At 65.3% G+C, this 53,803-nt stretch carries 61 protein-coding genes, 1 tRNA gene and 2 pseudogenes (1 of these 64 cut by a window edge); 25 read left to right on the forward strand and 39 right to left on the reverse strand.

All coding sequences use genetic code 11. The annotated features are described in order from the left end of the window. Positions 1–284, forward strand: a 284-nt coding sequence (locus EN852_RS29225) for a transposase (protein ID WP_135879555.1), incomplete at its 5' end; no start/stop codon positions are given. A gap of 171 nt (positions 285–455) precedes the next feature. On the opposite strand, the gene EN852_RS29230 is transcribed toward EN852_RS29225, so the two are convergent. The 3 genes from EN852_RS29230 to EN852_RS29240 form a co-directional block, all read right to left on the reverse strand. Then, positions 456–1,073, reverse strand: a complete 618-nt coding sequence (locus tag EN852_RS29230; RefSeq protein ID WP_127879380.1) for a transglutaminase-like cysteine peptidase — start codon at positions 1,071–1,073, stop codon at positions 456–458. 196 nt (positions 1,074–1,269) lie between these two features. Beyond that, positions 1,270–2,547, reverse strand: a complete 1,278-nt coding sequence (locus EN852_RS29235; protein WP_127879378.1) for a polyhydroxyalkanoate depolymerase — start codon at positions 2,545–2,547, stop codon at positions 1,270–1,272. A gap of 287 nt (positions 2,548–2,834) precedes the next feature. Next, positions 2,835–3,197 (reverse strand): septal ring lytic transglycosylase RlpA family protein, encoded by a 363-nt coding sequence (locus EN852_RS29240; RefSeq protein ID WP_127879376.1) that lies wholly within the window; start codon positions 3,195–3,197, stop codon positions 2,835–2,837. A 308-nt stretch (positions 3,198–3,505) separates the two neighbouring features. Here EN852_RS29240 and EN852_RS29245 point away from each other — a divergent pair, with 308 nt between their 5' ends. Then, positions 3,506–3,691 (forward strand): hypothetical protein, encoded by a 186-nt coding sequence (locus tag EN852_RS29245; protein WP_127866151.1) that lies wholly within the window; start codon positions 3,506–3,508, stop codon positions 3,689–3,691. Positions 3,692–3,737: 46 nt separating this feature from the next. Here the strand turns inward: EN852_RS29245 and EN852_RS29250 are convergent, their stop codons facing one another. The 8 genes from EN852_RS29250 to tauA form a co-directional block, all read right to left on the reverse strand. Beyond that, complete coding sequence (locus EN852_RS29250) at positions 3,738–4,541, reverse strand: ATP-binding cassette domain-containing protein (RefSeq protein ID WP_127879374.1); 804 nt, start codon at positions 4,539–4,541, stop codon at positions 3,738–3,740. Between the two features lie 8 nt (positions 4,542–4,549). Continuing rightward, positions 4,550–5,329: an ABC transporter permease subunit gene (locus EN852_RS29255; RefSeq protein ID WP_127879372.1), complete on the reverse strand. Its 780-nt coding sequence runs from the start codon at positions 5,327–5,329 to the stop codon at positions 4,550–4,552. Continuing rightward, positions 5,326–6,483, reverse strand: coding sequence for an FMNH2-dependent alkanesulfonate monooxygenase (ssuD, locus tag EN852_RS29260; RefSeq protein ID WP_127879370.1), 1,158 nt, complete (start codon positions 6,481–6,483; stop codon positions 5,326–5,328). The genes EN852_RS29255 and ssuD overlap by 4 nt, the downstream gene beginning before the upstream one ends. Positions 6,484–6,558: 75 nt before the next feature. Then, positions 6,559–7,527 carry a sulfonate ABC transporter substrate-binding protein gene (locus tag EN852_RS29265; RefSeq protein ID WP_127879368.1) on the reverse strand — a complete coding sequence of 323 codons (969 nt, stop codon included), beginning with the start codon at positions 7,525–7,527 and terminating at the stop codon, positions 6,559–6,561. 185 nt (positions 7,528–7,712) lie between these two features. Next, on the reverse strand, positions 7,713–7,898 hold the full coding sequence (locus EN852_RS29270) for a hypothetical protein (protein WP_127879366.1): 186 nt from the start codon (positions 7,896–7,898) through the stop codon (positions 7,713–7,715). Positions 7,899–7,921: 23 nt separating this feature from the next. Further along, a complete protein-coding gene (locus EN852_RS29275) occupies positions 7,922–8,782 on the reverse strand; it encodes an ABC transporter permease subunit (protein WP_127879364.1) in 861 nt (286 codons plus the stop codon). After that, positions 8,779–9,567 carry a taurine ABC transporter ATP-binding protein gene (locus EN852_RS29280; protein WP_127879362.1) on the reverse strand — a complete coding sequence of 263 codons (789 nt, stop codon included), beginning with the start codon at positions 9,565–9,567 and terminating at the stop codon, positions 8,779–8,781. Before EN852_RS29280 ends, EN852_RS29275 begins: the two co-directional genes overlap by 4 nt. A 162-nt stretch (positions 9,568–9,729) precedes the next feature. Next, positions 9,730–10,743, reverse strand: coding sequence for a taurine ABC transporter substrate-binding protein (tauA, locus tag EN852_RS29285; protein WP_127879360.1), 1,014 nt, complete (start codon positions 10,741–10,743; stop codon positions 9,730–9,732). A gap of 671 nt (positions 10,744–11,414) precedes the next feature. On the opposite strand from tauA, the gene EN852_RS29290 reads away from it, so the two are divergent. The 3 genes from EN852_RS29290 (at position 11,415) to EN852_RS29305 (ending at position 15,775) form a co-directional block, all read left to right on the forward strand. After that, positions 11,415–12,755 carry an FAD/NAD(P)-binding protein gene (locus tag EN852_RS29290; RefSeq protein ID WP_127879358.1) on the forward strand — a complete coding sequence of 447 codons (1,341 nt, stop codon included), beginning with the start codon at positions 11,415–11,417 and terminating at the stop codon, positions 12,753–12,755. A gap of 417 nt (positions 12,756–13,172) precedes the next feature. After that, positions 13,173–14,609 carry a pyridoxal-phosphate dependent enzyme gene (locus tag EN852_RS29300; RefSeq protein ID WP_127879356.1) on the forward strand — a complete coding sequence of 479 codons (1,437 nt, stop codon included), beginning with the start codon at positions 13,173–13,175 and terminating at the stop codon, positions 14,607–14,609. Continuing rightward, the gene (locus EN852_RS29305; RefSeq protein WP_127879354.1) at positions 14,606–15,775 is read left to right on the forward strand and encodes a cystathionine gamma-synthase; all 1,170 of its coding nucleotides are present in this window, start codon (positions 14,606–14,608) and stop codon (positions 15,773–15,775) included. The genes EN852_RS29300 and EN852_RS29305 overlap by 4 nt, the downstream gene beginning before the upstream one ends. A 152-nt stretch (positions 15,776–15,927) precedes the next feature. Here EN852_RS29305 and EN852_RS29310 read toward each other — a convergent pair whose 3' ends face one another. Further along, positions 15,928–16,215, reverse strand: coding sequence for a GIY-YIG nuclease family protein (locus tag EN852_RS29310; protein WP_127879352.1), 288 nt, complete (start codon positions 16,213–16,215; stop codon positions 15,928–15,930). A gap of 265 nt (positions 16,216–16,480) precedes the next feature. On the opposite strand from EN852_RS29310, the gene EN852_RS29315 reads away from it, so the two are divergent. The 3 genes from EN852_RS29315 to EN852_RS29325 all read left to right on the forward strand — a co-directional run bounded on the left by EN852_RS29315 (position 16,481) and on the right by EN852_RS29325 (position 19,078). Continuing rightward, positions 16,481–17,722: a D-amino acid dehydrogenase gene (locus tag EN852_RS29315; protein WP_127879350.1), complete on the forward strand. Its 1,242-nt coding sequence runs from the start codon at positions 16,481–16,483 to the stop codon at positions 17,720–17,722. Between the two features lie 56 nt (positions 17,723–17,778). After that, positions 17,779–18,585, forward strand: coding sequence for an aspartate/glutamate racemase family protein (locus EN852_RS29320; RefSeq protein WP_127879348.1), 807 nt, complete (start codon positions 17,779–17,781; stop codon positions 18,583–18,585). Positions 18,586–18,904: 319 nt separating this feature from the next. After that, positions 18,905–19,078, forward strand: a complete 174-nt coding sequence (locus EN852_RS29325) for a hypothetical protein (RefSeq protein WP_210238265.1) — start codon at positions 18,905–18,907, stop codon at positions 19,076–19,078. A gap of 25 nt (positions 19,079–19,103) precedes the next feature. Here EN852_RS29325 and EN852_RS29330 read toward each other — a convergent pair whose 3' ends face one another. The 4 genes from EN852_RS29330 to EN852_RS29345 form a co-directional block, all read right to left on the reverse strand. Further along, complete coding sequence (locus EN852_RS29330; RefSeq protein WP_127879344.1) at positions 19,104–19,409, reverse strand: UBP-type zinc finger domain-containing protein; 306 nt, start codon at positions 19,407–19,409, stop codon at positions 19,104–19,106. Between the two features lie 27 nt (positions 19,410–19,436). Next, positions 19,437–21,104 (reverse strand): cyclic nucleotide-binding domain-containing thioredoxin-disulfide reductase, encoded by a 1,668-nt coding sequence (locus EN852_RS29335; RefSeq protein ID WP_127879342.1) that lies wholly within the window; start codon positions 21,102–21,104, stop codon positions 19,437–19,439. Positions 21,105–21,203: 99 nt separating this feature from the next. Next, positions 21,204–21,698: a GNAT family N-acetyltransferase gene (locus tag EN852_RS29340; RefSeq protein WP_127879340.1), complete on the reverse strand. Its 495-nt coding sequence runs from the start codon at positions 21,696–21,698 to the stop codon at positions 21,204–21,206. Then, complete coding sequence (locus tag EN852_RS29345) at positions 21,695–21,985, reverse strand: DUF1778 domain-containing protein (protein ID WP_127879338.1); 291 nt, start codon at positions 21,983–21,985, stop codon at positions 21,695–21,697. Before EN852_RS29345 ends, EN852_RS29340 begins: the two co-directional genes overlap by 4 nt. A 367-nt stretch (positions 21,986–22,352) precedes the next feature. Between EN852_RS29345 and EN852_RS29350 the strand changes: the two genes are divergently transcribed. Then, positions 22,353–22,544 carry a Flp family type IVb pilin gene (locus EN852_RS29350; protein ID WP_127866170.1) on the forward strand — a complete coding sequence of 64 codons (192 nt, stop codon included), beginning with the start codon at positions 22,353–22,355 and terminating at the stop codon, positions 22,542–22,544. A 202-nt stretch (positions 22,545–22,746) separates the two neighbouring features. On the opposite strand, the gene EN852_RS29355 is transcribed toward EN852_RS29350, so the two are convergent. From EN852_RS29355 to EN852_RS29395, 9 genes are all read right to left on the reverse strand, one after another. Beyond that, positions 22,747–22,831: transfer RNA gene (locus EN852_RS29355), tRNA-Leu, on the reverse strand. A gap of 231 nt (positions 22,832–23,062) precedes the next feature. Further along, on the reverse strand, positions 23,063–23,683 hold the full coding sequence (locus EN852_RS29360; protein ID WP_112128835.1) for a 2,3-bisphosphoglycerate-dependent phosphoglycerate mutase: 621 nt from the start codon (positions 23,681–23,683) through the stop codon (positions 23,063–23,065). Between the two features lie 74 nt (positions 23,684–23,757). After that, positions 23,758–24,579, reverse strand: a complete 822-nt coding sequence (dapB, locus tag EN852_RS29365; protein WP_127879336.1) for a 4-hydroxy-tetrahydrodipicolinate reductase — start codon at positions 24,577–24,579, stop codon at positions 23,758–23,760. Beyond that, complete coding sequence (locus EN852_RS29370; protein WP_127879334.1) at positions 24,576–26,447, reverse strand: ABC transporter ATP-binding protein; 1,872 nt, start codon at positions 26,445–26,447, stop codon at positions 24,576–24,578. Before EN852_RS29370 ends, dapB begins: the two co-directional genes overlap by 4 nt. A 120-nt stretch (positions 26,448–26,567) precedes the next feature. Next, entirely contained in the window at positions 26,568–27,587 is a 1,020-nt protein-coding gene (locus EN852_RS29375; RefSeq protein WP_127879332.1) for a glucokinase, read from the reverse strand. 88 nt (positions 27,588–27,675) lie between these two features. Then, complete coding sequence (gene mepA, locus EN852_RS29380; protein WP_127879330.1) at positions 27,676–28,752, reverse strand: penicillin-insensitive murein endopeptidase; 1,077 nt, start codon at positions 28,750–28,752, stop codon at positions 27,676–27,678. A gap of 90 nt (positions 28,753–28,842) precedes the next feature. Beyond that, positions 28,843–29,745 (reverse strand): SDR family oxidoreductase, encoded by a 903-nt coding sequence (locus tag EN852_RS29385; RefSeq protein WP_127879328.1) that lies wholly within the window; start codon positions 29,743–29,745, stop codon positions 28,843–28,845. Between the two features lie 13 nt (positions 29,746–29,758). Beyond that, positions 29,759–30,910, reverse strand: coding sequence for a tRNA epoxyqueuosine(34) reductase QueG (gene queG / locus EN852_RS29390; protein ID WP_127879326.1), 1,152 nt, complete (start codon positions 30,908–30,910; stop codon positions 29,759–29,761). Beyond that, positions 30,891–31,583: a glutathione S-transferase family protein gene (locus tag EN852_RS29395; RefSeq protein ID WP_042645260.1), complete on the reverse strand. Its 693-nt coding sequence runs from the start codon at positions 31,581–31,583 to the stop codon at positions 30,891–30,893. The genes queG and EN852_RS29395 overlap by 20 nt, the downstream gene beginning before the upstream one ends. A 160-nt stretch (positions 31,584–31,743) precedes the next feature. On the opposite strand from EN852_RS29395, the gene EN852_RS29400 reads away from it, so the two are divergent. Beyond that, entirely contained in the window at positions 31,744–32,550 is an 807-nt protein-coding gene (locus tag EN852_RS29400; protein ID WP_127879324.1) for an undecaprenyl-diphosphate phosphatase, read from the forward strand. Positions 32,551–32,779: 229 nt separating this feature from the next. Here EN852_RS29400 and EN852_RS29410 read toward each other — a convergent pair whose 3' ends face one another. Both EN852_RS29410 and rsmI read right to left on the reverse strand, forming a co-directional pair. Further along, complete coding sequence (locus EN852_RS29410; protein WP_127879322.1) at positions 32,780–33,157, reverse strand: YraN family protein; 378 nt, start codon at positions 33,155–33,157, stop codon at positions 32,780–32,782. A 60-nt stretch (positions 33,158–33,217) separates the two neighbouring features. After that, complete coding sequence (gene rsmI, locus EN852_RS29415) at positions 33,218–34,108, reverse strand: 16S rRNA (cytidine(1402)-2'-O)-methyltransferase (protein ID WP_189546254.1); 891 nt, start codon at positions 34,106–34,108, stop codon at positions 33,218–33,220. Positions 34,109–34,321: 213 nt separating this feature from the next. Between rsmI and EN852_RS29420 the strand changes: the two genes are divergently transcribed. Continuing rightward, positions 34,322–34,510 (forward strand): hypothetical protein, encoded by a 189-nt coding sequence (locus EN852_RS29420; protein ID WP_127879318.1) that lies wholly within the window; start codon positions 34,322–34,324, stop codon positions 34,508–34,510. A gap of 211 nt (positions 34,511–34,721) precedes the next feature. Here EN852_RS29420 and EN852_RS29425 read toward each other — a convergent pair. From EN852_RS29425 to rph, 5 genes and pseudogenes are all read right to left on the reverse strand, one after another. After that, positions 34,722–35,041, reverse strand: a pseudogene (locus tag EN852_RS29425) (low molecular weight protein tyrosine phosphatase family protein). Positions 35,042–35,046: 5 nt separating this feature from the next. Continuing rightward, complete coding sequence (gene hemW / locus EN852_RS29430) at positions 35,047–36,225, reverse strand: radical SAM family heme chaperone HemW (RefSeq protein WP_127879316.1); 1,179 nt, start codon at positions 36,223–36,225, stop codon at positions 35,047–35,049. Next, positions 36,222–36,884, reverse strand: a complete 663-nt coding sequence (gene rdgB, locus EN852_RS29435) for an RdgB/HAM1 family non-canonical purine NTP pyrophosphatase (protein ID WP_127879314.1) — start codon at positions 36,882–36,884, stop codon at positions 36,222–36,224. The genes hemW and rdgB overlap by 4 nt, the downstream gene beginning before the upstream one ends. After that, positions 36,884–37,294, reverse strand: coding sequence for a VOC family protein (locus tag EN852_RS29440; protein ID WP_127879312.1), 411 nt, complete (start codon positions 37,292–37,294; stop codon positions 36,884–36,886). The genes rdgB and EN852_RS29440 overlap by 1 nt, the downstream gene beginning before the upstream one ends. Positions 37,295–37,490: 196 nt before the next feature. After that, on the reverse strand, positions 37,491–38,207 hold the full coding sequence (gene rph, locus EN852_RS29450) for a ribonuclease PH (protein WP_112098165.1): 717 nt from the start codon (positions 38,205–38,207) through the stop codon (positions 37,491–37,493). A 171-nt stretch (positions 38,208–38,378) separates the two neighbouring features. On the opposite strand from rph, the gene hrcA reads away from it, so the two are divergent. The 7 genes from hrcA to cysK all read left to right on the forward strand — a co-directional run bounded on the left by hrcA (position 38,379) and on the right by cysK (position 43,834). Next, entirely contained in the window at positions 38,379–39,476 is a 1,098-nt protein-coding gene (hrcA, locus tag EN852_RS29455; protein WP_112128850.1) for a heat-inducible transcriptional repressor HrcA, read from the forward strand. A 73-nt stretch (positions 39,477–39,549) separates the two neighbouring features. Further along, positions 39,550–39,750 (forward strand): hypothetical protein, encoded by a 201-nt coding sequence (locus EN852_RS29460; RefSeq protein ID WP_127878146.1) that lies wholly within the window; start codon positions 39,550–39,552, stop codon positions 39,748–39,750. Between the two features lie 119 nt (positions 39,751–39,869). Next, the gene (locus EN852_RS29465) at positions 39,870–41,237 is read left to right on the forward strand and encodes a sorbosone dehydrogenase family protein (protein ID WP_127879308.1); all 1,368 of its coding nucleotides are present in this window, start codon (positions 39,870–39,872) and stop codon (positions 41,235–41,237) included. 86 nt (positions 41,238–41,323) lie between these two features. Continuing rightward, positions 41,324–41,614 carry a type II toxin-antitoxin system ParD family antitoxin gene (locus EN852_RS29470; RefSeq protein ID WP_127866187.1) on the forward strand — a complete coding sequence of 97 codons (291 nt, stop codon included), beginning with the start codon at positions 41,324–41,326 and terminating at the stop codon, positions 41,612–41,614. A 32-nt stretch (positions 41,615–41,646) separates the two neighbouring features. Next, positions 41,647–41,928: a type II toxin-antitoxin system RelE/ParE family toxin gene (locus EN852_RS29475; RefSeq protein WP_246694443.1), complete on the forward strand. Its 282-nt coding sequence runs from the start codon at positions 41,647–41,649 to the stop codon at positions 41,926–41,928. Between the two features lie 117 nt (positions 41,929–42,045). After that, complete coding sequence (locus tag EN852_RS29480; protein ID WP_127879304.1) at positions 42,046–42,663, forward strand: LysE family translocator; 618 nt, start codon at positions 42,046–42,048, stop codon at positions 42,661–42,663. Positions 42,664–42,853: 190 nt separating this feature from the next. Then, positions 42,854–43,834 (forward strand): cysteine synthase A, encoded by a 981-nt coding sequence (cysK, locus tag EN852_RS29485; RefSeq protein WP_127879302.1) that lies wholly within the window; start codon positions 42,854–42,856, stop codon positions 43,832–43,834. Between the two features lie 315 nt (positions 43,835–44,149). Here cysK and EN852_RS29490 read toward each other — a convergent pair whose 3' ends face one another. The 5 genes from EN852_RS29490 to EN852_RS29505 form a co-directional block, all read right to left on the reverse strand. Continuing rightward, the gene (locus tag EN852_RS29490; RefSeq protein ID WP_127879300.1) at positions 44,150–45,397 is read right to left on the reverse strand and encodes an RNA polymerase sigma factor; all 1,248 of its coding nucleotides are present in this window, start codon (positions 45,395–45,397) and stop codon (positions 44,150–44,152) included. Between the two features lie 6 nt (positions 45,398–45,403). Then, positions 45,404–45,775: a YciI family protein gene (locus EN852_RS29495; RefSeq protein WP_127304645.1), complete on the reverse strand. Its 372-nt coding sequence runs from the start codon at positions 45,773–45,775 to the stop codon at positions 45,404–45,406. Between the two features lie 149 nt (positions 45,776–45,924). After that, positions 45,925–46,377: a DCC1-like thiol-disulfide oxidoreductase family protein gene (locus EN852_RS29500; RefSeq protein WP_127879298.1), complete on the reverse strand. Its 453-nt coding sequence runs from the start codon at positions 46,375–46,377 to the stop codon at positions 45,925–45,927. A gap of 51 nt (positions 46,378–46,428) precedes the next feature. Next, a complete protein-coding gene (locus tag EN852_RS43240; protein WP_263649576.1) occupies positions 46,429–46,554 on the reverse strand; it encodes a hypothetical protein in 126 nt (41 codons plus the stop codon). Between the two features lies 1 nt (position 46,555). Continuing rightward, the gene (locus tag EN852_RS29505) at positions 46,556–46,702 is read right to left on the reverse strand and encodes a hypothetical protein (protein ID WP_116389945.1); all 147 of its coding nucleotides are present in this window, start codon (positions 46,700–46,702) and stop codon (positions 46,556–46,558) included. 396 nt (positions 46,703–47,098) lie between these two features. Here EN852_RS29505 and EN852_RS29510 point away from each other — a divergent pair, with 396 nt between their 5' ends. The 3 genes from EN852_RS29510 (at position 47,099) to ligD (ending at position 51,086) form a co-directional block, all read left to right on the forward strand. Further along, a complete protein-coding gene (locus EN852_RS29510) occupies positions 47,099–47,605 on the forward strand; it encodes a ferritin-like domain-containing protein (RefSeq protein WP_127879296.1) in 507 nt (168 codons plus the stop codon). Between the two features lie 106 nt (positions 47,606–47,711). Continuing rightward, positions 47,712–48,575, forward strand: coding sequence for a Ku protein (locus tag EN852_RS29515; RefSeq protein ID WP_127879294.1), 864 nt, complete (start codon positions 47,712–47,714; stop codon positions 48,573–48,575). Positions 48,576–48,587: 12 nt separating this feature from the next. Beyond that, a complete protein-coding gene (gene ligD, locus EN852_RS29520; protein ID WP_127879292.1) occupies positions 48,588–51,086 on the forward strand; it encodes a DNA ligase D in 2,499 nt (832 codons plus the stop codon). A gap of 31 nt (positions 51,087–51,117) precedes the next feature. Here ligD and EN852_RS42590 read toward each other — a convergent pair. Both EN852_RS42590 and EN852_RS29530 read right to left on the reverse strand, forming a co-directional pair. Further along, positions 51,118–51,273 (reverse strand): annotated as a pseudogene (locus EN852_RS42590) (propionyl-coenzyme A carboxylase alpha polypeptide); the annotation flags it as partial. Positions 51,274–51,299: 26 nt separating this feature from the next. Continuing rightward, a complete protein-coding gene (locus tag EN852_RS29530) occupies positions 51,300–51,974 on the reverse strand; it encodes a winged helix-turn-helix domain-containing protein (protein ID WP_127879290.1) in 675 nt (224 codons plus the stop codon). A gap of 170 nt (positions 51,975–52,144) precedes the next feature. On the opposite strand from EN852_RS29530, the gene EN852_RS29535 reads away from it, so the two are divergent. The 4 genes from EN852_RS29535 to EN852_RS29550 all read left to right on the forward strand — a co-directional run. Beyond that, positions 52,145–52,513, forward strand: coding sequence for an NIPSNAP family protein (locus tag EN852_RS29535; RefSeq protein WP_127879288.1), 369 nt, complete (start codon positions 52,145–52,147; stop codon positions 52,511–52,513). After that, the gene (locus EN852_RS29540) at positions 52,510–52,854 is read left to right on the forward strand and encodes an antibiotic biosynthesis monooxygenase (protein ID WP_127879286.1); all 345 of its coding nucleotides are present in this window, start codon (positions 52,510–52,512) and stop codon (positions 52,852–52,854) included. The genes EN852_RS29535 and EN852_RS29540 overlap by 4 nt, the downstream gene beginning before the upstream one ends. Before the next feature lie 124 nt (positions 52,855–52,978). Further along, positions 52,979–53,665 (forward strand): DUF1223 domain-containing protein, encoded by a 687-nt coding sequence (locus tag EN852_RS29545; protein WP_127879284.1) that lies wholly within the window; start codon positions 52,979–52,981, stop codon positions 53,663–53,665. An 89-nt stretch (positions 53,666–53,754) separates the two neighbouring features. After that, a protein-coding gene (locus EN852_RS29550; RefSeq protein WP_127879282.1) for a hypothetical protein crosses the window boundary here: on the forward strand, positions 53,755–53,803 show its 5' portion. It continues 278 nt past the right edge of the window; the window shows 49 of its 327 coding nt (coding positions 1–49); its start codon is at positions 53,755–53,757; its stop codon lies off the right edge, out of view.

Below are 53,803 nucleotides of genomic sequence, written 5' to 3' on the forward strand. Positions count from 1 at the left end.
TCGGCCAGCGCTCACCCAAGGCGATCGCCGCGCTCGTCGGCCTTGCCCCGTTCGACAACAAGAGCGGCAAGCTCAACCGCAGGAGCCAGATCCAGGGCGGGCGATCACGCGTGCGCCGCGCCCTCTATATGGCAGCCCTCATCAGAACCTGTGAGCGCTTCAAGACATTCTACACAGCGCTTGCTGCCCGCTCGGGGTCCAAGAAACTGGCCATCATCGCCGTCGCAAGGAAGCTCCTGGTCGTCCTCAACGCGATCATTCGCGACAAAACCGCATTCGCATGAACACAGTTGCCATTCCGTGACCTCGCGCGAAGGGTAAAGCGGTGCAGAACAGAGGTCGTTCTGCACCGCGGTAACGCCTGTAGGTAACGGAATGGATTCTAGGGTCTGCGCGGCGTCGCTCCGCTCCTTGCTCCGCCCTAGAATGACGAAGCCGAGGTTGGCCCGCCCAGCCTACTGCACCGAGCCGACCAGCACCGCCTGGCCGTCGCGGATCGAGACCCAGCGTCCGGTGTTGTCGATCGCCTGGCGCTTGAGGAAGCGGTAGCCGGTCGCGTCCCAGGCTTTGACCTTGTCGGTCAGATTGTCGAGCACGTAGTCGCCCTTGTCGGTGCGCACCGTGAGCACCGAGTGGCCTTCGCCATCCGGCTTGCGCACGACGGTGATCAGGAGATCGGCGAGCGACATGCCCATGCGATAAAGCTGGCGGCGCTTTTCCAGCACATAGTCCTCGCAGTCGCCATAGCCGTCATCCGGATAGGCCCAGACTTCATCCTTGCCGTAGTGATCGAGATCGCTCAACGGCTTGACGGCGGCGTTGACCTTGGCGCTGACATTGACCAGCTTGCGCCACAGGCCGTCCGTCATCCTGGCCGGCTCGAGATCGGCCGGATGGATGTTGCATTCGCTCGGACGCACCTTGCAGAAATCATAGTGTCCGATCGGCTGCGAGGTCAGGCCGCCTGTGGTCATCGCGCCCGCCGCCCAGGCGGGCACCGCCCAGTGAGCCGAAATCGCCAGCCCCGCGACTGAACACAAACGCAGTATCCGCGTCATAGCTGAGGAAGTCATTGCCCCCGCCGCCCTCTCTTTGTTAACGAAACGTTAAGGGCGATTTACAGTCCGTGTCAATTAGAGAGCACGGCCAGTTTGACGGCATGGTTACCTGGACGATCCCGTAGCGGCACTTTCGCCACAGAGGCAAAGGCGCAACACCAGCGGCCGCCGGCTGGCGGCGGAAAGTCCGCTCTGGCGCGCTCTGCGGCATTCAGCCTTTCGCCGAACGGACCAGTCTCGGCTTCGTCGCCACACGCTGCTGGCGGCCATAGCTGGAAATGAAGTCGGCGATGCGCGGCACGATTTCGGAGCGGAAGCGCGAGCCGTTGAAGACGCCGTAATGGCCGACCGCCGGCTGCATGTAATGGACATGCTTGTCGGCGGGAATGTTGACGCACAGATCATGCGCGGCCTGGGTCTGGCCGAGCCCGGAAATGTCGTCGTTCTCGCCCTCGATGGTGAGCAGCGCGACGTTGCGGATCGTTGTGCAATCGACCGTCTCGCCGCGATGCGTCATCTCGCCCTTCGGCAAAGCGTGACGCACGAATACGGTGTCGACCGTCTGCAGGTAGAATTCCGCCGTCAGATCCATCACCGCCAGGTACTCGTCATAGAAGTCGCGGTGCTTTTCGGCGCTGTCGCCGTCATTTTTCACAAGGTGCATGAAGAAGTCCTTGTGGGCGATGATATGGCGGTCGAGATTCATGCTCATGAAGCCCGAAAGCTGCAGGAAGCCGGGATAGACCTCGCGGCCGAAGCCCGGCACCGGCCACGGCGCCTGCATGATGACATTGTCGCGGAACCAAGCGATGCCCTTTTCCTCGGCCAGAAGATTGACCGCGGTCGGGTTGCGGCGCGTATCGATCGGGCCGCCCATCAGCGTCATGGTCGAGGGCACGAATGGATCGCCGCGCTTCTCCATCAGCGCCACCGCCGCCAGCACGGGCACCGAAGGCTGGCAGACGGCCATCACATGCGTGTCGGGGCCGAGCGCATGGAACATCTCGACGACATAGTCGATATAGTCGTCGAGATCGAAGCTGCCTTGCGCCACCGGCACCATGCGGGCGTCGACCCAGTCGGTGATGTGCACGTCGGCATGCGGCAGCATCGCCTCGACCGTGCCGCGCAACAGCGTCGCGTAATGGCCCGACATCGGCGCCACGATCAAAAGCTTCGGGTCCGGCTTGCGCCCCGCAGGCAGCGCGCGCTCGAAACGCACCAGATTGCAGAACGGCTTCGACCAGACCGTCTTTTCGGTGACGTCGACGCTCTTCCAGTCGACGACGGTCTTGTCCAGGCCGAATCGCGGCTTGCCGTAGCGGCGGGTGGTGCGCTCGAAGAGTTCGGCGGTCGCCGCGACCGAGCGTCCGAAGGGGGTGTGGGAGATCGGATTGAGCGGGTTGGAGTAGAAGAGCCGCACCGCGTCGGCATAGAGGCGGACCGGCTGCAGCGCCGCATGGTTCATTTCGTAGAGCTGGTAGAACATCGAGAACCTCGTTGCCGTCCATCGACCAAAGGGACGACGAACAGCGCCGAGCCTTGAATGTCTCCCGGCGAGGTTAACGAGATATTGTTGCGATGCAATACGTCATTTTGTCTGACGAATGCTTCTTTGGTTCAACCTGTTGAAATCGGACTTGGACCGGGCGAGCCGGCTCACTGTGCGGTGCCGAAATGTGAAGGATATGTGTCCGGCCCCTCACGCCGGACACTAGACCATGATCCCGAAAAGTGGGTTCCGGTTTTCGGAAAAGATCATGGTGTGAGGGACCCTCAAACGCGCGCCATGCAGACGGCGGTGTGGCCCGAACCGATGAAACCGAGCTGGCTGGCGGCGCCGCGGGAGAGGTCGAGCATGCGTCCCCTCACGAACGGACCGCGATCGTTGATGCGCACGACGACGCTGCGGCCATTGTCTTTGTTGGTGACCCGGAGCTTGGTGCCGAAGGGCAGGGAGCGATGGGCGGCAGTCAATGCCGAGGGGTTCATGCGTTCCCCTGAGGCGGTTCTGGAATGCAGCGCATACCAGGAAGCGCGGCCGCATTGCGCGGCGGCGGAGGAGGCGGACGAGGCGCCAGCCATCAGGCCAGCCGCGATCGTTACCGCGACAAGCGCGGTCTGGTTGGTTTTCTTCATGCTTTGGGGGTGGCTCCGTTGATCGAGTAGCCCCGCCTAAGTGCCGAATGAGGCGGGAAATGCGGCAGCCTTCTGGCGGTTCCATGGCGACGGCACACGTTTGGAGTCGCCGCGAAACAGTTTGTCATGATATTTTTGGAGCCGGAAAGGCGTATTCTTGATGAATATCGGGTCACTATCCGGGACGTTCCGGACAAGATCGGTCCCCAAGATTGGAAGTACAGAGGCACCGGACTATTCCGATTCCTCGGCGTCTTTGTTGCGTCCCTGTTGCCGTTCAGGATCGACTTCCGGAGAGGGTCCAGCCGATGCGATTGATCAGGTTTGTGCTGGCGCTGATTGTGCTGGGGTTGGGCGCGCTATGGTCGCTGCAGGGCCTCGGCCTGGTGGGCGGCAGCTTCATGACCGGCCGGACGCAATGGCTCTATATCGGCCTCGTCACCATGCTGGCCGGTATTGTCGGGCTGCGCTGGGCGAACCGTTCGCGCGTCTGACCTTGCGATATGATCTTGTGATCTGGGATCGCGGCCGGCGCCGCGATCAAGTCCGGCTGAACAGGTGATCCAGGATGGTGCCCTCGATATGGGCAAGCTCCGCCGAACCGTGCCGGCGGGGCCGGGCCACAGGCACGTCGAGGTCAAGGGCGATCCTGCCGGCGCCGATCACCACGACACGGTCGGCAAGCGCGACGGCTTCGCCGACATCATGCGTCACCAGCACGGCGGTGAACTTCTGGTCGAGCCATATCCGTTCCAGAAGCTGCTGCATCTCGATGCGGGTCAGCGCGTCCAGCGCGCCGAGCGGCTCGTCCAGCGCCAGGATCTGCGGCTGGCCGACCAGAGCGCGGGCAAGCGCGACGCGCTGCTTCTGCCCGCCCGACAGCACCGACGGCCACTCGTCGGCGCGATCGGCCAGCCCGACCTCGTCCAGCATGGCAAGCGCCCGCTGCCTGGCGTCAGTGCCGCCGGCGATGCCGGTCAGACCGATCTCGACATTCTTCACCACGCTCGCCCAGGGCAGCAGCCGCGGCTCCTGGAACATGAAGCGCGTGCGGCTGTGACCTCCCTCGGCCGCGCCAAAGGTCAGCGAACCGCTGCTCGGGCGGTCGAGCCCGGCGAGCAGCCGAAGCAGCGTGCTCTTGCCGCAGCCGCTCTTGCCGATGACAGCCAGGAACTGTCCGGCCCGCACGTCGAGGCTGATGCCGTCGAGCACGATCTTGTCGCCGAAGCGTTTTCCCACTTCCCTGAAGGCGAAGGCCCGGCGGCCCTCGACCGAGCCGATCGTCCGGGCTTGCGCCGGCGTGGCGACGAGGGGGCGTGCGGCGGTGAGGGCTGCGGCTGGCATCTTTGTTCTCACCCTTTCTGGAAGCCCGGATGCCAGCCGAGCGACAGGCGCTCGAGCAGGCGGGCCAGGCTGTCGGCGAGCTTGCCGAGCAGCGCGTAGATCAGGATCGACAGCACCACGACGTCGATCAGCAGGAACTCGCGCGCCTGCATGGCCATGTAGCCGAGGCCGGAACTGGCCGAGATCGTCTCGGCGACGATCAACGTCAGCCACATGATGCCCAGCGCATAGCGCAGGCCGACAAAGATCGAAGGCAGGGCGCCGGGCAGGACCACTCGGAAGAACAAGGCGCGCCGGTCGAGCCCGTAGACCCGGCCCATCTCGACCAGCTGCGGATCGACGCTCTGGATGCCGAGCAGCGTGTTGACATAGATCGGGAAGAAGACGCCGAGCGCCACCAGGAAGAGTTTTGCTTCCTCGTCGATGCCGAACCACAGGATGACCAGCGGGATCAGCGCCAGATGCGGGATGTTGCGGATCATCTGCAGCGTCGTGTCGGTGAGGCCGCGGCTCAGCGCCGACAACCCGTTGGCGAGGCCGAGCGCGAAGCCGATCGAGCCGCCTATGGCGAAGCCGGACAGCGCGCGCAAAGTGGAGACGCCGATGTTGCGGACCAGCTCGCCGGACAGTGTCAGCCGCCAGAAGGCCTCGGCCACCGCGCTCGGCGCCGGCAGCACATTGGCCGGGATCAAACCCGCGCGTGCGGCGGCTTCCCAGGCGGCGATGATCGCTGCCGGCAGCAGCCAGCCGGCCGCGCCGCTACGGGCAAGGCGAGCGGCCAGGCTCATGACGCCGCCTGCAGGCGGCTGGCGCCGTGGAAGCCGACCGAGAATTCGTTGGCGATATCCTTGTGCGCCCGCTGCCGCTGCGTGCCGAGGCCGAGCCGCGGGAACAAAAGCTCGGCGACGCGATAGGCCTCCTCGAGATGCGGGTAGCCGGAGCCGATGATGGTGTCGATGCCGATCGCCTGGTATTCGCCGATGCGCTCGGCGATCTGCTCGGGCGTGCCGACCAGCGCCGTGCCGGCGCCGCCGCGCACCAGGCCGACGCCGGCCCACAGGTTCGGTGAGACGACGAGCCGGTCGCGCCGGCCGCCATGCAGCTCGGCCATGCGCCGCTGCCCGACCGAATCCATCTCCTTGAGGAAACGCGCCTGCGCGTTCTCGATCTGCGCGTCGGTGACATGGCTGATCAGCCGCTCGGCGGCGCGCCAGGCCTCATCCTCGGTCTCGCGCACGATGAAATGCAGCCTGATGCCGAAGCGCAGCTTGCGGCCGCGCCGCGCCGCCTTCTCGCGCGTCGAGGCGATCTTTGCGGCAACCTGCGCCGGCGGCTCGCCCCAGGTGAGATACATGTCGACGAGGTCGGCCGCGAGCTCCTGGCCGGCGTCGGACGAGCCGCCGAAATAGAGCGGCGGCCGCTCCTGCAGCGGCAACAGGTCGAGGCGACCGTTCTCGACGCGATAGTATTTGCCTTCGAAATTCACCCGCTCGCCCGAGACCAGCCCGCGCCAGATGGTCAGGAATTCCTGCGCCTGCGCATAGCGCTCGTCATGCGGCAGGAACACGCCGTCGCCGGCAAGCTCGGTCGGGTTGCCGCCGACCACGACATTGAGCAGCAGCCGGCCGTTGCTCAGTCGGTCGAGCGCCGCGGTCTGACGCGCCGCGAAGGTCGGCAGCGTCACGCCGGGTCGCAGCGCGACCAGGAATTTCAGCCTTTCCGTCAGCGTCGCGAGACCGGTGGCGGTGATCCAGGAATCCTCGCAGTTCTGGCCGGTGGGCAACAGCACACCGGGGAAGCCCAGCCGGTCGACCGCCTGCGCGATCTCCTTGAAGTAGCCGAACTCGGGCGGACGCTGCTGCTTCTCGGTGCCGAGATAGGTTCCGTCGCCATGCGTCGGGATGAACCAGAAGAAATCGAGCGGGCTGGCTGAAGCGGTCATGGCTGATACCCGGGAGAAGACAGTCGAAAACAAAGGCGGCACCGGGCGTTCGCCGCCCGGCGCCGTGGATGGAATTCAGTTGCCCGGCGCGGTCCAGACGGCGTCGGAGATCCGCACCGCTTTCGGGATCAGCCCGAGCTTGAAGAAGCGGTCGGCGGTCGCCTGCTGGCCGGCGACGATCTCGGCGGTGATCGGATAGATGCCGAACTTGGTGCGGTTGGCGGCGATCGTCTGCGCGTCTAGCGGCACGCCGGTCACCTCATGCAGCGCCTCGGCCACCTTGTCGCGGTTCTGGTCGGCCCATTTGGCCGCGTCGCCAAGCGCGGCGATCGTCGTCGAGACGAAATCCGGATGCGCCTTGGCGAAATCCTTGTTGGCGAGGAAATAGGTGTTGACCTGGAGCACGTCGCTGGAGCGGGCAAGCACGCGCGGCTGGTAACGGGTCTCGGCAATGGCGAAGAACGGATCCCAGACGGCCCACGCATCGATCTGGTCGCTGGCGAAGGCGGCCGCCGCATCGGCGGGGCTGAGGTAGACGGGCGTGATCTGGTCGAAGGGGATGCCGGCCTTTTCCAGGGCGGCAACGACCAGATTATGCGCGCTGGTACCCTTGCCGACGCCGATGCGCTTGCCCTTGAGGTCGGCCAGCGACTGGATCGGCGAGGCCGGCTTGACGAAGATCGCCTCGCCCTGGCCGTTGGACGGCAGCGCGGCGGCGTAGACGATGTTGGCGCCGGCAGATTGACCGAAGATCGGCGGCGCGTCGCCGGTCCAGCCGACATCGATGGCGCCGACATTCAGGGCTTCCACCAGCGGCGGGCCGGCGGTGAACTCGACCCACTTAACCGTGACGCCCTTGTCGGCAAGCGCCTTTTCGATGATCTGCTGCTGCCGGGCGATCACCGGCAAGCCGGTCTTCTGGTAGCCGATGTTGAACGCCTTGAGGTCCTGCGCGGCGGCGGGGGATGTCGTCCCAAAGGATGCGGCAAAGGCCGCCGCTGCCAGCAGGCCGACGCCGAAAGCGCGTCTCGTCAGATTGAACATGACCCTCTCCTTCGTTGGTCCCGAACTGCCGGGCCGTTTGGAATGAGGTCAGGCTAGGTAAATCTATAAAGTTAGTAGAGGAACGATCTTGCGAGTTCGCAGCGCAAATCGGAATCATTTTCTACAAGCGGCGCCGGGCGGCCACACAGCGCCTCGCCGGAACAAAGAATGCTCCTGCGCCCTGATCACTGCGACCAGTACTGCCAGGCCCAGTAGAAGCTCTCGTCACGGGGCGGCAGGCGGTCGCGTTCGCCGGCAAGCAGCACCGGCGTCGGCGATTTCGGTTCGTCTTTCTGTCGTGTGTCGCTCGACGGCAGACGCAACAGCCAAGCGCCGACATGCGCGAACAGCACCGCGGTGGAATGGGTCACAAGTCCTACTCCTTCGCTTTCGTTCATTCCCGCCCCGCCCAGGGCACCAGCACCCGCTCGACACGCCGGATGACGAATTCCAGTGCAAAAGCGATGATCGCGATCACCAGGATGCCCATCACCACCACATCCGTGACCAGGAATTGCGCCGCCGACTGGATCATGAAGCCGAGCCCGCGCGTCGCCGCCACCAGTTCGGCTGCGACCAGCGTCGACCAGCCGGCGCCGAGCGCGATGCGCAGGCCGGTGAGGATCGATGGCAGTGCGCTCGGCAGGATCACATGGCGAATGACCTGGGCCCGGGTGGCGCCGAGTGATCGCGCCGCGTCCACGCGCTCGCGCGAAACGCCGCGCACCCCGGCAGCGGTCGACAGGGCCACCGGCGCCAGCATGGCGATGGCGATCACCAGGATTTTCGATGGCTCGCCGATGCCGAACCAGATGATGATCAGCGGCAGATAGGCGAGCGGCGGGATCGGCCGCAGGAACTCGAGCAGCGGGTCGAACACGCCGCGCCCGATCCTGCTGATGCCGATGGCGAGCCCGACCGGGACGCCGACGAGGATCGCCGCGATCAGCGCCGCGAACACGCGCCAAAGCGAGGCGAGGGTATGCTGGAGCAGCGTCGCATCGACGAATCCGTCGCGGGCGACGACGACAAATTTCGCCCAGACCGCGGCGGGCGTGGGCAGGAAGACCGGCGATACCAGCTGCAGCGAGGCCGCCGCCGTCCAGGCGGCGAGCAGCACGAGAATGGTGATCGCGCTGACCAGCCTGGCCGAAACGACCGCACGTTTCGGCCGTGGCCGGGACCATGGCACGGAAAACCCGTCATTCTCGCCGGCGTTCGCGGCGGGGCGTTCGCTGTAGGCACTCACGCTCATGCCGCCTCTCCTTCGAAGATCGCATCGGTCAGCTCCGCGCGGGCCGCGGCAAAGGCGGGATCGGCCTTGATCGCGCGGATCGGCTCGCCGGCGGCGTAACGGCGGCCGAAATGGGTTTCGAATGTCCGCACCACGTGCCCTGGACCCGGCGCCAGCACGACGATGCGGGTGGCGAGCACCAGCGCCTCCTCGATGCCGTGCGTAACCATCAGCACGCCGACATGGGCCGCTGCCCACAGGTCGAGCAGCGTCGTCTGCATGCGCTCGCGCGTCAGGGCGTCGAGCGCTCCAAGCGGCTCGTCGAGCAGGAGGAATTCGGGTTCGGCGGCCAAAGCCCGGGCCAGGCCGACGCGCTGGCGCATGCCGCCGGAAAGCTCCCAGATGCGCTTGTCGCCGGCATCGCCGAGCTTGACCAGCGACAGCAGTTCGTCGGCGCGGCGCGCCCTTTTGTCGGCGGATACGCCACGCAGCCTGAGCGCGAAGGCGACATTTTCCCGCGCCGTCAGCCAGGGGAACAATGCATCGTTCTGGAAGACCACGGCGCGATCGGAGCCGGGCCCGGTGATCGGCCGGCCGTCCACCGTGGCCAGGCCGCCCGCGGGCTCGACCAGGCCGGCGGCGACATTGAGCAGCGAGGTCTTGCCGCAGCCGGAACGGCCGACCAGCACGACGAAATCGCCCCTGCCTGAATCGCTTTTGCCGATGTCGAGCGAAACACGCTCGACTGCCGGGGCCGGCTGGCCGTCATAGTGAACGATGACCTTGTCGAGGATGAGATGCGTCATTCGGGCCTCTGCTGGACCAAGGCGTTGGATCCTAAGGCCTGCCCCGAAGCCGCGCCTCGTAAGCGGCTCCGGGACAGACAAGCGCAAGGCCAGGGAAGGAGGCCGCGCTTGCGAACAATTCCCGAAAGGCGGTCATCCTTCCGGGAATTGCATGGAGAAGGCTCAGTTCGAGGCGAGCGCCTCGCTGGCGTATTTCGCCGTCACATATTTCGAATAGTCGGGCAGCACGGCGTCGATCTTGCCCTGCTCCTTGAGGAAGGCGGACGTCGCCGCCACGGCCTTGACGGTCGCGCCGCCGAGGAACTTGTCCGAAGCCTGTTCTTCGAGCGACGGGAAGACATAACCCTTGAGCAGTTCCGGCACCTCTTCCAGCTTGGCGCCGGTGAGTTTCGCAATCTTGCCGGCTTCCGGCGAGGATACCGACCAGGCGTCCGGCTTGGCGAGGAACTGGGCATAGGCCTCGCCCGTCACCTTAACGAAGTCGCGCACGGCTTCGGGATGCTTTTCGGCAAAATCGGTGCGCACGATCCACGCGTCGAAGGTCGGCGCGCCCCAGGCGGCCACCTGCGAGGAGTCCAGCACCACCTTACCCGTCGTCTTCACCTGGCCGAGCGCCGGATCCCAGACATAGGCCGCGTCGATATCGCCGCGCGCGAAGGCGGCGGCGATCTCCGGCGGCCTCAGATTGAGGATCTGGACCGACTTCGGATCGACGCCTTCATGCTTCAGCGCCGCGAGCAGGCTGTAATGCGTGGTCGAGACGAACGGCACGGCGACCTTCTTGCCGGCAAGGTCGGCGACCTTCTCGATGCCGGCGCCGTTGCGGGCGACCAGCGCTTCCGACGGACCGATCAGGCCGACGACGAAGATGGTCTGGATCGGCAATTCGCGGCTGGCGGCCGCGGCCAGCGGGCTCGAGCCGACATAGCCGATATCGACCGAGCCGGAAGCGATCGCGGCGATGACGTCGGCGCCGGAATCGAACTTGCGCCAGTCGATCGCCGCCTTGGTCGCCTTCTCATAGGCGCCGTCGGCCTGCGGCACTTTCGATGGCTCGACCACCGTCTGGTAGCCGATGGTGATCTTGAGGTCCTCGGCGCTGGCCGGACCGAGCAGGGCGGCGGCCGTAAGCGCCGCCGACGAGAAAAGCAGAACGCGTCGTGAAAGGATTGACATTGAAAGGCTCCATACCCCTGAAAATTGGATTGCCTTTCTATCGTCCGTTAATTCGATCGGGTTTGTAGAGTTAAATCCTTCCAACGAAGCGGGCTTTGTTGGAAAAGTGTCGCCCTGTACCGGCGGCGGAAGCGCAAAAGGACAGTCGCGGAGAGGCGACGGTGGCGGACGCCCGCAGCGCTCTGGCGAAGCCCGTCCCCGTCCGTCGTCATTCCAGGGCGGAGCAAGGAGCGAAGCGACGCGCGCAGACCCTGGAATCCATTCCGTGACATGGGGGCGATGCAACGGTGCGGAATTATCCGGTGTCGCCCCGCAAAACCTTCGTTCTGCACCGTAGTGCCTATCATGGATGTAGTGGCATGGATTCTAGGGTCTGCGCGCCGCTTCGCGTCGCTCCGCCCTAGAATGACGACCCGTATGGATGCGGCCTAGCGAACGAAAATTCTCCAACAAGCCTACCCGGGCAAATCCATACCTTAAAGGAGCCGGCAATTGGAAAGCGGGTTTCGTGCCTGGCTCGCTTAGTATAGTAATCTTATCAACATTGGGAGTGAGAGAACGATGCGCGACCTTCTAAAAACCGTTCCGGCGATCGTTCGTGGCCTGCGGCCGAGGCCGCCCGCGGCGACCGCCGCGCGCTGACCGCTCGACAGAAATTCCGGCTCGCAACCATGGTTGGACGCGGCAACTCCATCATCATTGTCGGCGGCGGCGCCAGCGGCGTGGTGCTGGCCGCGCATCTGCTGATGTCGTCGAACCCCGATCTGCGCGTCACGCTGATCGAGAAGCGGCCGCATTTCGGCCAGGGCATGGCCTATTCCACTCTGCTGTCGGCGCATGTGCTCAACGTCAAAGCCTCCGGCATGAGCGCCTATGCCGACGACCCCACCCATTTCGCACGCTGGGTGCTGGAGCGCGGTTTCGCCAAACCCGACCAAGGGCCATTCTATGCGCCGCGCAGCCTCTATGCGCGCTACCTCAGGGAGCTGCTCGACGATCTCGTGGAACGTGAGCGCGAGACCGGCCGGTTGCGGCTGATTGCCGAGGAGAGCCTGTCGATCACGCCGACGCCGGCTGGTGTCGAGGTGGTGCTCGCCAACGGCACCAGCGTCGTTGGCCATCTGGCCGTGCTTGCAACTGGCCATGACGAGCAGCCCGGCGCCTTCCAGGGCCACGCCATCCGCATGGGGACGGAGGCCGACACCACGCTCGATCCCAAAACTTCGGTCCTGCTGCTCGGCACGGGCTTGAGCATGGTCGATGCCTTCCTGTCGCTGGAACAGCGCGGCCATCGCGGCCCGATCGTCGCGGTGTCGCGGCGCGGCCTGCTGCCGTCGCCGCATCGCAAGGGCAACCCGATCAAGCTCGATATCGCCGACATTCCGCTGGGCACCGAGCTTTCCTATTTCGTCGGCTGGTTCCGCAACCTGATCCACGAGACCCAGAAGGCCGGCGGCGACTGGCGCGACGTCGTGGACGGGCTTCGGCCGTTCAACCAGACGATCTGGCAGAACTGGCCGTCCTCGGCCAAGCGCCGCTTCGTCGAGCACACCAAGGCCTGGTGGGACATCCACCGCCACCGCATGGCGCCGGAAGTCTACGCGCGCGTCACCGAGGCGGTCGGGTCGGGCCGCATCCGCCTGGTCGCCGGCAGGGTCGTGAATGTCGAGGCGAACGGCGGCTTCACCGTAAAAATCCAGCCGCGCAGCACGCAGGCTATCGAGACCCTGGAGGTCGCCCGGCTCTATGACTGCATGGGCATCGCCCGCGACATTTCGAGGACCTCGAACGGCGTGGTGCGCTCGTTGATCGAGCGCAGCCTGGCGCGGCCGGATCCGCTGCGCCTCGGCCTCGACGTCACGGCGAAATGCGAGCTGATCGCGGCCGACGGCACGGTGTCGTCGAAGCTGCTCGCCGTCGGGCCGCTGACGCGCGGCACCTTCTTCGAGATCGACGCCATTCCGGACATCCGCGTGCAATGCGCGAAGCTGAGCAAGCAGCTGCTGGGGTGAGGCTCGCTGTGAAGCGAGACCTTGAGACGCTGGCGGGACAGCACCCCCCTCTGCCCTGCCGGGCATCTCCCCCGCAAGGGGGGAGATCAGCAGCTCCGCCGGCGGCGCCTCTCCTGCAACGTCGATGATTGGCGAAAGCGGCCGCGACATCCAATCTCCCCCCTTGCGGGGGAGATGGCCGGCAGGCCAGAGGGGGGTGTGAAGGAACTCGACGCTGATCATCGATTTCCAATCACCCTTCTCCCAATATGCCGCCCGCGAAATTCCATTCCTCGACTCGCCGCCGGATTGGCACGATCTATCTTCTTTCCGGATGAAAAGGGCTGGAAAAGACAGGCGAGCGATCCGTGAAACCGCAATGGCTTTCGGCGGTCCGATGCGCGAGATTGCCAACACTGCTTCCATGGAGCATCTCAGATGAGCGAGCAGAGACAACCGGCGCCCGGCGGCGCGGACACCAATCTGTCGAGACTGCGTCCGCCTTACGCTTCGGTGCTCGACCTGATCGGGCAGACGCCGATCGTCGAGCTGACCAAATTCGACACCGGCAAATGCCGTCTGTTCATCAAGCTCGAAAGCCAGAACCCCGGCGGCTCGATCAAGGATCGCATCGCGCTGTCTATGATCGCGGCGGCCGAGAAGGACGGCCGGCTGAAGCGTGGCGGCACCATCGTCGAAGCCACTGCCGGCAACACCGGTCTAGGCCTCGCCCAGGTCGGCATCCCGAAAGGCTACCGCATCATCCTGGTCGTGCCCGACAAGATGTCGCGCGAGAAGATTCAGCATCTGCGCGCGCTCGGTGCTGAAGTGCGCATGACGCGCTCCGACGTCGGCAAGGGCCATCCCGAATACTACCAGGACATGGCCGAGAAGATCGCCGCCGAATTGCCCGGCGCCTTCTACGCCAACCAGTTCGCCAACCCCGCCAATCCGCTGGCGCATGAGACGACCACCGGGCCGGAAATTTTCTCGCAGCTTGGCGGCGACGTCGACGCGGTGGTGGTCGGCGTCGGCTCCGGCGGCACGCTCACCGGGCTCGGCCGCTATTTCGCGAAACATTCGCCCAAGACCGAGATGGTGCTCGCCGATCCGGTCGGTTCGGTGCTGGCGCCGCTGATCAAGACCGGCAAGATGGAGGAGGCCGGCAGCTGGACGGTCGAAGGCATCGGCGAGGATTTCGTGCCGCCCAACGCCGATCTCTCGCTGGTGAAGAAAGCCTACTCGATTCCCGACAAGCAGAGCATGCTGGCGGTGCGCGATCTCTTGTCCAAGGAAGGTATCCTGGCCGGCTCGTCCTCGGGCACGCTGTTGTCGGCCGCACTTCGCTATTGCCGCGAGCAGACGGTGCCGAAGCGCGTCGTGACCTTCGTCTGCGACAGCGGCAACAAGTACCTGTCGAAGGTCTTCGACGATTTCTGGCTGGCCGAGCAGGGCCTTGCCGAGCAGGAGCAGCATGGCGATTTGCGCGACCTCGTCATGCGCTCGCCGCGCACCGGCGACATCGTCACCGTCGGCCCCGAGGAAAGCCTGCTCAACGCCTATGGTCGCATGCGCCGTTCCGATGTCTCTCAATTGCCGGTGCTGGATGAAGGCAGGCTGGTCGGCATCGTCGACGAAAGCGATATCCTGGCCAAGGTCGACGGGCCCTATGACGGCCGCTGGGACCGTTTCAACGCGCCGGTGCGCACGGCTATGACGTCGAACCTGCACACCCTGCAGGCCAACCAGACGCTGGATGCGCTGCTGCCGGTCTTCGACCGCAACGAGGTCGCCATCGTCTTCGATGGCGACGAGTTCATCGGCCTGATAACCCGTATCGACCTGATCAACCATCTGAGGCGCCGCGCAAAATGACTTCAAACGGCAAGAACCGCCTGGCCTTTTCCACCCGCACCATCCATGGCGGCCAGAGCCACGACCCGCTGACCGGCGCGGTGATGGTGCCGATCTACGCCACCTCCACCTATGGCCAGCAGTCGCCCGGAGTGCACAAGGGCTTTGAATATGCCCGCAGCCAGAACCCGACGCGCTTTGCCTTCGAACGCGCGGTCGCTGATCTTGAAAGCGGCACCAGGGCCTTCGCCTTCGCCTCCGGCCTGGCGGCGATCTCGACGGTGCTGGAGCTGCTCGATTCCGGCGCCCATATCGTCGCCACCGACGACATCTATGGCGGCTCGTTCCGGCTGATGGAGCGGGTGCGCAAGCGCTCCGCCGGCCTGCAGGTGAGCTTCGCCGACTTCACCGACCTTGCCGCGGTCGAGGCAGCGATCCGCCCGGAAACAAAACTGCTATGGGTCGAGACGCCGACCAACCCGCTGCTGCGCATCGTCGATCTCGAAGCTCTCGCCGCGCTTGCAAAGCGTAAGGGTCTGCTTACCGTCGCCGACAACACTTTCTGCAGCCCCTATATCCAGCGCCCGCTGGAGCTCGGCATCGACATCGTCGTGCACTCGACGACGAAATATCTCAACGGCCATTCCGACATGGTCGGCGGCGTGGCGGTCGTCGGCGACAACAAGGACCTCGCCGACCAGCTGAAATTCCTGCAGAACGCCATCGGCGCCATCTCCAGCCCCTTCGACAGTTTTCTGGCGCTGCGCGGCATCAAGACTCTGGCGCTGAGGATGGAGCGCCATTCCGCGAATGGCCTGAAGATAGCGCAATGGCTGGAAACGCGAAAAGATGTCCGTCGGGTCATCTATCCCGGCCTCGCCAGCCACCCGCAGCATTCCATCGCCGTCCAACAGATGCATGCCTTCGGCGGCATGATCTCGGTCGACCTCGACCGTGATCTTGCCGGGGCGAAACGCTTTCTCGAACGCACCCAGCTTTTCACGCTGGCCGAAAGCCTCGGCGGCGTCGAGAGCCTGATCGAGCATCCGGCGCTGATGACGCATGGATCGATCCCGGCCGAGAAGCGCGGCGCCATCGGCATCACGGATTCGCTGGTGCGGCTCTCCTGCGGCATCGAGGATGGCGATGATCTGGTTGCGGACCTGGAGCAGGCGCTGGCGCTTTAAAGCACCGGGCGTGGTGATCTTTCGCGCCCCTGGTGGGCAGGACAATCGCAAATGGCGCTTGGTCATTCTAGGGCGGAGCAAGGAGTGAAGCGACGCGCGCAGACCCTAGAATCCATGCCGAGACGCCCGAGCGCCGCAACGGTGCAGAACGTTCACCAGCCAATTCCGCGAAAGAGCTCGAACCATTCCGGGTTGGCTTTCTCTATAAGTTCGACCTTCCATCGGCGTGGCCAGCGCTTCAGCGATGTCTCGCGCTGAATAGCATCGGCGATGTCGAAGTATTCCTCGTACCAGACCAAACGCTGCACACCATAACGCCTGGTGAAGCTGGAGCCTTGGCCTGTCTTGTGCTCGGGCATCCGCCGCGCAAGGTCATTGGTGACACCGATATAGATCGTGCCGCCTTTCTGGCTTGCGGTCAGGTAGACGTAGCCTGTCATGTCGCGATCTTATCCAGCGCCATCGCCAGGCGCTGTTCTGGACCGTTTGCATTCTACGGCCAATGTCACGGCATGGATTCTAGGGTCTGCGCGCGTCGCTTCGCTCCTTGCTCCGCCCTAGAATGACGAAGCGCCATTTGCGATCGTCCTGCCCACGAGGGCCCACGCGGAGGCGCGCTGTCCCGCCGACATCTCGCTATGTGTGCCATTGCAGAGCGCAGCTTACACTCTACAGTGAGCCAGCTTTGCGATCTCCGGAGGCGTGATGCGCGTGATCGTGTTGGGTGGCGGCGTGGTCGGCGTCACCACCGCTTACCAGCTGCAGAAGGACGGGCACGAGGTCGTCATCCTCGAGCGCCAGCAACAGGTCGCCGCCGAGACCAGCTGGGGCAATGCCGGCATGATCGCGCCGGGCCATTCCTTCGTCTGGTCCTCGCCCAGGGCGCCGATGATCCTGCTGAAATCACTGGTGCTGAAGGACCAGGCGCTGCGCTTCAGGCTGTCGGCCGATCCGAGGCTCTACAGCTGGTCATGGCTGTTCCTGATGGAGTGCACGGCCGAGAAGGCGAGGCGCAACACGCTGCTCAAGCACCGGCTCGCCGTCTATTCGCAATCGGTGCTGCAACAGGTCATCGCCGACGAGGCCATCGACTACGACCGCAACGATCGCGGCATCCTCTATTTCTATCGCAGCCAGCAGGCGCTCGACAAAGGCGTCGAGCATATGCGGCTGCTGGAATCCGACGGCCAGTTGATCAAGGTGCTCGACCGCGATGCCATCGTGGCGCTCGATCCGGCGCTGGCTTCGGCCAAGGAGAAGATCGCCGGCGGCATCCATTGCCCGACCGACGAGACCGGCGACCCGGCAAAATTCACCCGGGCGCTGGCCGCCAAGGTCATCGAGCGCGGCGGCGAGATCCGCACCGGCACCACCATCACCGGCATCGAGACATCGGGCGACGGCGTCGCGCAGGTGATGACGGACAAGGGGGCGGTCAAGGGCGACGCCTATGTGCTGGCGCTCGGCTCCTACAGCCCGCTGATCGCCAGGACGATCGGGCTCAGCCTGCCGATCTATCCGATCAAGGGCTATTCGCTGACCATTCCGATCGGCAACCGGCCGGCGCCGCCGACCATCGCCGCGATCGACGAGCACAACTTGGTCGCCGTCTCGCGCTTCGGCGACCGGCTGCGCGTCACCGCCACCGCGGAATTCGCCGGCTACGACACCAGCCACAAGCCGGCCGATTTCGCCTTCATGAAGGGCGTGACCGAGGAGCTTTATCCCGAGGGCGCCGATTACGACCGCGCCGAGATGTGGGCGGGGCTGCGTCCGATGACGCCGAACAATCTGCCCGAGTTCGGCCAGCGCCGCTTGCGCAACCTCTACCTCAACACCGGGCACGGCCATATCGGCTGGACCATGTCGCACGGCTCGGCCCGCATCACCGCCGACCTCATCGCCGGCCGCAAGCCTTCTGTTTCCATGGAAGGCCTTTTGAACTGAACGCAGCATCCTGCTGAGCGAGGCCTGTCCTCGCTCCGATCAAGAAAGGGAATGCCATGTCCGCCAATCTTGCCGCCGCGCCGCGTTCTGCCTCCGGACCGATCGATCTGGGCGTGCTGCCGTCGCAGATCGATGGCGGCCTCGCCTCGCGCGCGGCGATCGGCCTGGCGATCCTCGCCACGGACCAGACGCTGGAGCACGAGTTCCGCGCGCTGGTGCGCATTCCGGGCGTCGCCTTCTACGAGGCGCGCCTGTTCAACGACAACGACATCACGCCCGACACTTTGCGCGCCATCGGCCCGCGCATCGCGCCCACCGTCGACCTCATCCTGCCCTCGATCCCGCTCGACGTCGTCGGTTTCGGCTGCACCTCGGCAACCATGACGCTCGGCGAGGAAGCGGTCTTCGCCGAAATCCGCAAGGCGCGGCCGGGCGTCGCCTGCACCACGCCGGTCACCGGCGCCCTGGCCGCCTTCAAGGCGCTGGGCGTCAAGGGCATCGGCCTGCTGACCCCTTACGCGCCCGAGATCAACCAGGGTCTGGTGCGCTATTTCACCGGTCGCGACCTCGACATCGCCGCCGTCGCCACCTTCGACCGCCGCGACGACCGCGAGGCCGCACGCATCTCGCTGGCCTCGATCGAGGCGGCGGCCGAGCGCATGGCTGAAATGCCCGGCGTCGATGCGATCTTCATCTCCTGCACCAGCCTGCGCGTCGCCGAAGCCGTGGCGGAGCTGGAACTGCGCATCGGCATTCCCGTCACCTCTTCCAATCACGCCATGGCCTGGCACTGCCTGCGCCTCGCCGGTATCGACGACGTGGTGCCGGCGGGTGGCAGGCTGTTCGCGCTGCCGGCTGTTTGATCGGCGAGTTTTCAGGCGAAAGGAAGCGCGCCGGCGGGTAATCGTAAAGGGCGCTCCCCTCTCCGTCTCGGCTTCGCCGAGCCACCTCTCCCCGCCTCTGGCGGGGCGAGGAACCCAAGCTTGCGAAGGCGCCGCCTCGGCGATTGGCGTTTCCTCGCCCCCACAAAGTGGGGGAGAGGTTTCCGCGAAGCGGACGGAGAGGGGCTGGCACTACCCTCTGCCATTACCGCAGATCGCCCCCCGTTAACGGAATCGGAAGGAGATGTTTAACGCTTCGTCTCTATGTCCCGCCCCGGGTGGCGCAGACAGAGCGAGCATGATGAACGACGAAAAGCGAAATGAATGGCGCGCCATCTTCTACGTGCAGGCCCGCGTCGCCATCCTGTTTGTGCCGGTCGTGCTCAGCCTGCTGCTCATCGGCATCTTCGCCGGCAATGATCGCAAATCCGTGCCGGATGCCGTCGATCCGACGGTTACGAGCTCGGTGCGCTGACGAAGCGCCGCCCGGACGGCTGGACTCAGACAAATTTCGGGATCGGCCCCTTCTGCGGCGTGGTATCGCCCTCGAGGTCGACAAAAACCTCATCGACAAAACACCAGGCCCAGCCTTCCGGCGGGTCGTAGCCTTCGATGATCGGATGCTGCGTGGCATGGAAATGCTTGGTCGCGTGGCGGTTGGGCGAGTCGTCGCAGCAGCCGACATGGCCGCAGGTGCGGCAGAGCCTCAGATGCACCCACCAGGAGCCGTTCTTCAGGCATTCCTCGCAGCCAAGCGCGCTCGGCGTGACCTTTTTGATGTCCTTGGTGTGCCTGCATTCGTCCATCGCGGGTTCCCTACCGGTTCGGGCTGATTATTCGTTGGCGGCGGCGCCGTTCCGCGCCAGATAGGCATGCAAGGCAGCGACCACCTGCGCGCCTTCGCCGACGGCGGCCGCGACCCGCTTGGTCGAGCCGCAGCGCACGTCGCCGATGGCGAAGACGCCGCTGCGGCTCGTCTCCATCAGCCCGTGCCCCGGCGTCGTGTCGGGCCCGGTCCGCACGAAACCCTTGGCGTCCAGCGCCACATTGCAGTTCGCCAGCCAGTCGGTGTTCGGATCGGCGCCGATGAACAGGAAGAGGTGCTGGATGGCGCGGGTGGTCTCCTCACCAGTTATCCGGTTGCGCCAGCGCAATTGCTCGAGATTGCCCTCATGGCCCTCCAGCGCCACGACTTCGGTCCCGGCCAGCACCTCGATGTTCGGCTGCGCGGCGATGCGCTCGACCAGATAGCGCGACATGGTGGCGTCGAGGCCGCGCCGCGCCAGCAGCGTCACCTTGCGCACCTGACTCGCCAGATAGACGGCCGCCTGTCCGGCCGAATTGCCGGCGCCGACCAGCGCCACCTCCTGGCTCTGGCAAAGCCTGGCCTCGATCGGCGAGGCCCAGTAATGCACCGAAGTGCCCTCGAACTGCGCCAGATTGGCGATGTCGAGGCGGCGGTAGCGCGCGCCGGTGGCGATCACCACCGCGCGTGAACGCACGCTCTCGCCATCGCCGATGGCAAGCCTGTAGCGTGCGCCGTCATTGGCGTCGTCGAGCAGCTTCGCCTCGTCGGGTATGACCATCTCGACGCCGAACTTCTGCGCCTGGTTGTAGGCGCGCGCCATCAGCGCCATGCCGGTGATGCCGGTCGGGAAGCCGAGATAGTTTTCGATGCGGGCCGAGGCGCCCGCCTGCCCGCCGAAGGCGCGGCAGTCGAGCACGATCGTCGACAGGCCTTCGGAGGCGGCGTAGACGGCGGCGGCCAGACCCGCCGGCCCGGCGCCGACGATCGCCACGTCATAAATCTTGTCGGCATCGATCGGCCGCAGCAGGCCGACGCAGCGGGCCAGCTCGTTCTCGCCCGGATTGTGCATCAGCTTGCCGTTCGGGCAGAGCACGATCGGCAGATGGTGCGGATCGACATGGAAGCGCTCGATCAGCGTTTTCGCGCAAGGGTCGGTGTCGGAATCGAGCGCCCGGTGCGGCAACCCGCTGCGCCGCAGAAAACCCTGCAGCCGCAGCACGTCGCCATTGCCCGGAGGGCCGATGACGACCGGCCCGCTGGCGCCGCTTTCGAGCAGGCCGACGCGGCGCAGGATCAGCGCCCGCATGACGCGCTCGCCGAGATTGGCCTCCTGCACCATCAGGTCGCGCAGCCGCTGCGAGGGGATGACGATCGCCTCGACCGGCTCGACCGCCTCGGCATTGACCAGCGATGGCCGGTTCGACAGCTGCGCCAGCTCGCCGATGAAATTGCCGGCGCCATGGGTGATGATCGCGTCGCGTTGGCCGAGCCCGTCGGCCTGGGTGATGTCGACCTTGCCCGACAGGATGAGGATCACGCCTGGTGAAACCGCGCCGGCCGTCACGATGTGATCGCCGGCGGCATAGGCGCGTGGCTCGCCGAAACGGCGCATGCGCTCGATGTCTGCCTCGCTGAGGATCGGGAACATCTGGTCGCGGCGGGCGGCGATGGTCGGACTAACGGAAGGGGCCATGGCGCGACCGTAGCGTCATGGCCGCCGGGTTTGAAGTGGTTTGTTGGAGGACTGGCCGGAAGGGGAGGTGCCGGCGCCGCTTCGTCGGTCGAATGGCCCCTACCTGATCGCCTCACGCAGATCGGCGAGAGAGATCACCAGCGTCATGGGATCGAGGGGCGACGGGTCGAATCCAAGCGCCGTGTAATAGCTTCGCGCTTCATCGGAGATGGCGTGGACCAGGATGCCGCGGATGCCGAGCGAGCCTGCGGCATTCATCACTCTGCGTGCTGCATCCTGGACGAGCACCCTGCCCATTCCCTGCCGCTGACAGGACTTGTCGATTGCGAGACGGGCAAGAATTGCCACCGGAATCGGATCGGCCATGGTGCGCCGGGACCGGCCCGGCACATGACTGGCAATGACGCCGCCCGAAGCGAGCGCGTAATAGGCGACAACCCTGTCGTCCTCGCAGGCCACGAAGGTGCGAGTCGCGCCACTGTCCTGGTTGGCGAGCGCCCGGCGTTTGACCCAGTCATCCGACGCCGCAACACCGGATGAAAAAGACGAGAGATCGTGGCCACGATCCAGCGGTACCGGTGCCTGCAGCGTCACTTGGTTTCCCAAGGCAGCGGCGCGTTTATCAGTTTGGACAGTCGCTCGTTCGACTTGGCCGGCGCATCGAGCAGGACAAGGAACTCGGCATAAGCCTCCGGCGAAGCCTTGATAAGCGTGCGCTCGAGCAGCGTGTCCTCAGCCATACGCCGGGCGGCGTCGAGGATGAAATCCGTTCGGGTCATGCCGAGCGTCCGCGCGGCCTCGTCGATCAGGCCGCGCTCTTCGGGCCTGATGCGCATGTTCAGCGTGCTTCTCTTCGAAGCGTCCGGCGATTCGTGCTTCATTGTGCAAGAGTAGTATCTTGTAATGACATCGTCATTATAATGAAATCAGGTTTTGTCCGCATTGAAATCAATGCAGATGATAAAAAAGGCTTCTTTCGAACGGTATAGACGGGAGTCGGGCGTATGGCAAACCGCGGGCATCAGTCAACCGTCTCATTTTGCACATAAATGCATTCCGCCAGGATATCTCACAAGTTGTATATTAGAGATCGCTTTATAACGATGTTCTGTTATTACCCAAAGAGTCGACAAAGAATATTACGGATATAGTCGCAATAACAGAATCTTAACTGTTTCGATTAAGGTCTTCAAAATCGTTTCTGTATAGTTTGAGCCGGTCACCAACGGGCAACGAGGAAATCGTAAAATGCTCAAACTGATTAAGCGGTTCAAGAATGACGAATCCGGCGCCACGGCGATCGAGTACGGCCTGATCGCGGCGCTGATCGCGTTGGCAATCATGGTCGGCGCCAGCTCGCTCGGCGGGGCGTTGAACGCCAAGTTCAAGCTGGTCGCAGACTGCGTCAAGGACCCCAAAGCTTCTGGATGTCCGACATAATTTCTGTCCACGTGTTACGGCACGGCTTCGGGGGCCGCCTTTGGGCGGCCTCTCCTTTTTGCGGCGTCGGAAGGCAGCGACACGGCGGCGTTAGCCTTCGGCAAGGAGGATAGAACCGCAACCTTCTCGATTGGCGTTGCGGATACTCTTTGCTCTTGGAACTACGGGATGGCCTGCCATCCGAAGCTCGAAGAGCGAAGGATGGTGCCCAGAAGAGGACTCGAACCTCCACTCCTTGCGGAACACGGACCTGAACCGTGCGCGTCTACCAATTCCGCCATCTGGGCTGGTGGGCGCTCATGTAAGCGGGCAAACGATATGTGTCAACGCGCTTTTTTCACCAGTGTTGGCTCTCCTTCTTCCCGGCGTTGCGCTGCCCCCATTGCCCTGCCGGGCATTTCTCCCCGTGAACGGGGAGAAAGGGCGGGCCGCCGCGTCGGCGCTCTTCCTGCAACGCAGGCGATTGGCGAAATCGGTGGCGAGAGCTTCCCTCTCCCCGTGAACGGGGAGAGGGAAGCTCACCCCTCCAGCACTTCTTTCTTCGCCACGGTGGAATCGGCGTTGAGCTTGTAGATCACCGGCACGCCGGTGCCGAGCTCGAGCTTGACGATCTCCTCGCCCGACTTGCCGTCCAGCGCCATGATCAGCGCGCGCAGCGAATTGCCGTGCGCGGCGACAAGCACCGTCTCGCCGCGCAGCACATGCGGCTGCACCTCGTGCAGGTAATAGGGCCACACGCGCGCGCCGGTGTCCTTCAGACTCTCGCCGCCGGGCGGCGCGATGTCGTAGGAGCGGCGCCAGATATGCACCTGCTCCTCGCCCCATTTCTTGCGCGCGTCGTCCTTGTTGAGGCCGGAGAGATCGCCATAGTCGCGCTCGTTGAGCGCCTGGTCGCGGATGGTCTTGAGATCGCTCTGGCCGACCACGTCGAGGATGTGCTGGCAGGTCTTCTGCGCCCGCTTCAGGGCCGAGGTGTAGGCGATGTCGAATTTCAGGCCGCGCGCCTTGAGCTTTTCGCCGGCGGCAAGCGCTTCGGCATTGCCCTGGTCGGTCAGGTCGACATCGCGCCAGCCGGTGAACAGGTTCTTCAGGTTCCATTCGCTCTGGCCGTGGCGCACGAGCACGAGAGTTCCCGACATGTTTGCTCCTCTGTGGTTTGAGCAATTCCAACGGTTTCCGGAACTGCGTAAGAAGGAAATGCTTCAGGCTTGTGTCAGGAAAGTCCGAGCACGTCCCGCATGGAATAAAGTCCGGGCTTCTTGCCGCGCGCCCAAAGCGCCGCCTTCACCGCGCCGCGGGCGAAGATCGCCCGGTCCTCGGCGTGATGGGACAGCGTGATGCGCTCGCCGGTGCCGGCAAGGATCACGCTGTGGTCGCCCACGACGGAGCCGCCGCGCAGCGTGGCGAAGCCGATCGAGCCCGCCTTGCGAACCCCGGTATGTCCGTCGCGCACCCGCACGCTGTTGCCGGCAAGATCGATGCCGCGCCCGTTGGCCGCCGCCTCGCCGAGCAGCAGCGCCGTGCCGGACGGGGCGTCGACCTTGTGGCGGTGGTGCATTTCCAGGATCTCGATGTCGAAATCCTCCGGGTCGAGCGCCTTCGCGGCCTGCTCGACCAGCACAGCCAGAAGGTTGACGCCGAGGCTCATATTGCCGGATTTGACGATCGTCGCATGCCGCGCGGCGGCGGCGATCCTGGCGTTGTCGTCGGCCGAGCAGCCGGTGGTGCCGATGACATGAACGATGCGCGCCTGCGCGGCATAGCCGGCGAATTCGACGCTTGCGGCCGGCGCGGTGAAATCGAGCACGCCGTCAGCCTTGGCGAAGGCCGGCAGCGGATCGTCGACGATCGGCACGTTGATGATGCCGATGCCGGCAAGCTCACCGGCATCCTTGCCGAGATGGGGGGAGTCCGGCCGCTCGATCGCGGCTGCGACGCGCGCGCCGGGCATCGTGTGTATGGCGCGGATCAGCGTCTGGCCCATGCGGCCCGCGGCGCCCACCACGACCAGGCCCATATCGCCGGCTTCGCTCATGCGCTTCTCCTGACGGTCTTCCTGGCGCGGCTGCGCGGCGCCGGAGTTTGGCCGGAAGTCTGGCTTGCCTTGGCGTCGTCGACAAGTCCCAGCCCCTTCTTGCCCTGGATCCTGTGGAAACGGGCATAGATGCTGTGCGGGTCGGCCATCAGCGTCGCATGCGTGCCTTGTTCGACCAGCCTGCCCTCTTCCAGCACGATGATATGGTCGGCATTGACCACCGTCGACAGCCGGTGCGCGATCACGATCGTCGTGCGGCCGTCCATGACATGGGTCAGCGCTTCCTGGACGCGTGCCTCGGCCTCGTTGTCCAGCGCCGAGGTCGCCTCGTCGAGCAGCAGGATCGGCGCCTGGCGCACGATGGCGCGCGCGATCGAGACGCGCTGGCGCTGGCCGCCCGACAGCGTCGAGCCGCCTTCGCCGACCGGCGTGTCATAGCCTCGCGGTTGCTGGCGGATGAACTCGTCGGCGGCGGCGAGTTTCGCCGCCTGCTCGATCTCGGCATCGGTGGCCGAGAGCCGGCCGTAGCGGATGTTGTCGCGGATCGTGCCTTCGAACAGGTAGGGCGCCTGCGAGACATAGGCGATCGATTGGCGCAGCGAGCGCTTGGTCACCTTGGCGATGTCCTGGCCGTCGACTTCGATCGAGCCCTTGTCGACGTCGTAGAAGCGCTGCAGCAGCGCCACCAGCGTCGACTTGCCGGCGCCCGAGGCGCCGACGATCGCCGTCACCTTGCCGGCGGCGGCGGTGAAGCTCAGGTCCCGCAGCACCGGCATGTCGGTGCTGTAGCCGAAGCTCACGTCGTTGAAGCGCACCTCGCCCGTGGTGATTTTCGCCTCGACCGCGTCGGCGGCATCCCCCTGCCTCGGCTCGAGGTCGAGCAGCTCATAGATCATGCGCGCATTGACCAGCGCGCGTTCCATCGTCACCTGCATGCGCGCCAGGCGACGCGCCGGATCGTAGGCCAGGATCAGCGCGGTGATGAAGGAAAACACCGCGCCAGGCGGTTGGCCGAGATACAATGCCCGATAGCCGGAATAGGCGATGACGGCGGTGACCGCGAGGCCGGCCAGCATGTCGGAAATCGGCGACAGCCGCTCGGAGACGCGGGCGATCTTGTTGCTGCGCTGCTCGGCCGTATCGGCCATGATGCCGATGCGGCGGGCCAGCTCGTCCTCCATGGTGAAGGCCTTGACGATGGCTATGCCTTGAACCGCCTCCTGTACGGAGCCGCTCAGCCGCGAGTTGATCAGCACGGATTCGCGGTTGATCTTGCGCACCCGGCGGGTGATGTAGACGACGGCCCAGATCAGCGGCGGTCCGATCAGCAGCGAGCTCAGCGACAACACCGGATCCTGGTAGACCATCAGGCAGACCAGGCCGATCAGCGTCACCGCATCGCGGGTGATCGAAATCAAGGTCAGCGACAGCAGGTCGCGAATGCCGCCGACATTCTCATCCAGCTGCGCCGCCAGGCGCCCGGAACGCGTGTCGTTGAAGAAATTGACGCCGAGCTTCATGAGTTGGTCGAAGCAACGCTTCTGGTAGCGGGCGACGAGATTGTTGCCGACCTTGGCCAGCATCACCGCCTGGCCGTAACCGGCAAAGCCGCGCACGAGGAAGGCGCCCATGAAGCCGGCGCAAATCCACCAGACGGCGCCGCTGCTCCGTTCGTAGAAGATCTGATTGACCATCGGCGCCATGACCCAGGCCGAGAAGGCGGTCGCGCCCGAAACCAGCAGTGAGCAGACGATGACGATCGCGTAGGACCAGCGATGGTCATAGCCGTTTTCGGCGACGATGCGGCGCAGCACCGCGGTGACCTCACCCGGTCGGGTCTTTTGCTTGTCTGGATTTTGACGTGTCAAATCGGAAGCGCTTCGTGGGTTTTCGTCATAAGGCCAACCCTCTTAGCGCCCCGGCTACGGCTTGCCTATGGCGAAACTTCGTCGCGGCGGGGCCGAGCGCCGGCCCAGGCCCTGGCGCGATCATGCCCGCCAGTGCCGCCCGGCGGTCTGCACGCCGAACAGCGAAGGCGTCCTGGCATAGGCGGCAAGCCCAAGCAGCGCCGCCAGCGGATGGGTGATGACATAGACCGGCATTTCGCGCATCAGCGCGCTGTGCGGCGCCTTGTCCTCGAAGGCGGCGCGGAAATTGCCGGCCTTCAGCGCCGGAACGATCTTCTGCGCGATGCCGCCGGTGAGGAACACGCCGCCGCGGCCCATGAACACCAGCGCCAGGTCGCCCGCGGTGCGGCCGAGGCAGGTGACGAACAGCTCCAGCGCCTCCCCGGCCACCGCGTCGGATTTGGCGAGCGCCGCCCCGGTGACCTCGGCCGGCGTCGTGAACGGCGTCGGCTTGCCGTCCGTCCTGGCCACGGCGCGATAGACATTGACCAGCCCGCGCCCGCACAGGATCTGCTCGCCGGAGATGCGGCCTTCCAGCTTCTCGATATGCGGGAACACCTCGAAGTCGCGCGGCGTGCGCGGTCCGATATCCATATGCCCGCCCTCGCCCGGCACCGGAATCCAGCGATCGAGCGCGTAAATCAGCCCGGCGACGCCCAGCCCGGTTCCGGGGCCGAGCACGACGCGGCTCCCATTGGGTTCCGGCGTGCCGCCGCCGATCTTTTCCATATGCTCCTCGCCGAGCGCCACGACGGCCAGCGCCTGCGCCTCGAAATCGTTGAGCACCACGACCTCGCTCAGGCCGAGATTGGCGATCATCTGCCGGGGTTTCACGACCCAGGGGCAGTTGGTGAGCGGAATCTCGTCGCCGTCGACCGGCCCGGCGATCGCCAGCACCGCCGAATTCGGCTGGATCGAGGAGCGGTCGAGCACCGCCGCCTGGATCGCGTCGTCGATGGTCTTGAAATTCGCCGTCTGGACGATCTGCGGCTCGGTCGCCTCCGAATTGGCGTCGAGCACGATCGAGAAGCGCGCATTGGTGCCGCCAATGTCGCCGATCAGGACCGGAAACCGCAGCCCCTTCTCGTCTTCGCCTGCCATGCTCTTGATCGTCCTCGTTGCGGCGCCACTGCGCCGTTCAATCGATTGACTAGCGCATGACCCCGGAAAGGGAAAGCCCGCTTCGGCGTCAGTTTCCCGGTCTAGGCCTTGGCAGCGGAATGCCGATCTTCGGCGTCGGCGCGAAAGCGCTCGCCTGGGCCGGGAGCGCGCCGCTGGAGATCGTCTCCACCGGTTCGGTCGGCTGCGGTTCGGCAACGGCCACGGCGGCGGCGCTGCCGCCCTGGTAGGTCACGGCCGCCAGCGACGGCGCATCCGTCGCGGCGAGCACCGCCTGGCACTCCTTCGGCAGATTGGCCATCGTCATCAGGTCGCGGGCCTTGGGCGCATCCGGGTTCTTGTTGGGCCGCCACGGCTCCTCGGTGAACCACCAGGCCAGCGGCTTGCCGCAGCCGTCATCCGCGGGCGTCGCCTCCTGCCCCTTGCAACCGGGCGAGCCCGGCTGGCAGCCGATGCGCATGTGGAAGTGATAGTCATGGCCCCAGAACGGCCGGATCTTGCGCAGCCAGGAACGGTCGCCGGTGACGGTGTCGCAAAGCTCCTTCTTGATGCCGGGATTGACCAGAATGCGCTCGACTTCCGGATAGCTCGCGGCTCGCTCGAGCAGCCTTGTGTGCGCCGGCGTCCACAGCGCGTCCTTCACCAGATGCGTCTTCTCGTCGACCATCAGCGTGGCGCTCATCGATTCGCGCTGGGCCATGCTCAGCGGCCGCTTCGGCATCGGCGTTAGCCAGATGTCGGCGTCGAGCCCGATCTGGTGCGAAGCATGGCCGGTCATCATCGGTCCGCCGCGCGGCTGCGAGATGTCGCCGACCAGAAGCCCCGGCCAGCCATCGGCTGCAGCGTCGCGCGACAGTTTCTCGATCAGCGCGATCATCGCCGGATGGCCCCAGCGCCGGTTACGCGAGGGGCGCATCACTTCCCAGGTCGGGCCTTCCATCGGCAGGGCGACGCCGCCGGCGAAGCAGCCCTTGGAGTAAAAGCCGAAGGATTGCGCGGGCACCACCGCCGGCAATCTCTTGGCGCCGAACAGATCCTTGGCGCGCGGTTCGGCCGAAATCGCGGCCGCCGCCAGCGCGGCCAAGGTCACCAGCGCCAGCGCGGCGGTCAGGAACGGCTTCCTGTCGGGCAGCGATCGCAAATTCATCAGGCCGGATCCCTCTCCAGTCTATCCGTCTGCGGCACGGTGAGGCGAACAGGAACGAATCATACCACGCCGCGCGTCCCGCATCGATCTTCAACCTCTCATCGGGCTGCGGGGCTCCCCGTCCCGCCAGTTGCCTTCGGCCCACATCCGCTCCAGCGCCACCCGGTAGTTCGGGAACCGGAAGCGATAGCCGGCCGCCTTGATCGCCTTGTTGGCGACGCGCTTATTCTCGCCATAGAAAGACCGTGCCATGGGCGAAAGTTGGGCGGTCTCGAAGGGAATTTCGGGCGGCGGCTCGACGCCCATCAGCCCGGCGGCGTAAGCGACGACATCCTGCGGCGGCGCCGGCTCGTCATCGGTGACGTTGAAGATGCCGCCGAGGTTGTTGCCGGCGAGGTGCCACAGCGCGCCGGCGATGTCGTCGCAATGGATGCGGTTGAACACCTGCCCCGGCTTGACCAGTCGCCGCGCGGTGCCCTCCTCGAGATTGGTGAGCGCGTTGCGGCCTGGCCCGTAAATGCCGGAAAGCCGCAGCACCGCCACCGGCTTGCCGGTCGCGCGGCCAAGCGCCAGCCATTGCTGTTCGGCCGCCACCCGCATCACCGAGCGCTTCGACACGGGGCGGCAGTCGCTGGTCTCGTCCACCCAGGCGCCGCCATGGTCGCCATAGACGCCGACGGTGGAGAGATAGGCGATCCATTCCAGCGCCGGCATTTTTTCCCGCAGCGCCTCGCCGGCGGCATTGAGCACCGGGTCGCCGGCCTCGTCGGGAGCGACCGAGACGATGAGATGCGTGGTCCTGGCGAGCGCCTCGCCGAGCTCAGGCGACAGCGAGCCGTCAAACAGCAGCGGCTCGATTCCAGCGAGCTTCAGCGCTTCAAATTTTTCCGGCGTCCGGGTCGTGCCGAAGACCGGCTCATGCTGTCCGTTGGCCCGCGCGAATGCCTTGCCGGAGTAGCCTGCGCCGAAGATGAAGAAGCGTCTCTCGCTCATCGATGAATCTCCTTCAATCGGCCTTCACGGGATCTGCCAACGCCGCCAGCCACTCCTCACGGACCGCCGCATCGGTCTCGGTCTTCGAGGCGGTGGCGGCAAGCTCGCCAAATTCGCGGTCGGACAGCAGTCGCGACAGGGCCCAGATTGCCGCACCCCGCACCAGTGGCGAGACGTCGCGAAGCAGGCCACGCACGATGCCGATCAAGCCCGCGTCGCCCGAGTTGCCGGCCGCGATCAGCACGTTGCGGACAAAACGGTCACGGCCGATGCGCTTGACCGGCGAGCCCGAGAAAAAGGCGCGGAACGCCGCGTCGTCGAGCGCCAGCAGCTCCGAAAGCGGCGGCTCGCGCAGATCGTTACGCGCTGCAAGCTTAGCCTCCGACGCCGCGCTGGCGAACTTGTTCCACGGGCAGGCCGCCAGGCAGTCGTCGCAGCCATAGATGCGGTTGCCGATCTTGTCGCGGAACTCGCGCGGGATCGGCCCCTTGTTCTCAATGGTCAGGTAGGAGATGCAGCGCCGCGCATCGAGCCGGTAGGGCGCGGGAAAGGCATCGGTCGGGCAGGCGTCGAGGCAGGCGCGACAGGAGCCGCAACGGTCGATCTCGGCCTTGTCCGGCTCCAGCTCGGCCGTGGTGAAGATCGTGCCGAGGAACAGCCAAGAGCCATGCGCGCGGCTGACCAGATTGGTGTGCTTGCCCTGCCAGCCGAGGCCAGCCGCTTCCGCCAGCGGCTTTTCCATGACCGGCGCGGTGTCGACGAACACTTTCACGTCGCCGCCCGCCTTTGCCACGATCTTGCCGGCGATCTCCTTCAGCCGGCCTTTCATCACGTCGTGATAGTCGCGGTTCTGCGCATAGACCGAAATCGCGCCGCAATCGGGCTTTGTCAGGATATCGCGCGGATCGCGGTCGGGGCCGTAATTCATCGCCAGCACGACGATCGAGCACACCTCCGGCCACAATGTCGAGGGTTCGGCTCGCCGCTCCAGCGTCTCGGCGATCCAGTCCATCGAACCGTGAAAACCGTCGGAGACGAATTCGGCGAGCCTTGCCGGCGCCAGCGGAATCGCGTCCGGCCGGGTCACGGCGACCGCCTCGAAGCCGGCGCGGCGCGCCTCCGCGTCGATCAGCGCGCGTAGCTTTTCAGAAGTCGAGGTCCGCATAATGCGATACCGGCGACAGACCGCGCACCCGGTCGGAGAGCAGCGGCCGGAAGGACGGCCGCGATTTCACCCGCGTGTACCATTCGCGCGCGGCGCTGTGTTCGCGCCAGTCGATCTCGCCCAGATAATCGAGCACCGAAAGCGTGGCCGCCGCAGCGAGGTCGGCATAGGTCACCTTGTTGCCGGCCAGCCAATGGCGCGTGCCGGCGAGCCAGTTGGTGTATTTCATGTGCTGGCGGATGTTGGCGCGCGCCGCCCGGATCGCAGCCGAGTCGGGCGAGCCGCCGCCGGCGGTTTCCGGCATCACCGGCTTCAGCACGCGCTCGCGCACCAGGTGGCGGGTCACTTCGCTTTCGGCCTTCGCCAGGTACCAGTCGGTCAGCCGGCGGATTTCGGCGCGCTGCATCGGGTCCTCGGCGAACAGCCGCTTGTCGCGCTTGAGCACGCCGCGTGTCTCGTCGAGATATTCGGCGATCACCATGGCGCCGACGATCGGCACGTCGCCTTCGGCGAGCAGGATCGGCAGCGTCCCGGCCGGGTTCAGCGCCAGGAACTCCTTGCGCCGCGTCCACGGTTTTTCCTCGATCAGCGCCAGCTCCTCGCCATACTCGCCAAAGGCGAGGCGGACGAACCGGCAGGTGGCGAACATGGGATGATGGAAAAGCGTCAGCATGGTTCCGCGATGATAGGGCGCACTGGCGAATCGATACCTGCGCCGGTAAGTCTTGGCGGCCCGTCATGCGGCCGTCACGGTGTTGCGACCTATAGGGGGACTTCCGCGCCGTGACAAGCAAGCCGTTGTCCCCAGCCATCCCCGAAATCCTGAGGTTGCCATGGAAAGCCAGACCATCGTCGAAGCGCTGCTGCTTGGGCTTTTGGAGGGCCTGACCGAGTTCATCCCGGTGTCGTCGACCGGCCACATCCTGCTTGCCGGCCATTTCCTCGGCTTCCATTCCACCGGCAAGGCCTTCGAGATCCTGATCCAGCTCGGCGCGATCCTGGCGATCCTCAGCGTCTATTTCAGCAAGCTCTGGCAGATGCTGGTCAAGCTGCCCAGCGATCCGCAAACAAGGCATTTCGTCATCGGCATCCTGATCGCCTTCCTTCCGGCAGCGGCGATCGGCGCGCTGGGTCACGACTTCATCAAAAACTATCTATTCGAGTCGCCAAAACTGATCTGCATCATGCTGGTCATCGGCGGCGTGGTGCTGCTCGTCGTCGACCGCATCAACTTCAAGCCGGTGCATCACGACGTCGAGCGCTTCCCGTTGAGCATCTATCTCAAGATCGGCCTGTTCCAGTGCCTGTCGCTGATCCCCGGCACCTCGCGCTCCGGCTCGACCATCGTCGGCGCGCTGCTGATGGGCGTCGACAAGCGCGCGGCGGCGGAATTCTCCTTCTTCCTCGCCATGCCCACCATGGTCGGCGCCTTCGCCTTCGACCTCTTCAAGAATCGCAACGTGCTGACCGCGGCCGACCTGCCGATCATTTCCGTCGGCTTCATCGCCGCCTTCGTCGCCGCGCTCATCGTGGTGCGCTTCCTGCTCGATTACGTCTCGAAGAACGGCTATTCGCTGTTCGGCTGGTGGCGGCTTGCGGTGGGTATCGCGGGGCTGGTGGCGTTGATGGTTTGGGGGTGAGGGCGGGCTTTGCCCGCAACATTCGTTGAGTTCCTTCGCGCCCCCCTCTGCCCTGCCGGGCATCTCCCCCACTCGGAGGAAGATTGGCAGTTTTGCCGTCGGCATTCTTCTTGCAACGTTGGTGATTGGCGAAAGCGAGAGCAACATCTGATCTCCCCCCTCGTGGGGGAGATGGCCGGCAGGCCAGAGGGGGGCGCTGTCCCGCCAGCTATCGACGTTGAGCAGGCACTCAATTCCTTCCATAAAATGCGTTCTCGACATGCACCGGCCAGCGCCAGGGCAGCACCGCGACCATGTCGAAACGCATCGAAAGCCGCCCGTAATCCGGCTGGCGCGACAGCCAGATATCCGCCGCGCCCTCGATGCGGCGCTCGGATTCATGGCCGATCGCTTCCATCGCCTCGATCAGCGTGCGCCGCGCCTTGACCTCGACGAACAGCACCAGGTCGCCGCGGCGGGCGATCAGGTCGATCTCGCCGAGTTTCGTGCGATGGCGGCGGGCGAGGATGCGATAACCCTTCAGCATTAGCGCTAGCGCCGCCAGCCACTCGCCGCGATGGCCGCGCCGATAGGCTTTGCGGCGATGGCCAACGGTGCGCTCAGCCACCGTCGGCTCCTTTTTGCTCGACCATGATCCTATCCAAAAACCGGCTTCCACTTTTTGGGATCATGGTCCGTCCCTGAGCTCCAAGAGCCGCCGGTAAAGCGCCTGTTTCTGGCCGCCGGTCATCTTCGCCGCTTCCGATGCCGCCTTCGAGGCCGGCATTTCGGCCGCGAGCGACAACAGCAGCCGGTCAATGTCGGCCGGCTGGTCCTCCGCCGCCTCGGGCGGGCCGACACAGATCACGATTTCGCCCTTCGGCGTGTCGGCCGCCGCATAGTGATCGGCCAGTTCGGCCAGCGTTCCGGTGCGCATCTCCTCGAAGGCCTTGGTCAGCTCGCGGCCGATCGCGGCCTGGCGGCTGCCGCCCAGTGCTTCGACCATGGCGCCGAGCGTCTCGGCCAGTCGGCGCGGCGATTCGAAGAAGATCAGCGTCGCCGGCACCTGCTTGAAAATTTCAAGCTTTGTCAGCCGCTGCCCTGCTTTGACCGGCAAGAACCCGGCGAACAGGAAAGCATCGGATGGCAGGCCGGATGCCGTCAGCGCGGCGAGAGCCGCAGAAGGCCCGGGGATCGGCACGACGCGGATACCCTGCTCCAGCGCCTCGCCGACCAGCCGGTAGCCGGGATCGGAGACCAGCGGCGTGCCGGCGTCGGAGATCAGGGCCACGCTCTGCCCGGCCGCCAGCGCCTCGATCAGCTTCGGCCCGGCCTCTTTCGCGTTGTGCTCGTGATAGGCGGTGGTGCGGCGGCGGATGCCGTAGCGTTCGAGCAGCACGCGCGATACGCGCGTGTCCTCGCAGGCGACGATGTCGGCGGCGGCCAGCGTCTCCAGCGCACGCAGCGTGATGTCGGCGAGATTGCCGATCGGCGTCGCCACCAGATAGAGCGCCGGCGTGAGCGGCCGCGCCGCGATCTCGGTCTGCCCGATCAGGTAGCTGTGTTTGTCGCCGGTCAAGAATAACCCTCCGTCCAAGCAATTCCAGGAAAAGTGCGTAGCGGTTTTCCGTCCGGAATTGCGAAAGAACAAAGTCTCTTTGGCATGGCTGACGGCCTGTTGCAAAACGTGAGGTTGGGCCAAGGAAATCGCCATGCCTTTGCCACAGTGCGGAACGAAACCGGCAACGGCGAATTTAACCCCTGATTCCCCGGGAGGAGGCAGGACCGGACGATGCCCAATCGCTTCGACATCTTCATCAGCCGACTTGAAAGCAAGACCGCCCGCGAGGGCATTCCCCCACACCCCATCGCCGCCCAGAGCGGCGCACGCCGCGACAAGGCCGACCAGAAGCCGGTCCGCGATGGTGAGGCGCATGGCGAGAAGCACCGCGGCAAGCATCGCCAGAAGCACGACGCTTAGAACAACCAGCAACCTTCGCCATCTCGCGCTTCGTCATTCCAGGGCGGAGCAAGGAGCGAAGCGACGCGCGCAGACCCTGGAATCCATGCCGTTACATCGAAGCGCCACCAACGGTGCAGAATTCTGGACCGCAGCACCCTTCGCATAGGTCACGGCATGGATTCTCGGGTCAAGCCCGAGAATGACGAACGCGCTGGAGAGCGCCGCATCTTCAGAGGTATCTGCCAACCCTCACCTCCAGCAGCCCCACCAGCTCCGGGTCCATGAAGTCGTAGTCGTCCGGATATCGAGGCAGATCACCCTGGCGCCTTTCAGGCTCGCCCGGAACTTCTTCTGCAGCTTGGCGCGGTGCGCCTTTTCCATCACGAAGATGATGTCCGCCCAGGCGACCAGCTCATGCGTCAGCGGGTTGTCGGCGTCGTGATTGGTGCCGGCCGATTCCACCTCTATGTCGCGGCGCGTGGAAAACACCTGCTCGGCGGTCGGGCTGCGTAACCGGTTCTGGCTGCAGACGAAGAGGACGTTCTTCAAAGAGGTTACCGCGCCAAATCCGCCACCACCGCATCGAGCACGATCATGCCGGCGGTCGTGGCGCGCAGCCTTGCATTGCCGACCGGCGCCACCAGCCCCTCCCCCTGCAGCACCGAGAGCCGCGCGCTGGAAAGGCCGCGCCCTGACAGCGCCTCGTAGCGCTGCAGGTCGATGCCTTCGGCGAGCCGCAGGCCCATCAGCAGGAATTCGTCGGCCTCTTCGGCGCGGGTCAGGATCTCGCCCCCGGTGACGCCGTGCCCCTTGGCCTCGACCAGATTGGCCCAGGTCTCCGGCATCCTTTCGGCTATCGTCACCGTGCGCCTTCCGTTCTCGACGAAGCGGCCATGCGCGCCCGGCCCGACGCCGACATATTCGCCATAGCGCCAGTAGGTGAGATTATGCCGGCTCTCGGCGCCCGGCTGGGCGTGGTTGGAAATCTCATAGGCCGGCAGCCCATGCGCCGCCGTCACCTCCTGTGTCAGCGCATAGAGGTCGGCGGCATGGTCGTTGTCGGGCAGGGTGAATTTCTTCGCCGCGTAAAGCGCGTGGAAGGGCGTGCCCTCCTCGATGGTGAGCTGGTAGAGCGACAGATGGTCGACGGCATAGCCGATCGCCTGTTCCAGCTCCGCGCCCCATGCTTCCGGCGTCTGGCCGGGCCGCGCATAGATCAGGTCGAAGGAGAGGCGGGGGAAGATTTCGCGGGCGAGCCCGATGGCGTGCAGCGCCTCCTCGACATTGTGCAGCCGGCCGAGGAAGCGCAGATCCTTGTCGTTCAGCGCCTGCACGCCGAGCGAGACGCGGTTGACGCCGGCGGCGCGATAGCCGCGGAAACGCTCGGCCTCGACCGAGGACGGGTTGGCCTCCAGCGTCACCTCGATGCCTTCAGGCACCGTCCAGTTCCTCGCCACCGCCTCCAGCACCGCGCCCACCGTTTCCGGCTTCATCAGTGACGGTGTGCCGCCGCCGAGGAAGATGCTGGTCACCTCACGCGGCCCGGTGCGGGCGCGCATGGTCGCAAGCTCCGTCTCGAAGGCGCGGGCAAAACGCTCCTGGTCGACCGGCTGGTGGCGGACATGGCTGTTGAAGTCGCAGTAAGGGCACTTGGCCGCGCAGAACGGCCAATGGATGTAGACGCCGAAGCCTGGGCTCCGGTCGAGCTGCATCGTCTGGGCGGTCCCGATCATGCCGAACCCAGCCGGGCCAAATCTAGACGCGCCTGCGCGAATTTCTGGAAAGCGCGGGCGCGGTGCGAAAGCGCCGTCGCCTGGCCTGGCTTCCAACCATGCTTCTCCTCCGCGCTCATCTCGCCGAAAGTCTTGTCGAAACCATTGGGCAGGAAGACCGGATCGTAGCCGAAGCCGAGCGTGCCGCGCGGCGGCCACACCAGCGTGCCTTCCGCCTCGCCGCGGTAATACTCGGCCTCGCCGTCCGGAAAGGCGAGACAGATGACGGCGACGAAGCGGCCGGTGCGTTGCGCCGGCTCGGTCGCGCCGGCCTCCTGCAGCGCCGTTTCCGTCTTTTGCATGGCCATGCCGAAATCCCTGCTGCCGTCGGGCTTTTCCGCCCAGTTGGCGGTGTAGACGCCCGGCGCGCCGTCGAGCGCGTCGACGCAGAGCCCGGAATCGTCGGACAGCGCCGGCAGGCCGGTGGCCTTGGCCGCGGCATATGCCTTGATATAGGCGTTTTCCTCGAAGGTCGTGCCGGTCTCGTCCGGCTCCGGCAGGCCGTATTCCTTGGCCGATTTCGCCTCGAAGCCGAACGGCGCCATGAGGTCGGCGAATTCGCGCAGCTTGCCGGCATTATGGCTGGCGACGACGATCTTCTTTCCGTTCAAAGAATGCATCAGAAACCCCAGATCCTCGGCTCGGCGAACTCGATCGAATTGCCCGAAGGGTCGCGGATATAGATCGAGTGCCCGCCCTGCGGCCATTCGAAATCGCTTTCGATGGCGATGTTCCTGGCGGAGAGATGGTCGCGCCACTTGGCGATCTCGTCGGCGGTTGCCGCAAAGCAGAGATGCCCCTCGCCGGCCGTGCCATGCGGCGGCACTTTCAGCCGGGCGTCCGGCGCCGGCGGGATTTTCGTCGCCTCGGCGTTGAAGAGAAGCAATACGCCGTCGCCGCAGCGGAAGAAGACGTGGCGGCCTTCGACCTTGCCCAGCGGATCGAGGCCGATGATGTCACGGTAGAAGGCTTCGGCGGCGGCGAGATCGGTGACGTAGAGGGCTGATTCCAAAATTGCCGAGGGCATCACGAGGCACCCCCCTCTGCCCTGCCGGGCATCTCCCCCGCAAGGGGGGAGATTGGCAGCTCCGCAGGCGGCATCTCGACGTTGATGGTTGGCGAAACCCAAGGTGATATCTGATCTCCCCCCTTGCGGGGGAGATGGCCGGCAGGCCAGAGGGGGGTGTGAAGGATCGCCAACCTCATTCGTTCTTCTCTGCGGCGCCCTACGCCACCGCCATCTGCTGCAGGCTCACCAGCCGCGAAATGCCCTTCTTGGCCAGGCCCATCAGCGCCGCGAACTGCTCCTCGGAAAACGGCTCGCCCTCGGCGGTGCCCTGGATCTCAACGATGCCCCCCTTGCCGGTCATGACGAAATTGGCGTCGGTGCCGGCCGAGGAATCCTCGAGATAGTCGAGGTCGATGACCGGCTGGCCGTCATGGATGCCGCAGGAGATCGCCGCGACATGGTCCTTCAGAACCTTGGAGACGCTGACCATCTGGCGCGCTTCCATCCAGCGCAGGCAGTCGTAGAGCGCCACCCAGCCGCCGGTGATCGAGGCGGTGCGGGTGCCGCCATCGGCCTGGATGACGTCGCAGTCGACGGTGATCTGCTGCTCGCCCAGCGCCTGCAGGTCGACCACGGCGCGCAGGCTCCGGCCGATCAGCCGCTGGATCTCCAGCGTGCGGCCGCCCTGCTTGCCGGCGGAGGCCTCGCGCCGCATGCGCTCGCCGGTCGAGCGCGGCAGCATGCCATATTCGGCGGTCACCCAGCCCTTGCCGGAGTTGCGCATCCAGGCCGGCACTTTTTCCTCAAGGCTCGCGGTGCACAGCACATGCGTGTCGCCGAACTTCACCAGGCAAGAGCCTTCGGCATGCTTGGACACGCCGCGCTCGAAGGAGATGGCGCGCATTTCGTCGGCTTGGCGTTTGGAGGGGCGCATTCGGCCTGCTTTCTTGTCGTTTTCGGAATCGTGGCCGGCTTGTAGACGCATGCGAGGCAAGTCGCAAAGGAAAAGGGGCAGCAAACGCGGCACCGTGACCGCAAACGCGGCACCGGGTTGCGCGGGGGTGGCTTAAGTCTATATCTTTTCGGCAGGAGGTTTCTCGCCGGAATGAACAAACCAGTCGATCCGACGTCGCAGTCACCCGGGCTTCAGTCACCGGTACTTCAGTCACTCGACATGCGCTCGCGCGATATTTTCCGGCGGATTGTCGATTCCTATCTGCGCGACGGCGAGCCGGTCGGCTCGCGCAGCCTGTCGCGCATCCTGCCCTCCTCGCTGTCGCCGGCCACCATCCGCAACGTGATGAGCGACCTCGAGCATCTGGGCCTGATCTACGCGCCGCATATCTCCGCCGGGCGGCTCCCGACCCAGACGGGCCTGCGCTTCTTCGTCGACGCCTTCATGGAGCTCGGCGATCTTTCCGACGACGAGCGCCGCATCATCGAGGCACAGGTGCGCGCCTCCGGCTCGGGCGCGACGCTGGAGCATATGCTGACCGAGGCCAGCCAGATGCTGTCCGGCATGTCGCGCGGCGCCGGCCTCGTGCTCGCCTCCAAGAACGAGGTGGCGCTGAAGCACATCGAATTCATCCAGCTCGAGCCCACAAAGGCGCTTGCCGTGCTGGTGTCGCAGAACGGCGATGTCGAGAACCGCGTCGTCGACCTGCCCGCCGGCACCACCGTGTCGCAACTGCACGAGGCGTCCAATTTCCTCAACGCCCATATCAGGGGCCGGACGCTTGCCGAGGCGCGCGCCGAGATCGCCCGCATAAAGGACGAAACCAAATCCGCCCTCGACACGCTGTCGCAGGATCTGGTCGAGAAGGGCCTGGCGGTCTGGGCAGGCGCCGAAAGCGGCCTGCCGGCGCGTCTCATCGTGCGCGGCCGCGCCAACCTGCTCGAAAATGTCACCGCCCAGGCCGACCTCGAACTGCTGCGCCATCTGTTCGAGGACCTGGAAACGCAGGACGGGCTGCTGCAGCTGCTCGACCTCGCCGAGGAAGGGCCGGGCGTGCGCATCTTCATCGGCTCGGAGAACAAGCTGTTTTCGCTGTCCGGCTCGTCGCTGGTCGTCGCGCCCTATCGCGACAAGGACGCCCGTGTCATCGGCGCGCTTGGCGTCATCGGCCCGACAAGGCTGAACTACGCGCGCATCGTGCCGATGGTCGACTATACGGCGCAGCTCATTTCGCGCATGCTCCGTTAGGTGTATCGATATTCAGGTGATGCCGGCCTGACCTGAATCTCGATACACCTAAGGTCGCTGCGGAGGAGAAAAAATGGCGCTGGAAGCAATCAAGGCCCAGATCGACCTCCTGCTTCAGGAAATGATCAACCAGCCCGAGGACGATCGCGAGATCCAGGAGCAGCTGCGCGAGAAATTGCGGGAGCTCCGCGCCATGGGCCTGCCCTTGCCGGCAGACCTCGTCGAGCTGGAAAAGCGCCTCGACGACGACCTGGATGCCGAAGACGAGAGCTGAACTCCTGGCGCTTCGTCGTCAAATCAACGTGCGCCTGCTTCTCTTTTAGACCCTGTGCCCGATATCTCCGTCGGCAGGCGCCGATCGATAGGCGCATTGGCAGACGACGGAGATACAGCATGACGCGGATCGTCGAGCTTGCGGGCCTCGCGCTGGTTTTTGCCACCGGTGCCTTTGCGCAGCAGGCCGATCAACCCTTGCTCAGCGGCGAAAAGGCCTTCGGCGACTGGAAGGCCGACCGTCCTGGCGTGCGCCGGCTGCTGAAGCCTCAGGATATGCCGAAGCCCGATGTGGCGGAGTCCGCCTCGAATGGCGGCGGCGTCACCGATCGTCCCGAGGGGGCCAGGCCGAAACTTCCGCCGGGCTTCTCCGCCGAGCTGGTCGCATCGGGCATCGACAGTCCCCGCGTGGTGCGCGTGGCGCCGAACGGCGACCTCTTCGTCGCCGACAGCCGGGCGAACGAGGTCCGCGTCTATCGCCTGGCGCAAGGCAGCGCCAAGCCCGCTGAGACGTCGATCTTCGCCAAGGGCCTGACGCGACCCTACGGCATCGCCTTCTATCCCCCGGGCGACAAGCCGCAATGGGTCTATGTCGCCAACAGCAACAGCGTGGTGCGCTTCCCCTATCGCGAGGGCGACCTGGAAGCGTCCGCCAAGCCGGAGACCATCGTAGCCAAGGTCCCCGCCAGCCACCATTGGACGCGCGACATCGCTTTCTCGCCCGACGGCAAGACGCTCTATCTGTCGGTCGGCTCCGGCTCCAACATCGCCGAGGATATGGGCGCGAAGCCGAAAGGCGGCGTCGAGGCGTGGGCGAAATCGCAGCCGCTGGGCGCTGCCTGGGGCGCGGAAGAGGGCCGCGCCGATGTGCTCGCCTTCGACCCCGACGGCAGCAACCGCAGGACCGTCGCCACCGGCCTGCGCAACTGCTCCGGCATGACCGTGCAGCCGGCGACAGGCGCGCTCTGGTGCGTCGTCAACGAGCGCGACGAGCTAGGCGACAACGTCCCCTTCGAATACGCGACCGCCGTCAAGGAAGGCGCCTTCTACGGCTGGCCTTGGTACTACATCGGCGACAATGAGGACCCGCGCCACGAGGGCGCGCGCCCGGACCTCGCCGGCAAGGTCACGGTTCCGGACGTGCTGATCCAGGCGCATTCGGCGCCGCTCAACATCGCCTTTTACGACGGCGGCAACTTTCCGGCCGATTACGGTTTTCCTGCTGAATATAGGGGCGACGCCTTCGTCACTCTGCACGGCTCCTGGAACCGCAATGTCCGCACCGGCTACAAGGTGGTGCGGCTGAGGTTCAAGGACGGCAAGCCGACCGGTGAGTATGACGATTTCGCCACCGGCTTCGTCATTGCCGACGACGCGCTCTGGGGCCGGCCGGTCGGCGTCGCCGTGGCCAAGGACGGCGCGCTGATCCTCACCGAGGACGGCAACGGCACCATCTGGCGCATCACGTATGGAGATGGCCGGTCCTGACGGTCCGACACCACAGCTTTTCCCAAATTTCTGGCGCCAGGTCGGAATTTATCCTACCTAGTAGGGCAGCGAGAAGGAGTCCAACCGTGAACAACGCCGAAAAAGTGAGCGTTACCATGGCTCGCGAGCAAATGCAGGCTATCCGCGAGAGAGTGGAAGCCGGCGAATTTGCCACCGTCAGCGAAGCCATGCGTGACGCCGTGCGGGTATGGCAGCGGCAACGCATCGAGGATGCCGAGCGCCTTGAGGCTATCCGAGCCCGTGTCCGCCGCTCCATCGAGGACTCCAGGCCGTCCTTGAGCGAAGACGAGGCCGACGCCGCGCTTGAGGCCGCTATCGCCGGAATCGACAAAGACCTGGACCGTGCGGCGTCTTAGGGTCCACCTACCGACCCGACGCCATCGCGGACTTGGCCGAAGTTTACCGGTTCATCGCCACGCAGGGCCAAAGCCGCAACGTTGCATTGGCCTTTGTTCGGCGCATACATGCCCGCTGTCGCAAGATTGGCGATGCACCAAACGGTGGTCGACCACGCGACGACCTTCAACCAGGGTTGCGCACTGTGCCTTTTGAGCGCAGCACCGTAATCGCTTACCGCGTCGGCAAGACCGTGGAAATCGTCAATGTGTTTTACGGCGGCCGGGATTATGAGGCGTTGTACCGGGGCCACGAGGAAAGCACTGAGGAATAAGAGCAGACGCTTGCAAAGGGGCGACCGCGATCATGGTTTTGCGGTATGACTCAAGGCGAACTCATGCGCCGTGACGCGCGGCGTTAGCATTGCGGGATCAACAGTCGGGCCAGAACCATGACACTCACCGGTTTCCTCGCCTACAGCGCCGCCCTCGGCGTCGCCGCCGCCATTCCCGGCCCCGGCGTCACGGCGCTTGTCGCCCGCGCGCTCGGCTCCGGGTTCCGTTCCTCGCTCGCCATGTCGTTTGGCCTGATGCTTGGCGACCTCACCTATCTCACCGCCGTGGTGTTGGGCCTGGCCTTCGTCGCTCAGACCTTCGGCCTGGTCTTCCTCGCCATCAAATGGGCCGGCGTCGCCTATCTCGCCTTCCTCGCCTGGCGCTTCTGGACCAGCGGCATCACGCCGGAAAACATCGAGGCGCGCAAGGCCAAGGGTGGGCTGGTGTCGAGCTTCATCGCCGGGCTGACGGTGACGCTGGGCAATCCCAAGACGATGATCTTCTATCTCGCCATCACGCCGACCATCGTCGACCTCAAGGCGATCACGTTCGCCGACTACGCCATCCTCGCGGTGCTCACCGTGGCGGTGCTGTTCGTGGTGCTGGTGCCTTTTCTGGCTTTGGCCGCGAAGGCGCGCTGGTTCCTGAAATCGCCGCGCGCGCTGAAGGTGCTGAACCGCACCGCCGCCGGCTTCATGATGGGCGCGGCGGCCGCGATCGCGGCCCGCCAGTAGGCTCCAATGTCAGCCGCTCCCGGATTTCAGCCAAACCATTCCTGAAACCGCTGACGGCGGAAAATGCATTTCCGCTGCGGCGCGCTTTTGAGCAACCGCCCCACTCGGATATTTTCAAACGCCGGCCTATCTTGCGCGGCTGAAAGCCCTATTCTGTTTTGCCTGTGACATTGCCCTGGGAGCGAACCAAATGAACAAGCCCGTCACCTCCGCTCGCGTGCCCGGCCGCGGCCGCGTCTTCAATTCGATCACGGAGACGATTGGCGACACGCCGCTGGTCAGGCTGGACAAGTTCGCAAGGGAAAAGGGCATCGTCGCCAACCTCATGGCCAAGCTCGAATTCTTCAACCCGATCGCCTCCGTCAAGGACCGCATCGGCGTCGCCATGATCGAGGCGCTCGAGGAGGCCGGCAAGATCGCGCCCGGCAAGACCACGCTGATCGAGCCGACCTCCGGCAACACCGGCATCGCGCTCGCCTTCGCCGCCGCCGCCAAGGGCTACAAGCTGATCCTCACCATGCCGGAGACCATGTCGGTCGAGCGCCGCAAGATGCTGGCGCTGCTCGGCGCCGAGCTGGTGCTGACCGAAGGGCCGAAAGGCATGAAGGGCGCCATCGCCAAGGCCGATGAGCTTGCCGCGACACTGCCCAACGCCATCATCCCGCAGCAATTCGAGAATCCGGCCAATCCCGAGATCCACCGCCGCACCACGGCCGAGGAGATCTGGAACGACACCAATGGCGAGGTCGATATCTTCGTCGCCGGCATCGGCACCGGCGGCACCATCACCGGCGTCGGCCAGGTGCTGAAGAAGCGCAAGCCCTCGCTCCAGGTCGTGGCGGTCGAGCCGGAGGCCTCCCCGGTCCTGTCCGGCGGCCAGCCCGGCCCGCACAAGATCCAGGGCATCGGCGCCGGCTTCGCGCCGAAAATCCTCGACACGTCCGTCTATGACGAGATCGTCAGGGTGTCGAACGAGGATTCGGTCGCCAATGCCCGTCTCGTCGCCCGCCTCGAAGGCGTGCCGGTCGGTATCTCGTCGGGCGCGGCGTTGCAGGCGGCCATCGTCGTCGGCTCGCGGCCGGAGAACAAGGGCAAGAACCTCGTCGTCGTCATCCCCTCTTTCGCCGAGCGCTATCTCTCGACCATCCTGTTCGATGGGCTGGGGGCGTAGGCGCGCACATACCTCGGGAAGTGGCTTCAGTGGCCCAGAACGGATGACGTACGTCGCTGCATGCCTTGGAGATTGACCGAAGCCTTCCAACCTCGTCATCCACGGGCGGAGCAAGGAGCGAAGCGACGCGCGCAGACCCGAGGATCCATTCCGTGACTTCGACGCGCCGCATCGGTGCAGAATTCTGCTCCGTTTGCATCCTTCGGCCGAGGTAACGGCATGGATTCTAGGGTCTGCGCGCGTCGCTTCGCTCCTTGCTCCGCCCTAGAATGACGACGTTGGGGAGGTCAGCGGGCTCGCCGATAAACAGCACCCCTAACCCCCCACAAGCTTCGCCTTCTCGGCCTGCAGGAAACGCCGCAGCGCCGGGTCGCGCTCCAGGCCGATCGCCTGGTCATAGGCCTCGGCCGCCTGCGTGGTGTTGCCGAGCCTGGCCAAGAGGCCGGCGCGGGCGGCCCAATAAGGCTGGTAGTCCTGCAGCCGCTTGTCCTCGCCCAGCACATAGAGGGCCGCCAGCCCGGCTGTTGCACCCTCGGTTTCGGCGATCGCCACCGCGCGGTTGATCGCCACCACCGGTGAGCCGGCTACGGAAAGCAGCGCGTCGTAAAGCTGGCGGATGGCCGCCCAGTCGGTGCCGCTGCCGCGCCGGCGCGCCGTGTGGGCGGATTGCACGGCGGCTTCCAGCTGGTAGCGGCCGATGATGCCCCTTTGCGCGGCGCGCACCAGCAGGGCTTCCGCCTCGTCGATCATGCTGTCGTCCCAGAGCGCGATATCCTGCTCGGCCAAAGGCACGAAATCCCCTTCCGGGCCGCGCCTTGCCGAGCGGCGCGCCTCGGCGAACAGCATCAGCGCCAGCAGTCCCAACGCCTCCGGCTCGTCCGGCATCAGCGAGGCGACCAGCCGTCCAAGCCAGATGCCTTCGCCGGCGAGGTTGCGCCGCCGGCTGTCGGTACCGGTCGCATCCGACCAGCCTTCGGCGAAGGTGGCGTAGATCGCTTCGAGCACCGTGTCCAGCCGCTTGCCCAGCTCCGCCTGTTCCGGCACGCGGAACGGAATCCCGGTCTCGCGGATGCGCGCCTTGGCCCGCACCAGCCGCTGGCCCATTGTCGCCGGCGAGACCAGGAAAGCCGAGGCGATCGTCGCGGCGTCGAAACCGAGGATCGTCTGCAGGATCAGCGGCGCGCGCACGCCGGCTTCGATCGCCGGATGGGCGCAGGCGAACATCAGCCGCAACCGGTCGTCGGGCAGCTCCTCGCCGCTCATGCGTGCCTCCATTTCCTCGGCAATCAGCTGCAGATGATCGCGGGCCGCCTCGCCGGTCAGCCGCCGCCGCACGGCGTCGACCTCGCGCCGGCGCGCCACCGCGAGCAGCCAGGCTTCCGGCTGCGCCGGCACGCCGGTCCGCGGCCAGCGCTCCAGCGCGGCGGCGAAGGCATCGGCCAGCGCATCCTCGGCGCCGGCGACGTCGCGCGTGCGCGCCGCCAGCCAGGCGACCAGCTTGCCGTAGCTGCGCCGGGCGGCCGCTTCCGCCGCTGCCCGCGCGATCTCCGAGCGATCATCCATCGCGGGTCACTCCGCGGCGGCGACGTACTCTGCCATTTCCCAGATCGGCCGCACCTCGACCGTGCCGGTGCTGGACGCGGGGCAACGCGCGCCCCATTCGATGGCCGTGTCGATGTCGGCCGCCTCGATCATGTAGAAGCCTGCCAATTGCTCCTTGGTGTCGGCATAGGGGCCGTCGAGCACATTGGTCTTGCCGCCGGCGAGCCGCACCGAGGTGGCCGCCTGGGTCGGGCGCAGCCGCTCGCCGGCGATATAAGCGCCGGATTTCTTCAGCGCCTCGGTATAGGCGCCATAGGCGGCGAGCACCTGCTGGGTCTGCTCTTTCGGAGCATTCGCCATCGCGGCTTCGTCATTGTAGATCAAAAGCATGTATCGCATGGTCTTCTACCGTTTCTTGAAGGCCGCGTCGTTGCGTGCCGACCTATGTCGTGCGGCATCGACCGATTTCGACAGGCGCCGGAAAATTTTTGCTGGCTGCCGCGGTGGATGCAAAGCAGGCCATTCACTCCGCGCTTGTTCAAATTCCCTTAGCCGATCAGCCGCTCCCGCAACTCGGCGGATGGAATCTCGCAACTGTCCTTGCGGCCGAACAGCACGTAGCGGTTCCTGGCGACGCGGTCGTAGAGCCAGTCGCGCAGCGGCCGCGGCAGGATGAGCAGCGCCTTCGCCGCGCGCCATGGCCAGCCGAGCGCGGCCATGACCGCGACGAAACTGTCGAGCTTGGTGAAGGCCGCGCCGTCGATGATGGCGAGGTTGCTGTCGTAATCGTCGGTCGGCAGGCCATGCCGGCGAAACAGCGCCTCGCCGAGCGGCCATTGCGCCGTGGCGAAGCGGAAGCGCTTTTCCCGGTCGAGCCTGAGGATGAGCTGGACGAAACCCGAGCAGAACACGCAGACGCCGTCGAAGACGATCAGCGGCTGGCGGGCGTCATAGGCCTGGCTTGGAGAGGCAGGACGATTCGGTTCGGGCAGGTCGGTCATGGCGGCCCCGGCTGCTTGTGTTTTTAGACACTAAGCCAGCCGGCGGCGGCGTCAAAGTCGCGGCGTTGTCGCACGCCAGTTGGCGGCGAGCACGAGGCGCTCGGCGCGATAGGTGGTGGCGCGCTGATCGGCGGCCGGCCGGCAGATGCGGCTGTGGTGGGCGCGTAAACGGGTCATGTCAGTTCGCGCTGACGCCCAGCGAGTTGCCGCGGCGCGCGCAGGCCGGGCCCGGACCGCGCATGTAGTAGCGTTCCGGCCGATAGGTCGGCGCGACGAATTCGCGGATGGCGGCGGCGTAGCCGGCGATGTGATTCCAGAAATGCATTTTACCTGTCCCTGTCCCGCTTTCGGATGTCCCTTCCGAATTGTTCAAGAGCATAGCGTCGAGGCGTGAATAGTCGGTGAACGTGATGTTAATTTCTGGTCCGAAAGTCGTTGCATCGTGGCCGGATTGCGGCTGATTCGCGGTGTTTCGGTGCCTTTCGTCGCGTTTCCGCGCCGTGTGACTTTTGCACCACATATGTTTCGTTCCGATGTCGCTTGGCAGCGCTTCTGTTTCGTCTCCAGGTCGCGCCCGGAAATTTCCTTTCGCGGGACAGGCCCGGCAGGAACCTGTCACGGAAGACTACGTTGACCCGCAAGGCCGGGATGAACCCGGCCATGTTGACGGCTGTCCGCCGCGCAACCTTCCCACAACGCGAAACATGGAAAGGCAACCGCCATGGGCTTCTTTTCGAAGGACATCAAGACGCTGGACGATCTCTTCATCCACACGCTGCGCGACATCTATTATGCCGAAAAGCAGATCGAGAAATCCCTGCCGAAGATGATCGACAAGGCGACCGATCCGCAATTGAAGGCCGGCTTCGAGAAGCACCTCACGCAGACCAGGGGCCACATCGAGCGGGTCGAGCAAGTGTTCGAGCTGCACGGCGTCAAGGCCAAGACGGTCAACTGCCCTGCCATCGACGGCATCCTCGCGGAGGCCGACGAGGTCAGCGGCGATGTCGACGACAAGGAGGTCCTCGATGCGGCGCTGATCGCCTCCGCGCAGGCCGTCGAGCACTATGAGATAACGCGCTACGGCACGCTGATCGCCTGGGCCAAGCAGCTCGGCCGCAGCGACTGCGCCAATGTGCTGGCCAAGAACCTCAAGGAAGAAGAGGCGACCGACCGCAAGCTGACCGAGATCGCCGAAAGCAAGGTCAACCTGCAAGCGGCCGAGTAGGGGCGCCCATTCAGGGGCCGGGGCTTTTGACGCCGGCCTTGGTTTCCGGGAACCGAAGCGGCGCTCCGGCCGTTTCGGTTTGTCCCGATGCTGCAAGGAGTTGGTCATGGCGCCGCGCCCCGCCTGGAGCGGTTATCTCAAGCTTTCACTGGTCACCTGCGCCATCGAATTGAGCAACGTCATCAGCCACGCCGAAAAGGTGTCCTTCCACATCCTCAACCGCAAGACCGGCAACAGGGTCCGGCGTGTCTATGTCGACCAGAAAAGCGGCAAGCCGCTGGAAGAGGATGAGGAGGTCAGGGGCTTCGAGGTCGGCAAGGACGAATTCATCCGCATCGAGGACGAGGATATCGAGGCGGTCCAGATCGAGTCCTCGCACACGCTCGATCTCGACGGTTTTGTCGACAAGGCTTCGATCGACCAGGTCTATCTCGACACGCCCTATTACGTCTCCCCCGCCGACAAGGTCTCGCAGGAGGCCTTCGCCGTCATCCGCGATGCCCTGGCCGAGAAGAAAATGGCCGGCCTCGCGCGCATCGTGCTTTACCAGCGCGAGCGTCCGGCGATGATCGAGCCGTTCGGCAAAGGCATGCTGCTGACGACGCTGCGCTACGGCGACACGGTGCGCGACGCGTCCGGCGTCTTCGCGGATATTCAGTCCACCAAGCTGGACGGCGAAATGGTCGAGCTGGCCGAAAATATCATCGACAAGAAGAAGGCGAAGTTCGATCCGGCCAAATTCAGGGATCGCTATGAGGAATCGTTGCTTGAGCTGATTCGCGCCAGGAAAGCCGGCAGGAAGGCGCCCAGCGCCAAGGCATCGCCGAAACCGTCCAACGTCGTCAACCTGTTCGACGCGCTGAAGAAGAGCCTCAACGCCGACGACGGCAAAGCCGGCAAATCTTCGTCAAAGACGACGGCGCGGCGGCCGAAGGCCAAGGCAGCGGCCTCGAAGCGCAAATCCGCATAGGGGAGTGGCGGCATGGCCAGCCTGGAACAATATCACGCCAAGCGCGATTTCAAGAAAACCGCCGAGCCGGCAGGCAAGGTGAGGCGCGGCAAGCAGGCCGGCGGCATCTTCGTCGTCCAGAAGCATGCCGCCACGCGGCTTCACTACGATTTTCGCCTGGAACATGACGGCGTGCTGTGGAGCTGGGCGGTGACGCGCGGCCCGAGCCTCGACCCGCATGAGAAGCGGCTGGCCGTGCATGTCGAGGATCACCCGATCGACTACGCCTCCTTCGAAGGCACCATACCGAAGGGCCAGTATGGTGGCGGCTCGGTCCTGGTCTGGGACGAGGGCAGATGGACACCGGATGGCGATCCCGCTCAGGGCATGAAGAAGGGCCATATCGACTTCGAGCTCGAAGGCCACAAGCTCAATGGCCGCTGGCATCTGGTCAGGCTGAGGCCCCGCCCCGGCGAGAAGCGCGACAACTGGCTGCTGATCAAATCCGACGATGCCGCCGCCCGTCCCGGCGAGGATATCCTCGAAGAAGAACCGCAATCGGTGAAATCGGGCCTGACCATCGAGGAGGTCGGCGAAGGCAAGGCGGCCAAGGGGCAGACACCGAAGGTCTGGCAGTCCAACAGGCCGGCCGCCGGAAAGAAGGCCGGGCAAGTCCGGAAGCTCGAATTCATCGAGCCGCAGCTGGCGACGCTGGAGAAGGAAGCGCCGGCCGGCGATGACTGGCTGCATGAAGTGAAATTCGACGGCTACCGCATGCAGGCGCAGATCGAAGGCAGCGAGGTCAGGCTGCTCACCCGCGCCGGCCTCGACTGGACGGAAAAATTCGACGGGCCGGTCACGGCGGCGCTGGCCAAATTGAAATGCCGCGACGCCATCATCGACGGCGAGGTCGTGGTGCTCGCCGACAGCGGCGCATCGTCCTTCCCGCTGCTGCAGGCGGACTTGTCGGCGCGCCGCGCCGACCGCTTCGTCTATTATGTCTTCGACCTGATGCGGCTCGACGGCGAGGATCTGCGCCGCGAGCCGCTGGTCGAGCGCAAGCAGGTGCTGGCCGAGCTGCTGGGCCGGCAGCCCGAGGATTCGGCGCTGCGCTTCAGCGATCATTTCCACGAACCCGGCAAGGTCATGCTGCAGCATGTCTGCCGCATGGGTCTCGAAGGCGTGGTGTCGAAGCGCGCTGACGCGCCCTATCGCAGCGGACGAGGGCTCACCTGGATCAAGTCGAAGTGCACGCTCAGGCAGGAATTCGTCATTGGCGGCTACCTGCCTTCGGACAAGACCGGGCGGGGCGTGCGCTCGCTTCTCGTCGGCTATTATGAAGGCGGCAAGCTCAACTACGCCGGCCGCGTCGGCACCGGCTTTTCCGGCAAGGTGATGACGGATTTGAAGAAGAAGCTCGATCGCCTGGAGTCAAAGACATCGCCCTTCTCGGCGGCGGTGCCGAAGGGCAAAGGCCTCACCTTCGTCAAGCCCGAGCTTGTCGGCGAGGTGGAGTTCCGCAGCTGGACATCCGACCGTATAATCCGCCACGCCTCGTTCCAGGGGCTGCGCGAGGACAAGCCGGCGGAGGAAGTAGTGGAGGAAAAGCCGAAGAAGGCCGAGAGCGAAGCAAAGTCGGGCGCAAAAGCGCCGTCAAAGCCCTCGGCCGGAGCGGCAAAGACATCGATAAAGCTCTCGCATCCCGACAAGCTGCTGTGGCCCGACGAAAAAGTGTCCAAGCAGAACCTTCTAGAGCACTACGCGCTGGTCTGGCCGCGCATGGAGCAATTCGTCGTCAACCGGCCGCTGAGCCTGGTGCGCGCGCCCGACGGCATCCACGGCCAGCGCTTCTTCCAGAAACACGCCTCGCCAGGCATGAGCGACAAGATCGCCAGGATGAAGGATCCGACCGATGGCGAGGAGATCCTCTACATCAAGGATTTCGACGGGCTTGCGGCGCTGGTCCAGTACGGCGTGGTCGAGGTCCATATCTGGGGCTCGACGATCGATGAGCTGGAAAAGCCGGATCAGATCATCTTCGACCTCGATCCGGACGAAGGCGTCGACGTCTCCAAAGTGCGCGAGGCGGCGCTCGACATCCGCAGGCAGCTCGACGAGCTGTCGCTGCCCAATCTGGTCAAGACCTCCGGCGGCAAGGGCTATCATGTGCTGGTGCCGCTGAAGCCCTCGGCGGAATGGGACGAGGTCAAGGATTTCGCGCACGACTTCGCCCGCGCGCTGGAGCAGGCCGCGCCCGACCGCTACACGGCGACATTGTCGAAGAAGGCGCGCACCGGAAGAATCTTCGTCGATTATCTGCGCAACGGCCGCGGCTCGACCACGGTCGCGCCCTATTCCTCGCGCGCCAAGAAGGGCGCGACGATATCGATGCCGGTGACCTGGCCGGAGTTGGAGAAGGGGCTGGGCCCGAATGCCTTCCCGCTTGGCGATGGGACGACGCTGGCGCAGCTGAAGAAGGCCGACCCGTGGAAGGAGTTCTTCAAGCTGGGGAAGGCGCTGAAGCGGAATTAGCTGCCGCAACAAGCGTCGCGATCCTTCGCGCCCCCTCTGTCCTGCCGGACATCTCCCCCACAAGGGGGGAGATTGGCAGTCTCGACGCCTCGCTTGTCCTGCAATGTTGACGGTTGGCGAAAGCCGGCATGACATCGATCTCCCCCCTCGTGGGGGAGATGGCCGGCAGGCCAGAGGGGGGCGCTGTCCCGCCAGCATCGCGAGATTGTCCGCCTACGCCAGAAACACCCTCTCGAACGCCTGCCTTCCCCTCGGCGAAAACACCACGGCGCGGCTGTCCTTCTCGCGTCGTGCCCATTTCTCGACGATGATCTTGTCGAGGATGGCCGCGCCCAGCGTGCCGGCGAGATGCGAGCGCCGTACGCTCCAGTCGAGGCAGGCGCGGCACACCGGCCGGCGCGCCCTGGCCTGGATCTCGATGCCGAGCGCTGAAAAATGCGAGGCGCCGGCTGACGAGAGTCTGATCTCGTTGTCCTCGCGCAGCAGAAGCTTCCTGTCGAAAAGCCGGTCGAGCATCGCCACCGCCTGTTCGCCGGCAAGGTGGTCGTAGCAGACCCGCGCCACGCGCATGGCCGCATCGCGCGGGCCGGGCCGCACCCGCTTCGGGCCGACCGCCTCGGCGACGCCGATGATCGCCTCGATCATGCCGGCCACCTGCGCGCTGGCAAGCCCGTAATAGCGGTGCCGGCCCTGGCTGGCCAAGGTCAGCAGCCCGCCCTCCATCAGCTTCGACAGATGCGAGGAAGCCGTGGGCAGCGACACGCCGGCTTCCAGCGCCAGTTCCGACGCCGTCAGCGCCGTGCCGCCCATCAGCGCGTTCAGCATGTTGGCGCGGGCCGGGTCGCCGACCAGGCTGGCGATGCGGGCGATGTCGGGTCCTTCACGCATGGTTCGATCCTTATCGAAGCATTCCCGTCAGGGAAGCATTATTCTGGGACCATCTCAAGCAGCCCAGGCAGACACTCCTGACAAGAGGATGCCTAGCACAGAGACGCCAGCAATGTTTCGATCACGGTCGAAGCATCGACGTGCGGAAGCCAACCGACGAGGAGACCGACATGACCATCACCTGCTTCATCCGCTACGAGATCGACCCGTTCGGCAAGGCGGCCTTCGAGCAATATGCGCGCGCCTGGGGCCAAGCCATTCCGCGTTGCGGCGCCGACCTGATCGGCTACTACGCGCCGCATGAAGGCTCGGCCACCACGGCCTATGCCGCCTACAACATTGAAAGTCTCGCGGCCTACGAGGCCTATCGCGCCCGGCTTGCCGCCGACCCGGCCGGCAAGGCAAATTACGAGTTCGCCAGGCGCGAGAAATTCATCTTGAAGGAGGATCGCGTCTTCCTGAAGCTGGTGTCGGGGCCGCACGGTCCGCAGCAGGTCTTTCGCACCGACGTAACGGTCAAGGAAGGGATAGAGGCATGATTGCTGTCATCTTCGAAGTGGAACCGGCCGAGGGCAAGCGCGATGCCTATCTCGGCATCGCCGCCGAACTTAAGCCGCTGCTCGAGAGCATCGACGGCTTCATCTCGGTCGAGCGCTTCCAGAGCCTGACCGATCCGAAGCGCTTGCTGTCGCTGTCCTTCTGGCGCGACGAGGAAGCGGTGAAAGCCTGGCGCAACACCGAGGAGCATCGCCAGGCGCAAAAGGCCGGGCGCGGCGGCATCTTTGCCGGCTACCGTCTGCGCATCGCCCAGGTCGTGCGCGATTACGGGCTGACGGAAAGGGCCGAAGCGCCGCAAGATAGCCGCGTAGTGAACGGATGAAGCCTTCTTCCACGACATGGGAGAAGCGGAGAGGGCTTGCAATCACAAACCGGTGAGGCCTGTAACGAAGCGATCCGCGGTGGCGAAATGGGAGCATGACCCGCTGTAACGGAGACTGCTTCCCATGACCGGATTGAAGACAAGCCTGCTCGCCGGCGCGATGCTCGCGGCCACGATCGGCGCCGCGGCCGCCCAGCCACTCACCGTGGTCGAGCTGTTCACCAGCCAGGGCTGCTCGTCCTGCCCGCCGGCCAATGCCAACCTGATCAAGGTCAAGGACCAGCCTGGCGTGCTGGCGCTGTCGTTCAACGTCACCTACTGGGACTATCTCGGCTGGAAGGACACCTTTGGCCGCAAGGAATTCACCGACCGCCAGGTGACCTATGAGCCGCCGCTCGGCCGCGACGGGCCGTTCACGCCGCAGGTCGTGGTGAACGGCAGCCATGATGCCGTGGGTGCGGCGCCGGGCGAGATCCAGGGCCTCATCGCCAACAGCGGCCACCCGCAAGGTCCGGAGCTTTCGCTTGGGCAGGGCAAGGTCAGCATCGGCGCCGGCAAGGCGCCGGGCGGCGGCGCCGACATCTGGCTGGTGCGTTACAACAGAGGCGTCGTCGAGGTGCCGGTGGCGCGCGGCGAGAACACCGGCCGCACGCTGCCGCATGCCAATGTCGTGCATGCGCTGACAAAGCTCGGCAGCTGGAACGGCGAGGCGACGACGCTGCCGCTGCCGGCGGCCAGCGGCGGCTTGAGCACCGCCGTGCTGGTGCAGGCGCCGCGCGGCGGGCCAATCCTGGCCGCCGCTGCCAACTGATCTTTCTTTCCCTTCGCGCGGGGCCGCATGGGCGGCAACGCTTCACCAAGGCCCGCATCTGCGCGCGCCAAAACCAAGGAGACTACCTCATGACCAAGTTCCTCACGCTGCCGGCTCTGGCCCTCGCGCTTTCCGCCG

Origin of the sequence: Mesorhizobium sp. M2E.F.Ca.ET.209.01.1.1 (assembly GCF_004010375.2) — a bacterium.
In the GTDB taxonomy this organism is placed as follows: Bacteria; Pseudomonadota; Alphaproteobacteria; order Rhizobiales; family Rhizobiaceae; genus Mesorhizobium.

What these genes read in the sequence shown, in the direction of transcription:
- EN852_RS29465 (WP_127879308.1), top strand. Translation starts at nt 39,870, where the DNA reads ATGACGCGGATCGTCGAGCTTGCGGGCCTCGCGCTGGTTTTTGCCACC.
- EN852_RS29495 (WP_127304645.1), bottom strand. Translation starts at nt 45,775, where the DNA reads ATGCGATACATGCTTTTGATCTACAATGACGAAGCCGCGATGGCGAAT.
- EN852_RS29255 (WP_127879372.1), bottom strand. Translation starts at nt 5,329, where the DNA reads ATGAGCCTGGCCGCTCGCCTTGCCCGTAGCGGCGCGGCCGGCTGGCTG.
- rph (WP_112098165.1), bottom strand. Translation starts at nt 38,207, where the DNA reads ATGCGCCCCTCCAAACGCCAAGCCGACGAAATGCGCGCCATCTCCTTC.
- EN852_RS29240 (WP_127879376.1), bottom strand. Translation starts at nt 3,197, where the DNA reads ATGAAGAAAACCAACCAGACCGCGCTTGTCGCGGTAACGATCGCGGCT.
- EN852_RS29460 (WP_127878146.1), top strand. Translation starts at nt 39,550, where the DNA reads ATGGCGCTGGAAGCAATCAAGGCCCAGATCGACCTCCTGCTTCAGGAA.
- tauA (WP_127879360.1), bottom strand. Translation starts at nt 10,743, where the DNA reads ATGTCAATCCTTTCACGACGCGTTCTGCTTTTCTCGTCGGCGGCGCTT.
- EN852_RS29325 (WP_210238265.1), top strand. Translation starts at nt 18,905, where the DNA reads ATGAACGACGAAAAGCGAAATGAATGGCGCGCCATCTTCTACGTGCAG.
- EN852_RS29280 (WP_127879362.1), bottom strand. Translation starts at nt 9,567, where the DNA reads ATGACGCATCTCATCCTCGACAAGGTCATCGTTCACTATGACGGCCAG.
- hrcA (WP_112128850.1), top strand. Translation starts at nt 38,379, where the DNA reads ATGAACAAACCAGTCGATCCGACGTCGCAGTCACCCGGGCTTCAGTCA.
- cysK (WP_127879302.1), top strand. Translation starts at nt 42,854, where the DNA reads ATGAACAAGCCCGTCACCTCCGCTCGCGTGCCCGGCCGCGGCCGCGTC.
- ssuD (WP_127879370.1), bottom strand. Translation starts at nt 6,483, where the DNA reads ATGACCGCTTCAGCCAGCCCGCTCGATTTCTTCTGGTTCATCCCGACG.
- mepA (WP_127879330.1), bottom strand. Translation starts at nt 28,752, where the DNA reads ATGAATTTGCGATCGCTGCCCGACAGGAAGCCGTTCCTGACCGCCGCG.
- EN852_RS29490 (WP_127879300.1), bottom strand. Translation starts at nt 45,397, where the DNA reads ATGGATGATCGCTCGGAGATCGCGCGGGCAGCGGCGGAAGCGGCCGCC.
- EN852_RS29350 (WP_127866170.1), top strand. Translation starts at nt 22,353, where the DNA reads ATGCTCAAACTGATTAAGCGGTTCAAGAATGACGAATCCGGCGCCACG.
- EN852_RS29345 (WP_127879338.1), bottom strand. Translation starts at nt 21,985, where the DNA reads ATGAAGCACGAATCGCCGGACGCTTCGAAGAGAAGCACGCTGAACATG.
- EN852_RS29535 (WP_127879288.1), top strand. Translation starts at nt 52,145, where the DNA reads ATGACCATCACCTGCTTCATCCGCTACGAGATCGACCCGTTCGGCAAG.
- EN852_RS29335 (WP_127879342.1), bottom strand. Translation starts at nt 21,104, where the DNA reads ATGGCCCCTTCCGTTAGTCCGACCATCGCCGCCCGCCGCGACCAGATG.
- EN852_RS29290 (WP_127879358.1), top strand. Translation starts at nt 11,415, where the DNA reads ATGGTTGGACGCGGCAACTCCATCATCATTGTCGGCGGCGGCGCCAGC.
- EN852_RS29515 (WP_127879294.1), top strand. Translation starts at nt 47,712, where the DNA reads ATGGCGCCGCGCCCCGCCTGGAGCGGTTATCTCAAGCTTTCACTGGTC.
- EN852_RS29375 (WP_127879332.1), bottom strand. Translation starts at nt 27,587, where the DNA reads ATGGCAGGCGAAGACGAGAAGGGGCTGCGGTTTCCGGTCCTGATCGGC.
- EN852_RS29265 (WP_127879368.1), bottom strand. Translation starts at nt 7,527, where the DNA reads ATGTTCAATCTGACGAGACGCGCTTTCGGCGTCGGCCTGCTGGCAGCG.
- EN852_RS29505 (WP_116389945.1), bottom strand. Translation starts at nt 46,702, where the DNA reads ATGCATTTCTGGAATCACATCGCCGGCTACGCCGCCGCCATCCGCGAA.
- EN852_RS29395 (WP_042645260.1), bottom strand. Translation starts at nt 31,583, where the DNA reads ATGCTGACGCTTTTCCATCATCCCATGTTCGCCACCTGCCGGTTCGTC.
- EN852_RS29310 (WP_127879352.1), bottom strand. Translation starts at nt 16,215, where the DNA reads ATGACAGGCTACGTCTACCTGACCGCAAGCCAGAAAGGCGGCACGATC.
- EN852_RS29400 (WP_127879324.1), top strand. Translation starts at nt 31,744, where the DNA reads ATGGAAAGCCAGACCATCGTCGAAGCGCTGCTGCTTGGGCTTTTGGAG.
- queG (WP_127879326.1), bottom strand. Translation starts at nt 30,910, where the DNA reads ATGCGGACCTCGACTTCTGAAAAGCTACGCGCGCTGATCGACGCGGAG.
- EN852_RS29360 (WP_112128835.1), bottom strand. Translation starts at nt 23,683, where the DNA reads ATGTCGGGAACTCTCGTGCTCGTGCGCCACGGCCAGAGCGAATGGAAC.
- EN852_RS29545 (WP_127879284.1), top strand. Translation starts at nt 52,979, where the DNA reads ATGACCGGATTGAAGACAAGCCTGCTCGCCGGCGCGATGCTCGCGGCC.
- EN852_RS29245 (WP_127866151.1), top strand. Translation starts at nt 3,506, where the DNA reads ATGCGATTGATCAGGTTTGTGCTGGCGCTGATTGTGCTGGGGTTGGGC.
- EN852_RS29530 (WP_127879290.1), bottom strand. Translation starts at nt 51,974, where the DNA reads ATGCGTGAAGGACCCGACATCGCCCGCATCGCCAGCCTGGTCGGCGAC.
- EN852_RS29480 (WP_127879304.1), top strand. Translation starts at nt 42,046, where the DNA reads ATGACACTCACCGGTTTCCTCGCCTACAGCGCCGCCCTCGGCGTCGCC.
- dapB (WP_127879336.1), bottom strand. Translation starts at nt 24,579, where the DNA reads ATGAGCGAAGCCGGCGATATGGGCCTGGTCGTGGTGGGCGCCGCGGGC.
- hemW (WP_127879316.1), bottom strand. Translation starts at nt 36,225, where the DNA reads ATGATCGGGACCGCCCAGACGATGCAGCTCGACCGGAGCCCAGGCTTC.
- EN852_RS29235 (WP_127879378.1), bottom strand. Translation starts at nt 2,547, where the DNA reads ATGTTCTACCAGCTCTACGAAATGAACCATGCGGCGCTGCAGCCGGTC.
- EN852_RS29540 (WP_127879286.1), top strand. Translation starts at nt 52,510, where the DNA reads ATGATTGCTGTCATCTTCGAAGTGGAACCGGCCGAGGGCAAGCGCGAT.
- EN852_RS29300 (WP_127879356.1), top strand. Translation starts at nt 13,173, where the DNA reads ATGAGCGAGCAGAGACAACCGGCGCCCGGCGGCGCGGACACCAATCTG.
- EN852_RS29510 (WP_127879296.1), top strand. Translation starts at nt 47,099, where the DNA reads ATGGGCTTCTTTTCGAAGGACATCAAGACGCTGGACGATCTCTTCATC.
- EN852_RS43240 (WP_263649576.1), bottom strand. Translation starts at nt 46,554, where the DNA reads ATGACCCGTTTACGCGCCCACCACAGCCGCATCTGCCGGCCGGCCGCC.
- EN852_RS29330 (WP_127879344.1), bottom strand. Translation starts at nt 19,409, where the DNA reads ATGGACGAATGCAGGCACACCAAGGACATCAAAAAGGTCACGCCGAGC.
- EN852_RS29305 (WP_127879354.1), top strand. Translation starts at nt 14,606, where the DNA reads ATGACTTCAAACGGCAAGAACCGCCTGGCCTTTTCCACCCGCACCATC.
- EN852_RS29500 (WP_127879298.1), bottom strand. Translation starts at nt 46,377, where the DNA reads ATGACCGACCTGCCCGAACCGAATCGTCCTGCCTCTCCAAGCCAGGCC.
- EN852_RS29320 (WP_127879348.1), top strand. Translation starts at nt 17,779, where the DNA reads ATGTCCGCCAATCTTGCCGCCGCGCCGCGTTCTGCCTCCGGACCGATC.
- EN852_RS29250 (WP_127879374.1), bottom strand. Translation starts at nt 4,541, where the DNA reads ATGCCAGCCGCAGCCCTCACCGCCGCACGCCCCCTCGTCGCCACGCCG.
- EN852_RS29275 (WP_127879364.1), bottom strand. Translation starts at nt 8,782, where the DNA reads ATGAGCGTGAGTGCCTACAGCGAACGCCCCGCCGCGAACGCCGGCGAG.
- ligD (WP_127879292.1), top strand. Translation starts at nt 48,588, where the DNA reads ATGGCCAGCCTGGAACAATATCACGCCAAGCGCGATTTCAAGAAAACC.
- EN852_RS29230 (WP_127879380.1), bottom strand. Translation starts at nt 1,073, where the DNA reads ATGACTTCCTCAGCTATGACGCGGATACTGCGTTTGTGTTCAGTCGCG.
- EN852_RS29385 (WP_127879328.1), bottom strand. Translation starts at nt 29,745, where the DNA reads ATGAGCGAGAGACGCTTCTTCATCTTCGGCGCAGGCTACTCCGGCAAG.
- EN852_RS29420 (WP_127879318.1), top strand. Translation starts at nt 34,322, where the DNA reads ATGCCCAATCGCTTCGACATCTTCATCAGCCGACTTGAAAGCAAGACC.
- EN852_RS29315 (WP_127879350.1), top strand. Translation starts at nt 16,481, where the DNA reads ATGCGCGTGATCGTGTTGGGTGGCGGCGTGGTCGGCGTCACCACCGCT.
- rdgB (WP_127879314.1), bottom strand. Translation starts at nt 36,884, where the DNA reads ATGCATTCTTTGAACGGAAAGAAGATCGTCGTCGCCAGCCATAATGCC.